This is a genomic window from Pararhodonellum marinum (genome assembly GCF_015354735.1).
Taxonomy (GTDB): domain Bacteria; phylum Bacteroidota; class Bacteroidia; order Cytophagales; family Cyclobacteriaceae; genus Pararhodonellum; species Pararhodonellum marinum.
On sequence record NZ_JACEFJ010000015.1, the window covers coordinates 1 to 57,671 of the forward strand.

The following is a 57,671-nucleotide window of genomic DNA, read 5'->3' on the forward strand; positions in this document are numbered from 1 at the left end:
CTATGTTGTCAAAATTCATGTTTACATGCCTTTTTTTTAGTAGGAAATATTTAATTGAACTATTGTCTATACTTCAAAGGCGACATTTCGGTTTTCTTTTTGAAAATTCGGTTGAAGGATTGTGATTGCTCAAAACCTAATTCATAGGCAATTTCACTTACGGATAAATTTGTCGTTTAGAGTTTTTCTTTTGCTTTTTCTATGAGCTTTTCGTGAATGTGTTGTTGGGCATTTTGCCCTGTCAGCAATCGCAACATATCACTTAGATAATTTGAAGAATAATCTAGTTTGTTGGCTAAGTATTCAACTGTTGGTAAACCGCTTTTAAGTGGCGGATTCCGAAGTGCTTCAAGTGTTGGATTCATGCTAGGTAGAATGTCCAATTGATTAGTTTACCTACTAATTGAGACAAAAGCCTTCTGCAGAAGTAATTTTTCAATTAAATGCTGCTCTGAATTGCAATGGTGTTTGTTGCGTATTCTTCTTAAACATAGTGCTGAAGGATTGTGGGTATTCAAATCCCAATTCATAGGCAATTTCCTTGATGCTTAAACTAGTTGTGGAAAGCAGTTCTTTCGCTCTTTCAACTACAGCCTCTTGAATATATGTTTGCGCATTTTGACCGGTAGCGCTCTTTAATAAATCACTCAAGTAATTAGGGGAGATATTGAGCTTTTCTGCAAAAAAGTGGACTGTAGGAACACCTAATATTGAAGCATCACTTTTTAGGTACGCATCCATTAATTCTTCCATTTTTAATACTATGTCATTATTCACAGAACTTCGCGTCAGAAATTGCCTATTGTGAAAACGCTTTGCGTAATTGAGAAGCAGGTCAATGTGCGAAACTATTAAATCCTGACTGTAGTGGTCAATGTTGTTTTTTAATTCATCCTGTATTTGATTCATCAGAGACATAATGATATAGTCCTCTTTTTCAGAAAGGTGAAGGGCTTCTGAGGTAGAATAAGAGAAGAACCCATAATTGCCAATAACCTTTCCTAATTCAGAATCCCGAATAAGTTCAGGTTTAAAAACCATCATATATCCTGACAAGGGGTCATCTGTAGGATTCGTGACAGAAAAGATTTGACCTGGTTTGGTAAAGCTCATCACTCCTTCATCAAAATCATAATGAGCTTGTCCATACCGAAACTTGCCTGAGGCACCTTTTTTTATCGCCACACAATAGAAATCATAATAAAAGCTGCTCCAAATTTCATTAGAATCAAATTTTATATGCTCAAAATCAATCATGCTTATCAAAGGATGAATTGGTTTTGGCAATTTGAATAACCTGTGAAGTTCAGATATTGACTCAATTTTATATGGAGCAGCTTTTTTCACACTATTCTTGATCAAAATCAGTAGATAAAGATAAAGTTTTCCATTTTTCGATTTCTTCCTTTTCGTTCTTACGAACTTCCAATAAGGCATGGTAACTATCGGAACCCAATGGAAGATGCAAAGGAGGATTCGGCATTTCGGCAAGTTGAAGTACTACTTCTGCCAATTTTTTAGGATCCCCTAATTGTTTTCCATCAAATCCTGTAAACTGTGCTACCTGTGTATCTAAATCATAGGCATCAATTTTATTTTGCGCAACACTGAGTGTTTCCTCATTCATAAAATTTGTGCGGAAGGTTCCCGGAGCCAAAATGGTCACTTTAATGCCAAAAGGAGCAACTTCTTGTGCCAAGGCTTCCGATAATCCTATAACTGCATATTTTGAAGCACTGTAGCTTCCATTGCCTGGATAACTCATAAAGCCCATCATAGAAGCAATGTTAATGATTTGCCCTGATTTTTGCTTGCGTAAATGTGGCAAGACATTTCTAATGATATGGGTCATTGCAAAAACATTGACATCCATAGTTTTTCTAAACTCGGTATCACTTGTTTCTTCGATATTCCCCAACAGGTTATATCCTGCATTATTGACCACAATATCTATTTTTCCAAATTTATCTATGCCTTTTGAAATAGCATTTTCAACATCTTTTTCATTGGTGATGTCCAATTTTATTGCAAGTAAATTTCTCTCGTGGTCTTCAAATTTTTCTAAAAGCATGTCCGTATTTCGAGAAGTTGCAATGACTTTATCGCCATTCTTCAAAACCGCTTTTGTGATTTCAAGCCCCATTCCTTTAGAGGCTCCTGTGATAAACCAAACTTTCTGTGTATCCATAATTTTTTTGTTTTTACAAAGCTATTGGATCCATCAATGAAGATAGTTTTCAAATCAAGGATAAAAGTATTAGAATTCAGGATTACAGTTTATTTGTCTTTATTACCGCTAACTGTCAAGTTTAAAAGTAGTAGCGGACTATAAGTCGATTACTTGTCCGCTACCACCAATGTTTATTAACTGCACGAACCCTTGATTTACCAATTCACCCACTATTGCTTTTACACAAAATTATAGGTTTGTAATTTTCTTTCTGTTAAAATTCTTCTTCTGTCATCGCGTTATTCAATACAGCACCTGCAATATTTCCTGTGGATACGGCATAGGATACCGCACGGAAAGGACTGGTATTGTCTCCACAGGCAAATATGTTTTCTACTGTTGTTTTTTGAAAATTATCTACTTTGATAAGGCCTTGTTCTGTCAATTCGCAACCCAATAATTCGGGGATTTTACAATGTTGTTCAAAAGCTGGCCGTGAATAGATTGCTTTTAACCCAAAGGTTGAATTATCCTTAAAAATTATTTCTTGAAGTACTCCGTTTATGTGTTTCAAAGAGGATATTTCCTTTTCTATTATTGGAATATTGTGTTTTTTGATTTTGTCAGTTTGCTCCTGCGTTAATTCCGATTTTCCATTGGTAAATATCGTTAAATCCTTTGTCCAATTACGAATGAGTTGGGCATAGTGAAACGCAATATTTCCGTTAGCTAAAATCCCTGTTTTTTCATTTTTCACTTCATACCCGTGGCAATAAGGACAATGAATTACAGAGATTCCCCAACACTGCGAAAATCCTTTAATGTCCGGCATTATGTCTTTTACTCCTGTTGCAAAAACCAGTTTTTTAGCTGAAAACACTTTCCCTGATTGGGTGAAAATCTCAAAGCCGGTCTCAGTTTTCTTTCCGTTGATCACCAGGTCTGTCTGAAATTTTACAGTGTCATATTTCAACACCTGTTTTTTGGCTTTTTCTGCGATTGCCATTGGTTTCTCTCCGTCTTGGGTAATGAAATTATGTGAATGTGGTGTTTGTCGGTTACATGGTAAACCACTGTCTATGATTAAGACTTTTCTTAAAGCTCGGCCCAATGCCATTGCCGAAGAAAGTCCAGCGTAACTCCCACCAATAATTATAACGTCAAAACTATTATTGTCTTTCATAAGATTGATTTTCGTAAATGCTGTTGATGGAAAAGGTAAGGCTAGGGCTGGTATAGCAAGCCCGCCAAGTTGTAAAAGCTCTCTTCTTGTCATCATTTTTTTGACAAAGGTAGGGAAGTTTTTTTTATGCAACAATGTTGCATTAAATTTACCGTGAAAACACTAACCTTACACCTTTCAGATAATACCTTCCTATTTAATTGATTCGCATTTTTCACTCTAATAAAAAAGTGAGTTATAGTACACTTAAGATGAGAATAATAGTTTTGTGGTATAATTAATATACTTTGAAAATTAAAAAAAATCTTACTTCCTGTTGTAATCGATAGCTTCGAAAGTACAGTTGAATTTTACAAAAAAATTACAGAAGGAAAAGTTGGTTTTTTTGCTGCTCACGATGGTAAATTAAGTCTTATTGATCAATTTGTTGTTTTAGCTACTCTAAATTCTCCTGATGCTCTTGAAATCCCAAGAATAGTTAATTCAATATTTTTAGTGGATGATTTGTTGTATTTTTTGAATACTTTAGAAAAACATTCAAAAAGAGTTATGATTCCAGTAAATTGAGTTTCTACAGGTATTCGATTTATTGTAGAAAAAAATGATGGGAAAAATAATCGAATATCTTCAACTTAAAGAGAACTAAAAATATGGAAATGTAACGGATGTAAGGCTGGAGCTTGGTGGTGGAATGGCAAAGAACTCTCACAGCCCATGCTTTATTCTGTAGTTGAAGGCAGTTTATTAATCTATTAAAATGTCCATTTATTATTTTCAGGATTAATGTCAACGTCGTAATCATTTCCTAACACCAACTGTTTAACTTTCATCTTTGCTTTGAATTTTAAGTTTATTGGGTTTCTACCATTTGCCCAGCAAGATATATCTTTAGTGATTGTCTCTTTAGAACCGTTTTCGTAAATAATGGTAAGATGTATAGGAACTGCTAATGTACCGGGACTTGAAATCTCAACCGTATAATTAAGTTTACGATTGTTTACATTACTTATAGCAAGGTCAGGAACATTTTTTTCAAAAAACCAATTATTCCAAAACCAATTCAAATCTTTACCACTTCCTGCATTTATACAGTTGAAAAAATCAAAAGGTGTGGGGTGCTTTCCTGCCCACCTTGTGATGTATAATTGTAAAGCTTTTAGAAATTGAGATTCTCCAAGCATTTCCTGAAGATATAGATATGCCAAAGCAGGCTTTAAGTCTTTGTTCGCAAACCTCGCCTTGCCATATAATTGAGGGGTAGGTGTCATAATAGGCATATCTTCATCTGTGCCCGCAGATAGATTTACAGGGCTGATGTCATAATTTAAATGAATAGTTGAATCGATAAGAGGATGGTACATAAATTCTATTAATGTCGCCAAGCCTTCATCCATAAAAGAATACTTTGTTTCGTTATTAGCTACATAAAAAGGGAACAATGAATGAAAAACTTCATGTGCTGTAAGCTCTATGGCATCAGCCGAATCTTTGAAAGGTAACATGTTTACCATCATAGGATATTCCATTGCATCCAACCCTTCAAATACAGTTAGGTGAGAATATGGGAATGGTATCTTAGGAAAATAATAACTGATTAGCTCCACTGTTTTTCTTGCATAAGAAATAACAGGTAAAAAAGCCTCATGATTGGGATTAAAAACAGCATCAACCCTAGTACGTCTTTTTGATGTGGAATCTACCATTACACTGGTGGATTTCCATTCATAATGATTACTTATGCAAAATGAAAAATTAATAACGTTTTTAGCATCAAAAACCCAAGTATTTACAGAATCCTTATTTTTATTTGTGACATGTCCATTTTGTAAATCTCCAGTTGTAATTATGTTTATAATACTGTCACTTTGTTGAGCAAGTTCAAGTCTATGTACTATTTCATTAGTAAAAACTTCACGCTTATTTTTGAGTTCTCCTGTAGCCCAAACCTGGTAATTATCAGGAACAGAAATCTCAACATGAAAATCCCCAAAATCATTATAAAATTCTTCTTTACCTAAATATGGATGCTCATTCCAACCATCTATATCGTCATATACCGCAACTCTTGGGAAAAAATACGCTATAAAAAACGCACCGGCATCTATTTGACCCGTTCTGATAAAAGATCCTGCGTTTAAGAAATAACTATAATCTACAGTGATATGTGCTTTTTGCTTTGGTAAAATGATTTTATTACCAACATACATATTTGTTCCAATTATTTTATACTTGGCGCTATCAAAATATTCATTATCAATTAAAAAGGACTTGATTTGAACTCCTTCTCCTAAATCTTTAAGAGCAATATGCCTATTACGAAGGGCATCCGTTTTATACAAGTTTGGATACAATTTAAACACAAGTTGAGCTAAAGTATCATTACTGTTGTTAATGTATTCAATATCTACTATGCCTTTTAACAATCGGGTGTCAGGATCAAATTTTATTTTAATATTATAATCACCGGTGTTTTGCCAGTATAATTTACCGGGAGCACCGCTTATATCTCTTGTTCCTACTCTATAGGCTTCTTTTACATTTTTAGTAATTGGCAGATGCTGCCCAAAAGAAATATTTGAGAAAACTAGAAAGAGAATGAAAATTTGTAATATTATATTTTTCAAGGTTGATTGGTTTTTAGGCATCTGCGAAGCTTCAATAGATAACTGTTGACAATTACGGACTAACCGACATATTCAACACCCCATTTATACAATTCGTTAAAAATCGGCTCTAACTTTTGCCCTTTTGTTGTTAAGGTGTATTCAACTTTTGGCGGAACGGTTGCAAAAACTTCTCTGATATCAATTGCCGTGTTTTATAAAGGCTTCTTATATCCAACCAAAAATTGGCAAGGGAGACAGTCGGTCAACTATGTTTCCGATACTTTTTGGTAGGGATAAGAACTTAGTCGGCTTATGTAAGTACAAAAGCTGATGGAAATAATTGAACATGATTACTTCCATCAACCCTTTTTTTACCAATAACATATTATTGATTCGTGCTTAGATTTAGAAGTCTTATTTTTCTATGAAATTGACCAATTCAGTATTGAATTTTTCAAGTTCTTCCAAAAATAATCCATGTCCACTATTTTCAAATCTTACGATGTAGGAGTTTTTTATTCCTTTGTGCATCTGTTCGGCTAAGGCAAACTCGCAAATTTTATCTTTTACGCCATGGAAAATGGCAGTAGCGATTTTTATTTGAGGCAATTCAGAACGTAAGTCACTTTCTCTTAAGGCTATCAAACTTTGTGTAGTGGCATAAGGCGATGCTTCTAAATTGATTCCGCCTAACCAATTACCCAAACCTATTGGTAAAGCAGTTTCTGTTGCCCCAAATATTTTCCCAAAGTTTTCCAATAATTGGGGACGATCAGTCATGCTTAATTGAATAAGGCCATTTACATCATCCTTAGAAAACCCATAAGGATAATCAGCACGTTTCGTCCAAACAGGTGCAGCAGCTCCAAACAATGCCAATTTGCTTATATGTGCAGCATCGTATTTTGCCACATAGTGTATGGCAATGGCACCACCCATTGAAAATCCACCTAGAGTTGCGTCTTCGATATGGAGTTTATCCAGTACCACTTTAATATCATCGGCATAAACATCGTAGTCGTATTTTCCATAAGGCATGTCTGATTTTCCAAAACCTCTCAAAGTAATTCCTACAACTCTAAATCCTTTTTGAACCAAATCCTGATATTGGTATTCATACATGGCATCGCTCAGCGGCCATCCGTGGATTAAAACCACTGTTTTACCTTCGCCAAGGTCTGTAATGTGGAGGTTTACATTATTTTCTACCTCCACGTACTCTTCTCTTCCAAGTGAAGCAGGTACTCTTGTTGTTTGTGCATTCATGGTATTTGATGAAATTAATATTGAGAAAATAAAAGCTATTACTGTCTTCAATCCTCTGATTGAACCAAATTTTTTGATGGGGGCATTCGTCTTTGTTATCATCTTTTTAATCGTTCAATTATTATGTTTGGAGAACTGAACTTTCGACTTGGATTATTGTACATATAGCGCACAAAACTTCGCCTTTTGACCGGATACTCCTGTTCGATGATTATTTTTTTATCATACCCTTATTTTACTACTGTCGCTTCAAGTTCAACTTTCAAAGTTTCAAAAAGACCTTTCACCTCGAGAACTGTACTTGCTTGCTTAATACCATGTTTAGCTACCCAATCCTGAAAGACATCAAAGCAAGCCAAAAGCTCTTCTGTCGACGTGGTATAGATATTCAGCTTTACAATATTTTCGGGATTGTAACCTGCTTCGTTGATTACCTTTTCCAAATTCTGAATGGCATCGGTTAATTGGGATTTCATGGCAGCGTTGCTTGACACTCCATCGGCATTTATGGCTGTCTGCCCGGAAATATAGAGTGTGCTTTCCGCATGTTTTACCTCTACAGCTTGAACATAACTGCGTTGATTCTGCCATTCCCAGGGATTAATTACTTTTTTTTCCATTTGATTTTTTTTTTTGTGCAAGACCGCATGTGATTGATAATAATACCAGACCTAAAACTGTTGTTAGTTTTTTCATTGGTTTGTTGTTTTTGATTGAACAATGCAAAGTTGAGAATCAGATTCGGGACGAACCTGTGAGGTTAATCACTATTTTGAGATCGTGACCATTCTCAATGAAAAAAGAAGAATTAGAGTATTTTATTACTGAAGTCTGCTCAATGTCTCTCTGGAAACACCCAAGTAAGCCGCAAGCTGGGTTTTAGATACTCTTTGAAATAATGAAGGACTCTGCTCAAGTAACATTTCATATCGCTCCTTGGCGATAACTGATACAAATCACTTTTCACTTACAACTTTATCCATAAAGGCTCTGATTTTTTCTATGATTTCTTCTCCATACTCTTCCAAAGCAAAATGCCCAGTATCATAAATATTATAATCAATAGTATTGAGATCTTTCTTAAAAGCCTCTGCACCGCTTTCGGGAAAATATTCATCATTTTTTCCCCATACAATTAACATGGGCGGTTGGTATTTTCTTAAATACTTTTGCCAAGCGGGGTATAACTTTAGATTATTTTGGTAATCATACCAAAGATCTATATTTACTTGATGTGCATTTGGCCTGCTCATTCTTAGGTAATCCAAATGCCAGGTATCAGGATTTATATTTTCAGGATTTCTTGTTCCATGGGTGTATTGCCATTTTAGACCCTCTAATGTAAAAGCCGGTAATAATGCTTTTTCTGTATTTTCATTTCTATTGGCCCATAAAGCCCTGATAGATTCCCATCCTTTTCCTAGCCCTTCCTCATAAGCATTTCCGTTTTGGTTGATTATTGCTATTACTCTTTCCGGATGTTTTGTTGCGATTCTGAATCCAATTGGAGCACCATAATCCTGCATCATTATAGCATACGAGGAGATTTCTTTTTTCTCTAAAAATGTATCTATAGTAGAAGCGATGTTTTCAAAAGTATATTCATAATCAGCCGGAGAAGGGAAATCACTGTTTCCATAACCGGGATAATCCGGTGCAATGAGATGGTATTCATCAGCCAACTGATTTAATACCTTTCTGTATTGATGGGAAGATGAGGGGTAGCCATGTAATAAAACAATGGTAGGCTTATTATTATTTCCCGCTTCACGATAGGCGATGTCTATGCCATTTACTTCAATCGTTTTATATTTTATCTTTTCCATTTCATTTTTATTTTGAGCATGACTATTTGTGATTGTTAAAATTAGACCTAGCACTGATATCAGTTTTTTCATTGGTTTGCTGTTTTTGATTTGACATTGCAAAGTTGAAGATCTAATTCGGGACGAACCTGTGAGGTTAATCACTATTTTGAGATTGTGACCTTTCTCGTTGAAAAAAGAAGAATCAGGCTATTTTATTTCTGAAGTCTGCTCAATGTCTCTCTGGAAACACCCAAGTAGGCAGCAAGCTGGGTTTTAGATACTCTTTGAAACAATGAAGGATACTGTCCAAGAAGCTGTTCATATCGTTCTTTTGCATTAGAGGTAAGCAAAGACAAGATGCGTTGTTGTGATCCAATAAACCCTAAATTCGATTTCTGAAGAAAAAAGCTTTCCATCTTTTGCAGACGAGCGCATAAATTTTGGTAGCCTTCAAGAGATAAGCAAAAAACAGTGGTTTTTTCAAGGCACTGTAAAGACATTGTAGCCCTAGTTTGGGTAAAGTAAGCATAAAAGTCACTTTCCCACCAATCTTCCAAAGCAAAAGATACAATATGCTGATTTGCAGCGCTATCGGTATACAGTAATTTTAAAAGCCCTGATACCACATAATATGCATAGGTTACTTTTTCACCTTTTTCAAAAATGAATTGATTCTTTTTGAATTCCGCTATAGTAAAATGAGATAACACGAATGCAAATTCCTCATCAGAGAGTTGTACTTTTTTTTCTATATGTGTTCTGAGTTTTTCTGCCATTGAGTTATGAGCTGTTTTCAGATTATATTATTAAATCCTTCATTAACGTCCTAGCCTTTTGACTGACGTTAATCAAACCACATAAATTGGCCTGAAGTCGATGCTTGTTTCTCGAATAGTCAGTCTCAATTTATCGATTTGTTTCTTTATCCTCTGTACTAATCACGGATTTCTTTCTTCATCAGAGGATGGAAGTCGTTAGGAATGAGAGAGTTTCTCGACGTAAATAAGGTGAGCGGTTCCGCCACAAGATTTTTTTTTCCGAATCTTCTGACCATTTTCCCTTTAGCTGGTGTGGAATACTCAATCATTGTTCTTGGTCGCCTTGAAATCAATAGGGATGTGTGCTTTAGTTGTCATGGTTTTGGAAACATAGATTGTTTTGAAAGAAAAAATTGATTTGTCTGGTCCATTTTTCAATATCTTGGGCACTGGCTTTATCGGCCTTGCCAAAGTAGAAATGTTGGTTGATTTTTAATCCGCAATAAGTGAAAATCCCTTTATCAGAGGTTAATGAAAGCGCCTTATCCATTCCTATACCCTCATATTCTTCCTTCGATTTGCCCTGGGTATTGACAATTGTGGTTTGCTTGCCCGTGAGCAGTCCTTGTTGCACACCTTTGTCATATCGATAGGCAAAACCGTAACTAAAAACACGGTCAATATATCCTTTCATAATGGCAGGCATCCCTGTCCACCAAATGGGGTAGATAAAAATGATATGGTCTGCCCACGAAATGTAATCTTGTTCTTGTTTTACATCGTCTGAAACTATCCCCAGTCTTTGTCCCTTTATATCTTCCAATGAAAGAACGGGGCTGAAATTGAGTTGATACAAATCTCTAATTACAATTTCTTGCGAGTTCCTTTGCAAACTTTCTACAATAGTTTGAAGTAAATGACGGTTTAAACTACCATCGTTTGGATGAGCATAAATGATTAAGTGTTTCATTGTCCTATTTTTTAAATTTCAATAGGACAAAAGTAGATTGGCACCGTCTGGTAAAATTGTAAGAAAACGAAACGAGGCTTATATACCCTTTACCATACAAATATCTTGGTGAAATTTCAGATATTTTGTTGGACTAATATTAAGGTAATACTTGAAGTCACGAATGAATTGGCTTTGGTCATAATACCCACATTCATTTATAATTTTAAACCAGTCTATCTTAATGGTTGTTCCGGCCGTATTTTGAATCAATTCTATGGCTTTCAAAAATCTTTTATAGCGGTTGATTTCCTTGGATGAGTATCCCAGATATTTCTTGTGTTGGAGTTGAATGTTCCTTTCAGTTTGTTTTTCTTGACTTGCAACAGATTTTATGAGGCTAAGGTTATCAAGGGTAAGGTTTGCAAATTTTTGTGCGATTTTATTTTTCCGCCTTAAATAAGGTTTAAAAAAATCAAGCATATAACTTATTTGATGGTTTACGTCATCTATTTTATTAAGTTCTTCCCACAGAATTGTAAAGCAAATTTCATCTGATAAATCGTCTGGATTTTTAGGTAAAGGTTCGGCAACTGCAGCAATACCGAAAAAACGATAAAATGCATCATCCTTAAAATTTGCAACTAAAACCTTTGAATTAGGCGGCAATGAATAGTCAAACGCCTGTTTTATTGGTCCGAAAACAAAACACCTGTCAATACTTACATCCGTATTATTTTTAGAACGAAGTAAAGCTTTATTGCCAAAATTCAGAGTCAAAATGGTTTGAAAAGAGGGCAACAAAGTTTTTGTTACAATATCCGCAGATCTGTTTTCGGCAAAATAGAAATGAGAAAAAACATCCTCGAAGTCTGTGGGAACACCTATTTTAAGGTTTATGTATTTGTCTTTTAATTCTGTCATTTAAAGTATCAAATTTTGTTCGGTTTTTTGATAGGGTTACTGCTATTTTGTCCCAGACTAGAAACTACAGTTTTTGGGTTTCCTGACCATGTTGCAGGTTAGTTCCAGTAGCGACCAAAATGGGGATGTCACAATTAAAATCCCCAAAACACCATCTTCAAATCGGGACGATGAAATGCAGATTTAGGTAGGGGATTAATCAACAAATTATTATTTCAAGATTTTTTCTAATTCTGCATCGAACAGTTTCGCTAATTCAAGACTGGGTAAAATATGGCCTTTTCCGTTTGGTTCTTTTGCTAACCTATACCCCCATTCGAATGCTGCAATTCGTTGGGAAGGTGTGCCGTGATGTGAATTATCTTCAAATAGGCAATCACCAAGATTAAAAAATACATTTCTATAGTGTTGCAAACTTTCTTCCCCCATAGCAGCACCCTCAGGATGAAACAAGTAATATGCTGCGTATGCATCGGCCATTAATTCGATGCGACGGGCAGTTTTTGGGATGAGCTCTTTTCCTCTTTCCATTCCTTTTACCAAAATACCCAAATCATATTGAATATGATGTCCAAACTCATGAGCCAGAATCGCATGTGGTGCAAAGTCTCCCAGTCCAAGAGATTCAAAACCTTGCAATACTCCATCACCAATGATGATTTTTGGAGGAATTGGCCCAATACCAGCGAGGATAGTATCAGGTGTGGCTAATTGATTAAATGTGAAGGCAGGATGGTTTCCATTAAGAAGTTGCGGATAAATTTGGAATAAATTGGCTACTGAATCAGCGTATTTATTTGCTTTAGCGTCTGACGCGCCATTGGTTTTGTACATTTTAAATACTTTACTCCTGTCTTGAAGCATTGACCCATGAGTAGCAACTAAAAAAATGCAGTCTGAATCAATATCCCAAAATCGCTTTAAGTCCTGAAAGCCTGCTTTTATTTGCACAGTGTATTCACCCTCTGGGCCAAAAGATTGATTTGAAGGATTGATTTCATAATAGAGTGTATACAATAGTGCTAATTGGTCCATGGTTAGCTCAGCGCTGGTTGCGATTAACGTTGCATCTTTTCCCCAACTAAAGTACTGATTTAAAACCCAGTTTCGCAAAGGTGGGTCATCGCAAGGGACAGGCACAACGTCAGCTAAACCGGGATTAGCGGGATCGTATTCCGGGCTATTCATATCATTTTTACAACTGCAAAGCAGTAATAATGAAATGAAAATGGCAAAGTGGAAATTATATTTACTTTTCATAACGGGTTTGTTAAGAGTTTTTAGGGGAGGGATACTTAAGGGGGGTTGATTGAATGGCCTAAAAAACTGCAGTATCTTCCTTAGTTGAAAATCATCTTCTAATTTTTACTTTTGAGATATAGAGTCTAGCAGATCTATTTTTATGAAGTGTGTCAAAAAGATAAACATACTTCTTACCTCCCACTGGAATTGGGCTGTTTGCCAATTCCAGTGTTTGGTAAAATTCAATCGGGGTGAATTTTTTGTTTATTTACTTATTACCCCATTACTCCTTTGCTTTACTCTTATGGGAAGATTCTGTCTTTAATCGATCTAGGATCTATATGTACTTAATTAGTTTAGCTTTAATTGTCTTTTTCTTCAAATCTACAGTCGAGCTGCTGGTAGATGCTGTCGTTTTGTTATTTTTTTTCTCATTTATAGTGGCACCTCCCGAGGTTGAGGAGCCATAAACCTCTTCTTCAAGAACAAAAATAATTCCGTCAGCTCCTTTTTTCCTGGCTAAATTGACTAATTTGTCTTGACACTTTTCCAAGGAACGGAAGCCTTGATCGAGTTCAGCTGTTCCCATGACAGTGAAATCTTTTTTCACATCTAAATCATCGAAATACTGATCAATGATTTGCGTCTGAGGATAGCTCTTACCGAAATACTTTTGTGCATGGGAAGTATTGAATAAAAGAAATCCTAGCAGTAGAGATAATACTAACTTTTTCATAATAATATATTGGTTTAGATTTATGCAAAGATAAACTGGCCGGATCCAGGAATATTTAGGAGTGTAGATGAAGTGATAAAAATAAAAGATGATATGTCAAAAAGTAGAGATCAAGTGGAGTCGAATTTTCAATAATCCAGCCATTTCTTGAAGGAAGTAGCCTTTAATCTGCTTATAATTATCCCATTTTTCAGCTGTTTTAATTCTACTTTCAATTTTGAATTAAAATGATTGTGAACTTGACTTATTGAATTAATATTGACTAAATATTGTCGATTAGCTCTAAAGAATACTTTTTGATCAAGTTGCTCTTCCAATGATTCCAAAGTATGGTCAAGAAGATTTTTTTCACCATCAAATGAAATGGCATAGGTAGTTCCGAATTCGGAAAAAAAGTAAGAGATAGAGTCAACATATATTTGTTTAAATCCATCTTTGTAGGGAACCAAGAACCTGGTTCGGAATTCTTTTTTGTCAATTATGGTCAACAATTTCTTAAGGGCTGTATTTTTTTCCCCGATTGAACTTTCTAATCCTTCAAATTTTTTAATGGCAAATTCCAACTCGTCTTTTAGAACAGGCTTCAAAAGGTAGTCTACGCTGTTAAATTTAAAAGCTTTTATGGCGAACTCATCATAAGCGGTTGTGAAAATTACAGGACATTTTAATTCAATTTGATTAAATATCTCAAAACTAAGACCGTCTGAAAGTTGAATATCCATAAAAAGTAAGTCAGGATGATCATGAGATGTAAGCCAATCTACAGATTTGTTTATACTGCTTAATATTTCTATGATTTGATAATTACTCCTAAGATTAAGAATCATTCGTTTCAAGCGATCCGAATTCGCCTCTTCATCTTCAATAATTACGATCTTTTTGACTGAGCTCATTTTAACAAAGGGATTTTTACGATAAATTTATTGTCCACTTGTTCAATTACAGGGATCCTATTTGATAATAATCTATATCTGTTAATTATATTTTCCAATCCAATCCCAGAAGATATCGGCTTCTTAAGTAAGGGCTTAATCGTATTTTCAATAGTAATTTCGTCGATTTGACTTGAATAGATTTTAATTTGGAGAGGACTATCCTTATCAATTCTATTGTGTTTTATGGCATTTTCGACAAGTAGTTGTAAGGTAATCGGTGGGAGTTGCAAATCCATTTGCACTTCAGAAATCTGAATAATAAATTCAACTCCATTACCCATTCTGTTTTTTAAAAGAAATAGATAAGCATCCAGAAATTTCATTTCAGCTCCTAATGTGATAAGCTGTCTTTTGGCATTGACTAATAAGTACCGATAAACTTTTGAGAAATTTTCACTGTATTCAAACCCCAATTGTTGATCCTTCAGAATGAGTTCAGAGAGAACACTTAAATTATTAAATACGAAATGGGAATCAAGCTGTAAGCGCAAAGCTTTTAATTCCGTCTCAGCGACCAAACGTTTAACTTCCGCAGCCTGAGTCTTGTATTCTGCAGCAGTTATGATTTGTTCCCTCCAATTTGAAGATAAAAACGAAATAGTATTTAGCATTCCTACGATGAATGATAGTAATATCATAGAAAAAACTACATTAAAAAGATCCTTTTCTTCTGAATTGTGTGCTTCAAATTGGATATTGAACATATCCATGATTGCAATGGTAAATATGGTGTAAACGAAAAGAAGGATAAGTAAAAAGACAATTTGAATTAGAGTTTGTAAAATCCATCTTCTTACTATATGGTAATTCCAGGGGATCACACTGTTCAGTTTTCTATCTATTAAAAGATGCAACTCAACAATTAGGGCTGATAAAATTAATGTACTGATTACGTCAAATACAATATAAAATGTGGAATGTTGCAGGTAATTGTTCAGACCTGAAGCTGGATGGCTGGAAAAGCTAATTAAGAAAATACCAAAAAATGTAAGCAGGATTAGCCCTATTTTTCTTGCCTTTACTTTAACGATATCTTTAGAAAAAATGCTCATTTATCAAAAGTAGATAGTTAAGAAATATGGCATCGATAACTATTTAAATTCTAGGTTTAACATTGACCTGCCTAATATATCATAAAAGCACAATTCGTTTTTAGAAGAGTAGACTCGATTTTGGGGAGTCTTTGGAGTAAAAGAGGTAGAGTTTTCACTTATTCTGTCTTGGGGATAGATTTTCCGATTGCATTTTTAGAAATTTTTACAAAGGCTTGATGCTTTTCTTTGGTTAAGGAAGGTTCTTTTTCTTATTTTAACAGAATTTTGGGGAAATGATTTCAGTAAATTCTTATATTTTAATCAACAAGAGTTCGGTGAAGAACTCTTGTTGATTAAAAATTTGAAAGGATTAAAACCTTAACCCTGCTGAAAGTTGAAATACTCTATTAGTCGCATCAGCATTTGGTTTGACATCATTCAGACCTAAATTGTACCTTCCCTGAATAAAAAGGGGTCCTAATACGCGAAGTGTTACACCTCCTGCAACTGAAAAATCATAGGAATTTGATTTTTCGACGTTAACATTTTCTTTTTCATTCAATAAAAAAGACACCTGAGGACCTAGGTCTATTGATAGTCTGTTGGGAATCAAGTAAAACTTGGCCAACACCGGTATGGATATATATCCCAATTTGTTTCTGAATTCATCTAAAGCTCCTTCAAATGATACTTTAGCTCCTATTGTGGAATATAGGACTTCAGGCTGAATTGAAACTCTTTCCGATACTCCGAGGTCTATAAATGCCCCGGCGTGGTAGCTTGTGATGCTATTTGTATTAAAATTAGCACTGCTCCCTTTAAAATTTGAGAAATTTGCACCTCCTTTTATACCAAAGTTTAGACTTTGAGCATAGATTCCTGTTAATCCGGCAATTATCAAGAACAAGGTTAGATAGATTCTTTTTTTCATTTTCATTTTTTTTTAGTGTTTGATTACTCCGCAAAATTATATCGACCTCCCCGTTGGTAAGACTAAGATGTTGGTGAAGCGATAAAAATGAGGAATGAAATGATAAGATTGAATCTTCAAATGGGCATACGACCTTAAACAAATTCTAAAGCTTGGAATATTTTCCTGGCTGCCGCAGAAAATAAGCAGGAAAATTTTTATGCAACTAAAATTCTATATTTTAAAGATTTAATTTTTTTATCCTTGGGTTTCCGGAAGTTGATTTATACCGACTTTGATCTGATCCCTTCTCAGGTTTTTAACAACGATAAAGCCAAATCCTGTAAAGCAGCTAAACAAAAAAATGTTTCTGACCTGATTCAGTCATTCTTTGCAAAATTTCTTATTGTGGATTACATCCATTTCTGCTTTATCCAACAATTCTCTAAGAACCACTTTTTTATCATTTTGTATCCTATTAGTGATTGATCCCTTTTCATCCAATCTTTTTTGAAACAGGAGAGGATAATCTACTTAAAAAAAGGTTCCAAATATTCCACAGCGGTATTGTGGGCAGATAGATTGGAGTTGGATCCGCCGTCCAGAAGTTCTCTGGCATTTTCACCAAATCCACCACAATAGCCTATATACCAGTTCCTTTACTTCCTTTTCTTTTCATCCCATAGAAGCTTTTCTGCAAGCAGTCTTTTTGCCGATTCTTGTGCTATTTCTCCCCATGCACTTTTTGTTTTGTCAGCTTTGGTAGTAACCATGTCCATCACTGCTGTAATCAAACATGCAGGTGTGGAGGTATATTCGAGGTCTACGTTGCGTTCTCCGTTTGCAAGGTGGATGGTGGGTGCAACCCACCATGACCTCCATCACCTTAGGTACCGCTGTAATTATGGCTTGTATTTTACTTTTTGGGATGCGTGGATGCGCACCGAAGATACAGGATTCGAAAAGCGGTTTATGGACCATACTTCAAAGAGATTGATTAAAATTGGGTAGGATAATCAGGATAAATCGGAATTTTCATTAACTGACCTTTATGAAGGTTAAGGCCCTAAACGGGAAGTTTATAAGGCGTGCTGCATCAGCAGAGAAGGCATGTGGTTTCACGTTTAAAGAAACAAGTAACAGGACAAGCAGACAACTAGACACCTCCCTCAATCCATAACATTTACTTCATCATTCATCTTTCCGCCAGGCTTAGACCCTGCCATGAAAAAAGCCCAATGCAGGGCATCAGGCTTTAATTTCGCAGAGAGTGGGGGATTGATTCCATCGATCCCTGAGGGGGGGGAGGCTGAAACCAAAGCCTGCTCACTCCGTTCATGTGGTCTTTTTCCCTTGCAGTCGCCCAAGCGAGCTTGGTCTCCTGCCATGAAAAAAGCCCGATGCAGGGCATCAGGCTTTGGTTTCGCAGAGAGTGGGGGATTGATTCCATCGATCCCTGAGGGGGGGAGGCTGAAACCAAAGCCTGCTCACTCCGTTCGTGTGGTCTTTTTCCCTTGCAGTCGCCCAAGCGAGCTTGGTCTCCTGCCATGAAAAAAGCCCGATGCAGGGCATCAGGCTTTGGTTTCGCAGAGAGTGGGGGATTCGAACCCCCGGTACACTATTACGCGTACGACAGTTTAGCAAACTGCTGGTTTAAGCCACTCACCCAACTCTCTAATTTTTTTGTTTATGCGTGTGACAGTTTATCCGCCTGAGGCGGATGGTTTAAGCCACTCACCCAACTCTCTAATTTTTTTTGTTTATGCGTGTGACAGTTTATCCGCCTGAGGCGGATGGTTTAAGCCACTCACCCAACTCTCTAATTTTTTTTGTTTATGCGTATGACAGTTTATCCGCCTGAGGCGGATGGTTTAAGCCATGGTTAAGGCGTTGCAAATATAATTGAATATTCTGGACTTTAGCAAGCTTCAAATGCGATAATGATAGGCAAATTATTTCTTGACCTGCCTTTCAAGGTTAAAGGGCTGAACTTCAATAGAAAAGTCTGCAAGGAGAAAGCCAAAGACAAGGGAGGGGAGAAAATTTTTTATATGGGTAGGCAAAAAATAAAGATTATCCTATATTTGCAAGCACAATTGGGATCGGAATCACGGTCCTTGCTTGTTTCGGGGTGTAGCGCAGCCTGGTAGCGTACTTGCATGGGGTGCAAGGGGTCGCTGGTTCGAATCCAGTCACTCCGACTTGGAATAGTACAAATCAATACAAAAAACCCTCAGATATTGCTTATCTGAGGGTTTTTCATTTTTTGGTGAACCAAGTTATATAATTAAATACGAATAAATCCAAGCTGCACGGTGACACTTAGGGTGACACCTTTTGGTTCTAAGTTTGAAGTTTATTAAGTAATTCAAAAAAATGTTAGATTATTAAGTATAGCAAGTAAATGTCTAGGTACATTTTAAATTCCTTTATCTTCATTCCTGGTCCCCAAGAAGGAATTTTCGTTTCCCGTACCGCCTCCGCCCTCAAAGATTTCCAATCTGAATAACCATTTACTCTTTCCACTGGTACCTTGGACTCCGACACCAGAAAGTTTCTCATTAAGCTTTCCGGCACTCCCTAACATGGAGCGAAAACTATAAATACAACCGTCACCCTGCCAATCTACTACAAAGTAGAAGCCTCCCGAATCAAGTCTACCTTTAGATAGAGGGGCTTCGTGATTTCGGAGGGCGAAACCAAACAATTGATACCCTTCAGCCAGATCCGATAAAGGCATTTTAGCTTTTTAATTTTGAATTGAGTTATAGAAAATAGCAAATTCCATTTTGATTGGTTCAGTTTTCCAAAGTCGAACGCTCATTTTTTCAATAAATCATAGGTTTGAACATGAAAAAAGTAGGGATATGATCCTTTTTTGAAAACTTAAACCAAAGAAAGATGAAGAAATTAATTTCAATTGTGAGCGCAATGATTTTGGCCATGCCTATTATGGCCCAACAAATCCAAAAACTCGAGAGTAAAATTGATTCCCTGGCTTCAAGCCATACGGGGAAAGACCAACCCGGTTTTGTGATCGGTGTGGCCAAAGGAAAAGAAGTGATTTTCCAAAAGGCTTACGGTCAGATGAACCTCGATTACCAAATGCCAATTACGGATCAGACTACCTTTAACCTGGCATCAGTTTCCAAACACATCACTGCTTTTGCTATACTTAAATTAGAAGAAGAAGGGAAAATAAATCTTGATGCCCATGTACATCAATATATTCCAGACCTTCCGGATTATGGAAAAAAGATAACAGTAAAACAATTGATTTTTCATACCAGTGGATTGGGTTCAACAGATAATATCCGCCTTTTCTCAGGGATATCCCTGGAACAGCCTTGGACTGCTGAGGATGAATTCGAGCTGATCAAGAATTATAAAATTCTCAACTTCAATCCCGGTGATGAGTATTTGTATTCCAATGCAGGTTATGGCTTATTGGCCAAAATCATAGAAAATGTAAGTGGCCAAGCCTATGATGACTATATTGAAAATGAACTTTTTACTCCTTTGGGAATGAGCAACTCTTATGCATATACCACACCTGGTAAGACCATTCCCAATAGGGCGGTAGGCTACAAGAAAACAGCTAATAGTTTGGAAAGAACAATTACCGAGTCTGAGTCTGTCGCCGGTGGCACCAATATCTATATGAGCTTGGAGGATATGTTGATTTGGGGCAGGCATTATTTTCAACCGACTTTGTTCGACCCCAAAGTCATAAATAGGTTAGAAACTTCTCCTTCAAAATTGGCTGATGGCTCAGATTTGAATTATACCTATGGCCTTAGCTTGGTGGATTATAAAGGTATTCGCCTTGTAAGTCATTCCGGAGGAACCATGGGATTCTCGGCTTATTTCACATGGTATCCAGAACACGACATGTTTGTAGCTGTTGCTGCCAATAATCAAAATATCAGTACTGCCACTATATCCAGATTGGTGACAGAAACTTTACTGTCTGAGTATTTTGTTGAAGCGTCTTTGGCAGAAAATGAAGATATAGAACTCCCTGTAGATCAATTGAGAAAGTTTGAAGGGGAGTTTAAAATGGAAGATGGAATGGTGCTGACTTTTAAGGAAAAAGAAGGTAAACTATTTCTTTTAATTCCTGATACTCCTGAATTTGAACTGTTTGCGTCCTCTCCATCCAAGTTTTACTTGAAAGCTTTTGAAGCACAAACAGAATTTTTGATTGGTAGCAATGGGGAAGTAAATGAATTGGTCTGGTTTCAAAGTGGTAAAAGTTTCCCCGGAAAAAAAGATGATGGTTCCATACCTTCTCCCGCTCCTGACAAAGATGAAATACTTGGGAATTATTATAGCCCCGATCTGGATGTCAATTATCAAGTCAACCTGAAAAACGATGCCCCCATCTTGGTAATGCCCAGTACTTTGAAATACTATTTGGGATTGGAAAACCTTCCAATGGAACATTTTGATGGAGATAGGTTCAAAGTTGAAAAGTTAGGGGAGATCTACTTCACTAGAGATATCAGGAAGAACATCAATGGTTTTGTAATCAAAGATGTGGGGAGATTGAGAAATATTTCTTTTGAAAAAACCAACTAACATTTATCTATTCCATAAGACCTTCCTTTCAGACCCCTTGTAAATATTGTGGATTTGAGTAGGAAGGTTTTACTCATTTTAAAAGTTGAACATGCGCAATAAAAACAACCTTAAAATCAAAAAGAAAAATCCGTTTTCAGATCTCACCTGTGTATTGGATGAATCGGGAATTATAGGAACATTGAAATTACCTTTCCTCAACAATTCCGCTTTCTTCTCAGGGCAAGAGCTATATACTTTTCGCCCCATTGATTTTATCGGAAATTCCTTTAGGATCTATAGGAAGGGCAAGTCCATAGGCTATATCCATTTTCATGCATTTCGGAATATGGCTCAAATCAACCTGGTGGAGGAAGGGCCTTTTCAGTTTTCCCTACGGGGATTTATCAATGGTAATTGGGTGTTGAGACACGGGAAAATATCCATAGAAAGAATGGAGGATGATCTGCAGTTCCATCATTTGGAATTACAAGAGAAGGAACTTTTGATGGCCTGTGGACTATTCACAGCTGCAAAAATCAATAAAGACTTGATTGTTTTGGGTCCCTTCATCATTCTGATATGGATCCTTTTAATTTTGATTTAAAGTGTAACCAATAAAATACTTGTTCCTATTCAATGCTTACAAATTCCAAATTGAAGGTCTTTCTAATTCCAAAAAATAGGTATTGGGTATTAAATATTCATAGTTTCAATTCATTCTGGATTCAAGATTTATTTCTAGAATTACGACAATAAATAGGATAGCAATCAAAAATAAGGATTTAAAAATCTTTGAAATGCAGAAACCTCATATTTCGAAATTTACCAAGTTGAGGTTTTTGTCCTTTTTGATTTGTCTGTAGAAATGATTTTGAATCCTTTGGGTAATTTCCATTTTTTTAATGTTTATAGTGCTTATTATGTTGTAGATTTTCATGAAACCTTCAAAACTAGAACTTAATGAAGGTAATGGATGAATTTTATTGGGAGGTACTGTTTTCCAAAGCTGTACCCATTTTAGATTATTTATTGTTTACCTTGTCTTTGATTACAAAGTTTGGACAGCAGCCTAAGCTGAAAAATATCTGTGTTGCAAGATTTCACCTTTGCTTATTTGTGTAATCGAATCCTAAATAGAAGCAAACGTTTTACTTTTGGCTGATGGCAATGAAAAATCAAGCCATAATCTCTTCTAACTATTCATGAACTCCGAAAAAATCCAGCTATTCTTAGAAAACAATATTACTGAGTATTTTAGTTATTTAGGAGCTATTCAGGGTCTTGTCCTGGCAGTTGTAGTATTATTCTATCCGGAAAGGCATAAAGTTTCCAATTGGCTATTGAGTATTTTTCTTTTATTTTTTGCTCATTTACTGGTGGCAACTCGGATTACAGAGGCTGTCAGTTCGGATTTGGTTTTTATGATTTATGGAATAAGGTTCTTGGCGAATATTGCCTTGCTCTTTTTTATCAAAAGTCTTTATCAAAATATTGTATGGAAAAAGCAAGGATGGCATTTGGTAGTGATACTTCTGGATAATGTGGTCATATATAACAGGGTATCTGGTTCTCCACTGTTTTTGGAAGGGATTCAATTGGAGATTTTCACAGTTGGTTGGTATTTTCTGGTCTCCTTTTTCTATCTGTTTTTAGTATTCAGGGCTTATCAGGAATACCGGGAAAAAGTATTGAGGAATTTTTCGTCCCTGAACAACATCGGATTGAAATTTGTCCATCAGATCATCATTTTCATGTCTTTGCTGATCTTGATTGACTTGGTATATGCCATTGTATATTTTGGGTTCGACGGTCGCACGGGTACTTATCACCGTTTAATGAAAACCTTGATCTCTACGGTTTTCATGTACTTTATTGCGATAAAAGGAAAATTGACCCCTCAAATCTATCAGTTACAAAAAATTGTTGAAGCTCCTGAACATACTGTGAAGGAATTGGGAAAAATTGATTCAAAAGAAGAAATCAGCGCCGAAATACAATTGGTAGGCGATAGCGTAATAGCGCTGATGGAAAATGAAAAGTTCTATAAAGAGGAGAATATCAGTATTAAAGACGTTGCTGAAAAAATAGAAGAAAGACCTTATATAGTTTCCCAGGCCATCAATACCTGTCTGGGAAAGAATTTTTTTGATCTTATTAACAGTTATCGGGTAGAGGAAGCCAAAATTTTGATGCTGGATGAAAAGTTAGCCCATCTTTCCATGATAGGAATTGCATTTGAAGCAGGTTTCAGTTCGAAGACGGCTTTTAATACCGCCTTCAAAAAACATACAGGGATGACACCAAGCCAATTTAAAAAAGAGTCAAGTTATTCAGATTAGAATTGGTTTCGGATTTTAACCATGATATTTTAATTGAATAAGTCCGAGTTTCCAAAACTGAACATTCCACAGAATTTGGTAATTAAATTTGAGGCATGTTAAAGCACAGATCTAATAGGCCAAATAAAGACAGTGAATTTAAATATGGTTTTCACTTTCTGATCTGCATCGGACTGATGAAAATTTTATTTTTAGGCCATTTTCAAAGTCAAATTAATGATTTGGCTTTCTTTTGGGAAGGCGAAATCCAGATTCCCGAATTAAACTTGATCGAATACTTTTTTCGACTTTACGGTCTGGATTTTAAGTTCGCGATGTACTGTCATGGCATTACTCCTTAGAAAATAATAAAATCTAAAAAATTAGAAAACCTTGATATCTATGAAAAGTTTATCGATGATTGTCATTCTTTCTGCTTTTTGTTTAAATCTAAGCATTGCAGGACCCAAGGATTCGCTTTCAGTACAGTTCGAAAGTGATAATGTAATTCTAAAAGGAAAATTGATACTTCCAAAAGGGGAGGATAATAAGGTGCCCGCTGTAATTTTCCTAATAGGCTCAGGAGGGTACGGTTCTTACTCAAAAGACTATAAAGGATTTTTAGAATTCTTTTTGGAAAGGCCATTTAGAAATGACGATGTAGCATTTATGTTTTTCGATAAGCGCGGGGTAGGGGAATCCGAAGGCATTTGGTACAAAGCTGACTTTGAACAGCGGGCAAGGGATGCGATGCATGCCGCTGAATTTTTAAAAACTGTTCCCCAAATAGACCAAGAAAAGATTTATGTAGTGGGACATAGTCAGGGAGGCTGGATTGTTCAGATATGCCTGTCCGAATATTCTCATCTTTTTGCTGGGGGTATCAGTATGGCCGGGCCCACTTTCAATGTCAAAAAACAACTGATCAATGACTATCAGAGCGCTTTTATTTGCAACAAAGACCTGGATCCCGCAGGTGCCCTGAAAAAGGCCAAGCGAAGAGTTAATCGAGACCTTACCATTGTTTCGATTTTACCTTTACAGAAAGACTGGAAACAGTTGAAGGTCATCAGGAAATTTGACCCAAATGAATACTTACTGAATATAAAAAAACCGCTCTTGTTTCTTTTTGCTGAAAACGATAGGTTGGTCAACCCGGAATGGAGTTTGGAACACCTGAATGAGCTTTACCCAAACGGACTTCCTGATAATTTTACCTATCACATTGCAGCAGGAGAAAATCATAGTTTTAAGACATCGCCATTTTGTTACAAAGGTGCTTGGAGTGACTTGAAATTTTCAGAGAAGACCAAGAACGTGATGGTGGATTGGATTAAAAATGAGATAGGAAATGTTTTAGAAGTTCAAAATTGATCGAAAACTGCAAATAAAAGCCAAAAAAGTCTCCAAGTTGATTTTAATTGACCTAATCAGAAATTCTATAATTCACACAGAAATTGGTATTCATCCTTTTTGGAATTTCTGAGGACTTATTGAGTACTTTTTATTGAATTAGCATTTACTATCCTTGACCTATTACCAAATTTATATGAATGATTTGAAATTATATATGATTCTCTTAGGTGCTAAACCTTTGGGTAGAAATACTGAGCAACATGATGTTTTCTTTGGAATAGCAAGGGAATTAAAAGATCTGGCATCAGATATCCGGAATTTTTGGCCCGATGCCGGTAAAAGCATACACATTGATGCTTGGAGAGAAGTAAATTATGTAAATGGACACCAAATAAAAATAATTCCCAAAACAACCAAAGATTATATTCAAAGTGATGAAAAAAAGCCCCAACTTTTTTTTATTAATCTTGGAGGTTATAAAAAAGGGGAGTTTGAAGAGTTTCATTACAAAATGTTAATAGTCGACGTAAGTAGAGCGAAAGCCATAAACAAGTCCAAACAAACAGCATTTTATAAGCATGTCGGATTCAAAGGAGCTCCTTCCCATATAGATGATAAATATGGAATAGATGTGGATGATATTTGTGAGGTACAGGAAGTTTTAAATGAAAAATATAAAGCCAATTACAGTATTTCAATTTCTCAAACTGTAGGCCTTGAGGAAGATGAGCTTCAACTTGGCTTTTTACTTTTAAATAAACTCTAATTTAATATTCATACAATTCCACAATTATAAAACCAAAGTGCTTCAAAACTTTTCCAGCACGCATCAAGTAGGGTTAAAATGGGTTAGTCAATTATTTTTCGGGTTCCTGTTTATTGTAAGTTTTGATTTTTTGCTGAGCGTGATTGCTTCCAGATTTGCTAGCCTTGATTCAAAGACTGCATTCAATACTGCTTTTAAGAAACAAACAGGAATGACCCCAAGTCAATTTAAAAAAGAAGCTGTTTTTGGCTAAGGAGAATCCAATAATTAGCCCATGCTTATTTTTTATATTTTTAACTACCTCTCCAAATTTAAGCAAAAATCAGGATTGTTTTGATAAGCAGATTTTAGGTACTTCTTCGACTGAGACTGCGGTTAACTTATTTTGCTTTAAGCCAAATAGAGGCCTGATAAACTTCCATCTACGGATACCATATTCATATAGTAGAAGCGATATTCCAAAGGTTCCAAAAACCATCAGGGTAAATTTAGAAAGTAATCCCCAATCTAGATTCATTAAATAGTACCCTAAAGTTATTGTTACTGTTTGATGTAAAATATAAAATGGGTACACTGCCTCATTGGCATAAGACAGGAATGTATTTCTGCCGTTCAAATATGAAGCAGCAAATCCAAATATGGTCATTATCCAAGACCAGGTATTGAATGCTCTTACCAAAGACTCCAAATAATAAATTAATGGAGATCGTTCAAAAACAAGCCAAATTAAAAGCAAAAAACTAAATCCCAAAATACCACATAGCAGGTAAATTTTGCGGTGGTGCATTACTGTTTTCCAAAAGGTCTCCTTTATTGAAATAAAAATAAAGCCGAGGAAAAATAGAGTAATATAGTTTATTAAGTTAAACCAATCTCCCACTAAAGCATGAGTGGAAGGATAATTTGGGGCTAAAATAGAGTTATAAATAAATAAAGGAAAGATTAAGCAAAACAATCCAAAGGGAGAGGAGGCAAGCCTTTCAGTTAGTTTAAGTAATAGGTTTTCTTTATGGTTCCTTAAGTATAGAAAAATTGGAACCAAAATCAAAGAGAAGATTAACAGATATGGTAAGAACCAAAGGTGGTGCCAAGATAAATTCCCTTCCGGATAACTTCCAAGGAATGTTTTTGAAGGCCAAAATTCGAAGTAATTTCCCGTGAATTCCAACGTGCTAAGGCGTTCAAAATATACCTGTGGAGGGACAATAAACAACATCCCAACCAAAAGAGGAAGAAAGAGCCTCCATATCCGTTCTTTAATAAATGAGAAACCGCTTTTTTTTGATAAGGCATAGTAGGTTCCCATTCCTGAAATAACAAAAAGTATAGGTAATCTCCACTGGTTTACAAATAGCATAGGCCATTTTAAATTAGGATATAAAATATTGTTTTTGAGGTGGTAATCCCATGGAACGAAGAACATACCAACATGATAAAATATAAGAATACTGAAAACAATAACCCTAAGCCAATCCAAGTCGTTTCTGCGCATCTTCTTTTAGTTTTTTTGAATGTATAAAACTACATTCTGAGAGAGTATTGAATGTTCAGCTTTTCAAACCAGAACGTTTTCATTTTGGCATTGAATGCCATTATATCATGGTCTGCATGAGGTTCTCCACAACTCATTCTTTTCATTTTTCTTTTGATTCTCAACAATCAAAAACACCTCTACTGTACTGGTTTCCCTCATTTTACATAACTACTTGAAAATTAATGGGGTGTTAATTCTTTTCACTTTTTAAAAAATTGGGTTCCACTTTTCTAAATCGGACATTTTAAATGGCCCAGTACCCCAATTTTGAAGGGAATTCGAATCGGGAATCAAAGAAATTTCAAGTACGATCAAACTAAAATATTTATCATTTAAAAAAAAACCACGATGAGAAAAACCACATTAATTATCCTTTTACTTTTTCTGAGTTTTGGCCTTTTGGAGGCTCAACAGGAAAAAATGACCCTAAGCGGTTATGTCCGGGATGCATCCACTGGCGAAGAACTAATCGGAGCAACAGTCCTGATTAAAGGCTCCTCGGAAGGGGCCATCACTAATTTGTATGGATTTTATTCCATATCTCTGAATCCTGGCCACCAAACTGTTTCAGTAAGCTACCTGGGATTTGAATCCGGGTCATTTGACATTGATTTGCAAGCTGATCTCAATTTTTCCATAGAATTGATGCCAGCCAATCTTTCACTGGAATTGGTTGAAGTTTCGGCTATTGCAAATGACGAAAAAATACTGGAAATCGGAAGCGGTATAGAAAGAGTCTCCATGGATCAGATGAGAAAAATGCCAAAGTTGTTGGGTGAAGTTGATCTGATCAGAAACATCCAACTTCTCCCTGGCATTTCCACCGTAGGAGAGGGGACTTCAGGTTTTAATGTAAGAGGAGGTGGAGCCGACGAAAACCTGATTTTGCTTGATGAAGCTACGGTCTTCAATGCCGCGCACGTGATGGGATTTTTTTCAGTATTCAATTCAGATGCGATCAAAGATGTCATAATCTATAAAGGTGGATTACCGGCACAGTATGGTGGAAGGTTATCTTCCGTACTTGATGTAAGGCAATTGGAAGGCAATTCGAAAAAGATACAAATCAAAGGTGGCATAGGGCTATTGAGCAGTAGGTTGACGGTGGAAGGTCCCATCCAAAAAGATAAAACATCATTTTTGCTAGCAGGCAGACGCTCTTATATGGATGTATTTACTAGACTATCGGGGGATGAAGAACTGAAAAACAACAGCCTCTATTTCTATGATTTCAATGCTAAGGTGAACCATAAGTTTTCAGACAAAGACAGGGTTTTCCTTTCCTATTATTCCGGCAATGATGTAATGAAGTTGGGTGATCTGTTCAGCAGCAGTTGGGGAAACAACACCATGACCTTTAGATGGAACCATGTGTTTAACCCAAGGTTGTTTACCAATATCACCGTGACCAATAGCAATTATTTTTACCATATCATAGGCAGTCATGGTCCTGATGCTTGGGATTGGAAATCGAGCATCCTAAACCAGACTTTTAAGGCTGATGCTGCCTATTTTGTAAACCCCACCAGGACGATAGATTTTGGCCTGCAATCAAATATGCAGGATTATGTTCCTGGAACTATCCTGCCAACCAGTGAAGAATCTGCGGTGAATTCGATAGAAATGGCCAAAGAACATGCCATCGAATCAGGAGCTTATGTTTCCTGGAATGAAAGAATCAATGAACAATGGAAATTTGAATTGGGGCTCAGGTACGCGGACTTCAGAAGACTTGGCGGAACTCAATATATTTATCAGGATGGTGTGATGGATAGAGATGCGATTATTGACTCAGTCAGTTTTGCAAGACATCAGACCATGGCCAGCTACAATGGTTTGGAACCAAGGTTTAACCTGAGCTTCACCCCAAACAAATCCACAGCAATTAAGGCAAGCTTTCACAGGGCAAACCAGTTTGTACACCTGATTTCGAATACCAATTCCCCTTCTCCAATAGATGTCTGGAAGCCATCCAATGCTTATCTAAAACCAGCACAGGTAGACCAAGTATCCTTGGGACTGGTGCGAGGTATTAAGAACAATAATTTTGAACTGGTTGTGGAGGGATATTACAAAGATTACAGAAGGGTGTTGGACTTTAAAGATGGTGCTCGGTTAACTTTCAATGAAACCTTGGAGACAGAAGTGTTGGAAGGAATAGGAAGGGCTTATGGGTTAGAGGCCTCTGTAGAAAAAAAGGAAGGGAGATTAACAGGACGTATCAGCTATACCCTCTCCAGGTCAGAAAGAAAGGTGGCTGGAATCAATCAGGGCGAGTGGTATAGGGCCAATTTTGACAAACCTCATGACCTAAGTATTTACGGTTTGTACCAGCTCAATAAAAAGTGGGACTTCTCTGCCAATTTTGTTATGGCATCAGGAAGGCCATTTACCCAACCGATCGGAAAGTACGAATGGGATGGAATGGTCTTGCCTGTGATGGGAGAAAGGAATGCACATAGGATTCCTACCTATCATAGGCTGGATGTTTCGGCCAATTTAAATCCGGAGGGGAAAAGGGGGTCATGGAGCTTTGGATTATATAATGTCTATGCCAGGAGAAATGCCTACTCGATCTTTTTCAGACAACAAGAAGCTTCACCCCAGACTGAAGCCGTGAGACTCTCAATTTTAGGATCAGTGATCCCAAGTGTTACCTATAACTTTAAATTTTAACGATAATGAAAACTATAAAGAATGTATTGATCAGTTTTTCCATGGTATTCATGTTATCCTGTATGGATACAATAGAATTGGATGTGAAATCTTATGAACCCATGGTGGTGGTAGATGGAGAAATAAATAATATGGATGATATGCAGTCACTTAGATTGTCCATTACCCAGCCGTATTTTCAAAGTGGCCAAAAGGAAATCATTGAAGAAGCTGTGGTCAACCTGTATGAAAATGATCATCTTATTGGCACCTATGCTTACAACAAGGAAGGGGAATATTCATTGGAATACAGAGGGAAAATCGGAAATGAATATAACGTAGAGATCACTTTACCACATTTAGCAGAACATACGCACCTGAGTGGAAAAGTGATCAAAAGTAAAGCAGAGAAGTTGGAATCTGTTTCAGAAATTACTGCTTTGAGGTACGAATTCAAAGAGGAAAGTCTGGTTTTTGAAGAAGGGTATTATCTTTTGATAGATACTTATGATCCAAAAGGAAAAGGGAACAACTACCGATGGAAAGTGGCCGTGAACGGTGTTGTTTCGAATGATCCACGCCATATCCTGGTAATGGAAGATGATAGGGTGGATGGCAATTTGATAACCGGACTTGATCTGACCTATGACCCATTTCAGGAAGGTGATGAAATTGTGGTTTACCAACAATCCATCAGCAATAAATTTTACCAGTATTTATTCGACATCTACATGCAGGCACTGACCCAGGAGAGTTTCTTCGATTCGCCTGCCTATAATCCCAAGTCGAATTTGATTTCCGATATTCCGGTTGTAGGGTATTTTAACGCCAGTGCCTATCATTCTGCAAGTATCATCATGGGAGAATAGAAAGGGTTGTTTTGGAAAAATGATCCTTGGATTTCTTAACAAACCATTTCCCCTTGGTGTGTAATTCATGGCACACCAAGGGGAAATTTACTTTTAAAATAAAAACCTCCAAGTCAGATTGATAGGTCTGATTTTTTCAACATTTCCGGCTGTCAAAGGCGAGTTGAATTGGTAGGTGAAACCGAAAGTAGAGGCATTGAGGATTTCCAGTTTTTTGAAGTAATTGCCCTTAAAGCCCAGCATCAGTTCAACCTGAAGGTTAAATGGACTGGCCAAATCTGACAAATTGATGGTTTGGTTCTCATTATTCTCTCGGTAAGCAAATGTGGTGCTGAGGTTGAAGCCACCCCTTAATCCTGTTTGAAGGAAGATATTAGACGTTTGTTTGCTGCTGTTTTCCCTAAAATAAAATCTGGCTTGTGTGGATAGGTTAAGACTGTTTTGAAAGATCCTCGTATATTTTACACCTTCTTGGGCCTGGATAAAAATATTGGTGTTTTCCTCCATTACTGGATAAAAATCCAAATTGTAAGTCAATCTCTCCAGTTCTAAGCCCGTAATGAATGACAGCCTTTTGTTGAATGGCAATTCCTTCATCAGGCCTATTTGAACATTACCATGTCCATCCTGGTAGAAGTTATCAGGTACTCCTTGTAAAAAGCTGACGCCGGCACCAAAGCTGAAGTAGGTTTGGGATTTATAGGGTTTTTTGGAATATGTGACTTCATCCTGTGCCATTAGATGTTGGCTTAAGACAAATAAAAGAAAGAAAATGGGAGCTTTGGTAAATCTGATTGTTTTCATTTTTGTAGCTGTTTGTTTTACAGGTACAAAGGTGGGGTCAAGAGACGCATTAAAAATTGACCTATGTTAAGAAGATGCTAGCGCTCATCCAAAATCTTTTTTCTTATCCGGCTGAGTGATTCAGGTTTGACATTAAGATAAGATGCCAGAAACTTAAGGGGTACTTGTTCTAAATATATAGGATATTTCTCCATCAACTTGATATATCTTTCTTGGGCAGAATCTGTCATTAAAGAGATTTCCCTTTGCTCTCTCCATATGTAATACTGTTCCACCGCAGTTCTACCAAACTTGTTGCTTTCCGGATAATACAAGTAAAGTTGCTGCAAAAAATCATAATGTATGGAGGCCAATACACAATCTTCCAAAGCTTGTATAAAAAACATGGAAGGCTCTTGTTGGATAAAGCTGGAGTACGAACAGTTAAATTCGTGCTGGAAGGAGAAATCAAATGATTTTTCCTCTCCTTTGACCATTACATAATGTCTGGTGCATCCTGAAATAACAATGGAAAGAAAACGCTCCGTTTCTCCCTCATTTAAAATAAAGTCTCCTTTAAGATAATTCCTGATTTTGAAACCCTGTTTGAATACTTCCCATTGTTCATCAGTCAAAGGGAGGTAATCATACAAAAGCTCTCTTGCTGCATGTAGATGTTGTTCATATTCTACTTCCGAAAGTCTTCTATCCATGTAGGGATTAAGGTTCAGTTTGATTTCCAAGTTAAGGATTAACTTAACATAGGTCAATTTTTGGCGGTTTTGGGTCGCATACCTTTGTAAAACAAACCAAACATAATGAAAATGAAAATTCAATTTACATTCGGAAGCCTAAAAGGGCTATATGTGATTGCTTACCTGTTGCTCTTTGGTGGATTATTGAGGCTGTTTTCCGGCCTGTATGATTTTTTCAAAGTTCAGTCAAAATTGGACCTTCTTGAAAAATTTGACTTTCTGGTAGAAAATGCCCTTTTATTTGGCCTTAACGGCCTGATTTTGTTTTTAATCTTAAAATGGATGGCAGCAAATCTCAGAGGAAAAGATTTTGAAATGAGTCTGAAATAATTATCAAAAAAAAATAAAGTTGAAATGAACAGATCAAAATACAATTCAGCATATCCATTTATCAACATCCTTTCCAATATATTTCTGGTGTGTGGGATAGTCCTTATTTCTTTGGAAATAGTGGTGTTCTTTAGATCAAAAGACTATTCCATGGTGGATTCAAGTGATAAATTTTTTATGATAATCTTGATGTTTTTATGGTATGTGGGATTACGGTATTTTAATAAAAGATATATCAATAAGCATGAAAGTTAAAACAATGACTGACCTAAATGATGGCTGGTTTCAATAGAGTTTGAGTATTTAAATGATTTGTTTGTGCCTATTTAAACTAACTAGGTTTAATGTTTTCGGGACAATTAAAAAAAAGCCGGCATGGTCTGTCCATGTCGGCTATTAACTTTATTAGTTAACTATTTAGATAGGCGAACTCAGGTTTTGTCCTAAAACCTCACATAACTCCTGCAGTTCATGCTCATCGAATTCTTTTTCCATTACAGCCCAATGGCTTGCCTGAATTCCCAAAGGGTCAAGGATAAACAGGGCAACAAAGGCACCTGCTATGCTGGCTTTTCTAGAATCAGTATTCAGCCTTTCAGGTTTGCTTTCCATTGGACTTGCCAATAATTCATTGGGGTGGTGCAAGGCTTTATCTATTGCCTGGAGAACTTCTATTTTTAGATAGCTTTTCAAATTTGTCAAGGTTGAATTTTTAATATTTTTCATGGTTTTATGAATTTATGGTTGATTGGTCATCGACCTGGATTTTCATTATCCACAATTGGTCTCTGACCGGAAATTTTTCTATGTTTGTTGGTTAATCTAAACGGCTTCTTTCTTCAACACTTCCGCTTCGTTGGTTTACCGAAAAGGATTGACCTTTAGAGAATCTATACCTGAAGGTCAGGTTTACGCCTTGCTGTCCAAAGTATTGACTAAACCTGGTATCAACATTGGCAAACTGCATATCACCCCTCATCCGCTGGGATCTAAAAAGGTCTCTTCCTGTGATGGAAAGGCTGTACTTTTCATTTTTCCAGGATTTGGTCACTCCTGCGTCCATATAGAAAAAGCCTGAAAAGCGGAACGCTCCCTGTGCCTGTGGCCCTACATACATGCCCATCATTTCCAATTTGAAGTTGCCTGGGAGGGTAATGTTGTGCTGGGTTCTCGCCAACACAGAGAAGGCTGAGTTGTTCAGAATGTCATCGCCTATTTGGGAATTGAATGAATTGTAATAAGCCTGAAACATATTATTGGTCGTCCACCAAGGGGTGATATCTACAGGGACCATCAGCCTGGCAGAGAAATTATGCATGTTGTCCAGATTTTTCAACTGTAAAGTAGTCACCCTGGTGGCATCGTCCTGAAGGGCAATTACCTGAATGATATCCGTAGTATAAGTATAGCCCAAGGTAAACTGGTAGGCATTTTTCCATACTTGGGTTACTTCAGCAGTATGGGCATACATAGGAGTCAATTCCGGGTTTCCCTGTTCCTGGGTCAGGTCATCGAGATAAAATACTGCGGGGTTTAGGAATCTGTAGTTGGGCCTTGTCAATCTTCTGTTGATATTGTAGTTGATTTGATAGTTATCATTGACCTTTTGCCCAATAAAAACGGAAGGAAACCAATCCACGTATTTGGAGGAATTCACCTCGCCTGTTACCGTTTGATTTCCGGTTAGTGAGGTGTGTTCAGCCCTAAGACCAGCTTGAAGATTGACTTTGTTACTGAGACTTCCACCATAATTGATATAACCTGCCCAGACATTTTCATCATACCTGAAATTATTGAGGTAAGTGATAGGGGCTACATTTTCATCCCCGAATGTTCTGTCTATGTTCAGGTCATTTTGTGATTTGACCCAACTCCCTTTGACTCCAAATTCCATTCTTGACCCATTTTTAAGAGGAAGAAACAGGTCTGCTTTCGTTGTCAAGATAGCGTAATACATATCATTGTTCATGTCCAATACGTTGGAGCTAGGGTTGCCGGAAAGCCCACTTTTGTAAGTGTTTTGTAACTGGTTTTGATTGTTCACCCCCATGATGGCATAATCTAGATCAGCAGACAATTTGGTACCCAAAGTATCCAAAATTCCTATGTAGTGAAGGTTGGCGTAAACCCTGTCCGTAATTTGTTCCCCTTTATTGGAAGTTTTCAGGAAATCATTTTCCTCCTGACCGCTGATGGTGATATCTGCAAAAGCATTTACATCATCATTTTGATTCTGGTAGTTTAACTGGAGGCTTCCTCCCACACTGTGGTTGTCATTGATGTCATAGTCCAATGAAGCGGTGGCAAACATATTCTCCTGCGTTCTTTTTGTGTCAGCCTCTTGGTCAAGGGAAGAATTGCCCTCAGGGTTTTGAAAATTGCGCTGGGTTTGAAGATTGATCAAATTCCCTTGGTTATTGTAATTGAGATTCAACCCACTTCTCCATTTTCCGCTTTTATGGTTGATGGATGCATTGGCGAGGCTATTGTGCAGACCATTGTAGCCACCTCCGATCTGTAGGCTTCCATGGGTGCCATTCAGGTTGTTTTTCTTTAAAAGAATATTGATGACACCTCCGGCACCTTCCGCATCGAATTTGGCAGAAGGGTTGGCTATCACTTCAATACTTTTGATATTGTCAGCAGGCATACCGCTCAGGTATGCAGCCAAATCTTCAGGACTCATGTAGGTTTGCTTGTCGTCAATCATGACCAGTACCCCACTTTTTCCATTGAGCTGTATGCGGTTATCATTGTCTATAAAAACTCCGGGAGATCTGCCAATTACCTGTAATGCATTGCTGCCTTCCGCCATAGTTGAACCTTCAACATTTACTACGGTTTTATCCTCGAAAATGCTGATCTCCGGCCTTGCCGCTTTTACTGTTACCTCAGCAAGAGCCGAAATTTCCTCTTCAACCGTAATTGTTCCCAACTCTTTTTGAGAAGAAGAAATTGTTCTTTCATAAGTTTCAAAACCAATGGCGAATACTTTGAAGATTGCTTCTTTGAAATCCACTGCTGTCAACAATTCAAAATTTCCTTCAAAATCTGTTACAGCACCTACAATGATTTCCCTGCTTTCGGAATGAAGCAAGACCACATTGGCAAAAGGAAGGGATTCGCCTTTCGTATCAATTACCCTTCCCCAATACTTTTCATTATCATATGAAAAGTTTCCTTCTAGGCCTTTACCTCCAGCTATAGCCTGCGCTATGCCCATCACAGAAATAAAAAGCCAAATGATTGTTTTCGTTTTCATGGTGTTTTTCATTTTGGGCAAAGCTAGGCTAGGGGAGTGGCCTGTCTGTTCGGATTAGTGAGTTCGAACAAGTTTGAAAATCAAAACATGTTCGTATTTACAAATCCGTACTTTCCCTTAATCCTTGGGGTCTTTCTTAACACCATGCTTAATTGGGATGAAAAAAAAGTCCTTCGGGAATGATAGCTATCAGAACCCTAAGGTCAGTACTGAAATCCCTAGAGGTCGGAAAGACCTCTAGGGATTTAATTGACAGAAAAGTAAGTAGGAAGGATTACAATATAGGGTGAATTTTATCCCAGAAAGGTTTTAAGAAACCTATATCCTTGTACCCCGCACTATGTGCTCTATGATTCTATGTGGTAATTTTCATAGTGAAGAAGAACATTGGGGTTTTGATTACGAGTAATATCGGAGCCCCAAGGTCAAAACGGCTATTTGATACCCCCCAAATCAACTGCGTAAACTTTCCCGTCCAAACTTCCGAAATACAATGTTTCATTATTTAAAACAGGTGTGTTGATAATAGGCCCAAGGCTGTCTATCAGTGTTTCCGCTTCCTCTGCCGAATTAATTTGAAGGTCAGTCCTGAATTTCCCTGCTTCATTGTAGAGCTTAGGATAATTCTCAATACTCGTCAGGGTCTGGTATTCCCATTCCAATGTTCCACTTTCAGGGCTGACTGCCCTGATCTTTCCATCAAAGCCCGGGAATATGATCCAATCTTTAAATGCGATCGGGGATCCATAAGACCGGGTAAAAGTCCTGATACTCCACTTTTCCTTTCCTGTTTTGTCATCGAGCGCATAAAACCTGTAAGTATCTGAACTTCCGAAATAAACTGCGCCATCATGAATCAGTGGCGAGGCAATGATCCAACTGCCGCCTTGTTCTGTAAAGTGCCATATGCCTCTACCTGTTTCCAGGTCAAGCACATACAAATTCAAGTCCCTGGAGCCGATATATACTTTTCCATCCTTTACCCATGGTGATTTTTGGAATTCGGCATCCGGGAAATAGCGTGAACCAATGGCCTGAAATTTCCAGATAAGATCTCCTGTTTCAGGTTCCAAGGCATACACCTGACCTTTGAAATTGCCCACCAACAATTTTCCATCTTCCAATACAGGAGTCATGTGGATAGCAGCACCTGAATCAAATTTCCAGATGACTTCCCCTGTTTTGGGATGTAGGGCATAGACATGTCCATCTCCCGAGGCCCAAAATATTTTGTCATTACCAGGCAAAGGGCCTGAGCGAAAATAATCCCATAAGTCAAGTGAATGTTCTTCCCCTGCCTGAAAGATCCACTCCAGTTTGCCGTTGTCTTTTTTCAATGCCGTCAATTGACCGTTCTCATTGCCAAAAAGCACCAGGTCGTTCCAGATGGCAGCTTTAGCAAGAATAGGGGACTTGGATTGGAATTGCCAATTGGCTTTTCCGGAATTGGTATTCAAGGAGTAAAATGTTCCGGCTTTGTTTCCGATAAATAGGTATTCTCTTTCCAAAGTAGGACTTGCATGGATGGGGGCATGGGTGTCAAATTCCCAAAGGTTTTCCTGAGCAAAAAGACAAGGGGCAACAAAGAACCCAACAAAAAGGGTCCAAACTGATTTTTTCATAATAGTTGGTTTAGTTTATTTTATGATTGTGAAATTCTCTTTTGCCTGAGCCATAGGCCTATAAGCAGATAAAGCAAATTGGGAATGATTCCGCAAATAGGGGAGATCCAAATCTGTGCGCCTGCTGAAATCTGCACATAGCCATCAATGACCAAATGGTTGATCAGGGCATCTTCCATGGCATGCATCAAAATCACTGGCCAGATGGAAAGGGTAAGCCGGTATAATTCCGTAAACATCACAGTCCAAATGACCATATTGATTACGGCCAATATCATAAAAGATACCCTGTCAACCGGTAAAACCGCCATCATGCTTTCTTCCGGCAGAAATACCAGATAATAGGGAGCATGCCAAAGACCCCAAACCAATCCAATAATCAGATATAGCTGTAGATCGCTCAGTTTGAATTGCAGGAGTTTGACTGTGAGATAGCCTCGCCAAACGGATTCCTCAAAAATGTTTTTGACGATATTCACCAGAAGGAGACTCAGAAAAATATTGAAATAGGGTTTGATTTCGAATGAACTGATGTCCATCCACCCTAATCCATATCCCAACAGTAAGGATACTCCTGTTACAAGTGGATAAGTCAATAAGGCAACGGCATACCAAAAACCGTTTGATTTGAATTTTGGAAGCAGTCCGGCATCCTTCCAGCCATCTCCCATAAAGCTGCGGAGGATGATGACCGTAATCAATGGAAAAATCAACCAAATGGCCATCCCCAAGCTTTCCTCACCTTCCTGTTCAGGAAGGGCATGGTCAACAAGGACTCCAATCCAACCTATCAACAAGGCAACAGTGCAAAAGATAATCAGGTTGCGGATTTTGGGTTTTTGGCTTTTTGCGTTCATAGTTTGTGCGGGGATATATTTCAATCACCAAAATACTAAAGAAATCAATTTACGCATGTTCCGCTTTTAAAAGGCGTACAAAATTCCATGTTGAAAAACAGAAAATGGCCTGTTCAGATGATGAAACAGGCCATTCTATGGAGGTTTGATTGATGCTTACAGCTTCCAAACTGCAGATAGTGCATACGTATTCCTTTGGATGATGGGGGTAAAGCTAAGATTTCTGTCTTTGGTTTTGTGGAGTTTTGGGATTCCATAGCCGATTGCTGAACCGACCAAAGCACCAACTAAAATGTCGGAACTGTAGTGAATGCCCGTTTCATACCTGATCACACTGATGGCTGTTGCAGCAGCCAAAGAACCTGCCCAAACCCATGGCTTATATTTCGAATCAGGGTGGTAGTCTCCAAAAACCGTCGCCACAAACACCGCAGTGGAAAATACTGAGGTGGTTTGCTGGGCAAAGAAGGACTGACCTGGATCTTTGGCAATTTTGTCCTCATAGCTCACATTGGGATTGTAAATGTAAGGACGGTAGCGGGTGATGCTCCTTTTGCTGATGGTCGCTGTAGCTGATGCAAATAGTCTTGTTTGGACAAACATGGTTCCTACGGTGACGAAATCCCTTCTAACCCCTTTGTCAGCTAGCAAAGCAAGGGGTGCCACTAAGGCAAAAGCACCTAACTGATCCGATACATCCCTTAGTTGAGGGTTGTATTTGTAAGTGGCACTTCGGTCAAACCAATTGACATCCTTATGGATAAATGCATTGGCCTGTTCTGCCGTTAACGGAGTTCTGCTGTCGTCAAGGGAATTGGCAAACAGATAGGCCCCGGCACCCAATCCTGTAATCACAAGGTCAGTTTTCCAACTGAGCTGATAAGGTTTGTAAGCCGTCGGTCTAAGAACTTCTTGTTCTTTTGATTTGAAACTGTGACCGGGTAAATCCCTTTCCTGATTTTTATCCGGTATTTCATTTTCCTTGGCAAAAGGGACAACTATGATGGCCATTGCCAATACTGTAGTCAACATTGATTTTTTCATGGTTTTGTGTTTTCGTTTGTGCAAAATTGCCGCACAAAACCAGCTTGAATGTTCAAACTTGGAAGTTCGAACGCATTCATGGAACCTTTACGAAAAAAATTACAGGAAAATTAGGGTTTGGATTACATTGTCAATTACACCAGCTGCTTGCTTTTCTTATATTCACTCGGCGTCATGCCTGTATGTTTTTTAAAAGTTGTGTTGAAAGTGGTTTTTGAATTGAACCCTGATTCAAACCCGATACCGACAAGGGATAGGTGGTCGTATTTTTCATCTGTCAAAAGCCTTTTTGCCACATTGACCCTTTCTTCGTTGATCAATTCAAAAAAAGTCTTGCCCATCACTGAATTGATAGCCTGTGACACAAGGTAGGATTGAAAGCCTATGGTTTCAGACAGTTCTTTAATGGATACATTTTCATTTCGGAAGAACTCTTCATCCTTCATGGTTTCTTTTACTTTTTCTGCAATGGACATCAATTGAGGATTGATGCTTTTTTGTTCCCCGTTTGGATCATTTTTGCTTGCCTCTTTCAGGGTTTGGGCATCTGCTTCTGATGTCTCAGTTACAATTTTCCTGAGCTTATAAATCTCAGGTGAGATTTTGCCTTTGATGGTGACAAAATAGAGAAAAATGGTAAGGGCAACCATATTCAGCAGGCAGCCTTTGGTAGAAAAATCAGGATAGGCCAATACATAAGCCAATAAGGTATAAGAAATAATTACCGTTCCCAAAAAACCAAAAATCAACTGCTTAATCCAATTTATCCCTAGTTTTTGCTCGGATGAAAAATTCTGTTGGACTCTTGCCTTATGTTGCCTGTAGGCCTTAAAATAAAGAAAAACATAGAATACTATGTATATGAGATTGGTAAAAGAAAGCACTTGATCATAAGTGTCCTGACCTCCTGCGTATTCATAGGTTACCTGATACTTATCTTGAATGTATTTTACATAATGCAAGGCTATGGGAATATAGGCAAAAGCAAATGAAAAGTGCTTGAGTGTTCTTTTTAGACTGACTTCCTCCGATAAACTTCTGATGTAAAGATAAAGTGAAGATATCGTGATAAACTTGGTACAATGAAAAATCCAGACATATTTCCAACCTAACTGGATCTGAAGAATAGGAGCAAGAAGTAAGATTACAGCGGTAAAAATAAAAATAGCCAGTAAATTATTGGAGGCTTTATCTCTATCTGGATAGAATAAAACTACAGTGGATAAGATAAGTCCTTGTAATCCACCGAATAATATCAATATGTTCAGAATATTGTTCTGTAAATCTAAGTTTGACATTTTTATGAAAAATATCCCTAAAAATAGTAGATTCATTTTTTAATAGGTAGAATTATGGACTAAAATTGAAGCAAACACTATTGATTCACTTTCAAAGAAATCATTTTTGCTGTTTCGTCTATGTTTATCTGTTTGTAAGAATTGTGGCTCTTCAATTGGAAAAATTATAGGGATACCTAATTTTGAATATTCAACCCTTTGCAAATGAGCTTAACTGAGCCTTCGGATTGGATTTTACAGAACTTTAAAGTCTTGTTTAGTTTTCTTGGAGCTATTCAGGCCTTTATCCTTGCAGCGGTAATTCTTTTTTATCCAAGGGAAAACAGAGTTCCAAATATTCTTTTGAGCATTTTTGTATTCTCAATTGGTCATCTTCTAATTATCAATAGAGTTGCAGAATGGCTAAATCATCATTACGACTGGTTGTTATTTAGCTTTCAACTTCTGGGTTTGATTTCCCTATATCTCTATATCCAGAGTCTTTACAAAGACATCAATTGGAAGAAACAATGGTGGCATATTGTAGTAATTGCCTTTGATTCTTATAGAATATATATCGGGAGTCAAATCCGCTTGTTAAACCTTGGAGAGGATGAGTACTACTACCAGTTTTTAGGTACTAATTTTGAGTATTTCAGCTTGACCGCCATTGTCTTTATCTACATCATTTATTTGGCACTTTCCCTTAAAGAGTATCAAAAGTATCGTACCATTGCCAAGAAAAATTTCTCAGATGAAATGAGGCTGGGAACTTCTTGGGTAAAACAGATGATTTATGGTCGTTATTTCCTTATTGTTATTGATTTTATTTTGCTCCTAATTAATTATTCTTTTAAAGAATCCTATTCCCCGTACCATGGCATAGCAAATACTCTTGCCTATACCGTTTTTGCATATTTTATCACAATAAAAGGAAAACTCAATCCTGCAGTTTATCAGTTGAGGCAGATTGAAAATCCAAAAGTTGAGGGAGTTTCAATTAAAAAAAATGATCCTGCAGAGACAAATGAAATATTGGAGGAAATTTCAAAGCTATTTTTAAAATCTATGGATCATGAAAAACTATATATCCAGGAGGGACTCTCAGTCAAAGAGGTGGCGGAACATATTGGTTATCCCCCATACTTAGTTTCCCAAGCCATAAATACTTGTTTGGAAAAAAGTTTTTTTGAATTGATTAACGGCTATAGAGTAGAGGAGGCAAAAAAATTAATTCTTGATGAAAACCTGAATCATTTATCCATGGTTGGAATCGGGTTTGAGGCTGGGTTTAGTTCTAAGACAGCATTTAACACGGCATTTAAAAAACATACTGGACTGACACCGAGCGAATTTAAACGAAATGAATTGGAAAGATTCGAACAATAGGATTTCTTTTCAAATCATAAAATTGATCACATGCATGTATTTTGGATGTAAAAAGACTTTGTCAGTCATGTAGTTTAATTGGGAATAACGATCAAAAATTTTATTCTTGTATTGAGGTGCGATCCCTTGGTCTGTGTCCTTCACAGATATTTTTATTTTGTTCGTATCATCTTGAATAATCAAATAAATTGTTGAATTGTCATAAGAATAGCGGTTAGCATTTGAGATCAAATGGGTAAGTACCCAAGCGGTTTTTTCATTGTCTGCATGAACTCTAGGTACTTTATCCGGGCAAATTAAATCAATTGTTATTTGTCTTTTATCCACCTGTGTCTTTGTGGCATTAATTGCATATGGGAGTATTTGTTTTGGATCTGATTGAGGATTACTTTAATCCTATACTCTCACTTTTTAAGTAGAAGTTTGCACATTATTTCAATGGCAGATGAAAGGTGTACCTACAAGAATCATAACATACCCGTACAGATTTCCGCTTTTACCGAAAGTTTTTGGATAAGTGCCTACCTTGTTATTACAAGCAAAGGTTACCTTTTTCAGCTGAAGACGTTGGGTTAACTTTCGGCAGGCTTTAAAAATATCCCTGGACTACTGGCTCTTATGGAGTGACATCAGTTGTATAAATATGCCTTTCAGATATCCAATTACAAAGTTCAAGTGTTAATTCAGTTAAGATATTTGATATTTTCCTTCCTTTTTTTTTGAAAAACGGATAATGAATAGAAGAAAGTTTTACCAAAAATAACTTTGTAAAAAGTTTCGTTGTAATAATTTAAAATTTCAAGATGAAGGCTTAACCCTAGCTGACTTGAAATCAAATTTGGTGAACCATCTCCATCTGAGCATCTGTTAGAAAAGTCGGTTGCTCAACATTCTATGGTATTGGTCTTTTTTGAGCATTGAAGAAAAATGAAAAAACCTCCGATTTTCGGAGGTTTTTTCAAAAGAGATTTGAACTCACTCAAACAAGTCAAATTTGACTCCAAAATTGATGCGGGCACTGTAAAATTCTTCCTGGGCTGTTCTTTGCCTGATGCCTTGGTAATATCTTAACGGCTGGTTGGTCAGGTTGTTGGCTTCGGCAAAAATCCTCCAATTTTTGGTAATTGCATAAGATGCATTGACATCCAAAAATGTCTGCCGGTCGTAGTAAAAATCTTCAAAATTTGATCCACCCACTTCATCCAGATATCCACTGGCATGGTTGACTGAAGCCCTTAGGACCAGTTTTTCAGATTCAAAAGACAGAGATGCGTTAAACATATTTCTTGCCGTTCCCGGCAATTTGATGTCATCTTCCTCTCTTCCTTCTATTCCAGAAGTCCTTGAATCAGTGAAAGTGTAGTTGGCAAAAAGCCCAAGGCCTTTCCAAATACCAGGGAGAAAGTCAAATTGCCTTTGAATGCTTGTTTCAAATCCGTACACATTGGCCGTACCTCCGTTTTCTGGCTGGGTGAGTTCGATCAATGGTCCAAACTGAGGATCCACAACATTCAACTGGGTCCGTTGGTAGATGAAATTATTAACATCTTTGTAAAACCCTCCAGCAGTAAATACCCCAACTGACTTGTAATAATTTTCAAACATGAGGTCAAAATTCATTGAAGTCGTAGGGACGAGGTTAGGGTTTCCTCTCTCAAGCGATTGGTTGTCAGGGCTGAAAATTGCATATGGAACCAAATCAAAATAATTTGGTCTTGCAATGGTGTTGGCCCAAGCCAATCTCACAATTTGGTTTTCGCTGACGTCATATTTGAAATGCACACCAGGCATGAAGTTGGAATAGTTGTCTGATACTGTAGCAGACTGGTTGAAGGTTTCTTCGTCCTCATCAAACTCATAACCACGGTATTCCAAATTGGTATTTTCTAGCCTTAAACCAAAAATCCCTGAGAGTCTGGAGTTAATCTGGTAATCTGTCATTACATATCCAGCTGAAATGGTCTCAGAAGCCTGGTAATTGCCAGTGATATATTCACCCACAGCATCTTCAAATTCAAACAAAGATTCGTTTTTCAGATCTAATCCGCCTAGAAACTCTTTGGTGACGAATCTTCCAGGAACATATTGGGGTCCATTGAGAAAAATCCTTTCATCTTGAAAGGAAAATGGAAGCGAACCCAAATTGTTTCCTCCCATTCCCATATCTACAATAGGATCATAGACATCATAAGAATCAGTTCTAACTTTGTATTTTGATCTTATTCTTCCACCAAATTTAATAATGCCTTTATTGGCAGCATATGGTAAGGTAAAATCTACCCGTCCATTTAGGTCTTCTTCAAAAGTGAAGTTGTTAGACTCATAGAGTTCGTTTAGGCCTAAACCCAATTCACTCTCTTGATTGACCAATGTGGTCAAGACCTTGAACGGATCCCTGATGTCTACAATTACGTCCGCGTTGCCCCTATGGGTGATGTAGCGCTCATTTGGCCTGTTTTCAGAAGCTTTGGCATAAGTTCCATTCCAAGTCATTTTCAGTCTGTTGAAAATATGGCTACCGGATAGCGTGGTGTTGATGACTCTTTGGTCTTCAAGCCGTGTATTCCTAACCCTGCTGTTATCGATTCCACCTTTGGTTTGGATTGCTGTCCTTCCCCTCATCTGAAATAGATTGGGGGCTAATTCAGTGAACTCACCTGATTCAAAAGGCTCGTCTGTTCTATCAACCCTAAATCTGTATCTGTTCTCCCAGTCGTCTCTCCAGTTATACATGGTATTTAAAACAAGAGAGTGATTGTTGTTGATATCATAGTCCAAAGCCAGAGACGCAGACCTCCTTACCCGTTGTACATCATATTTTCTAAGATCAAAATTGTTGATGACCACAGGATTGTTAGGATCATCTGTTTCTGCCCATTGAGCTTCCACATTGTCTGATCCGAAATTGTGGTTGTTGTATGATCCCGAAAAAATCACTCCTAATTTATCATTTGCTATCCTGTCACCTATAATCAGGCCTCCTGTCCAAATCGGCTTATCTGTCAAGAGGTTAACACCTGATGCAGCGGTCCCGGAAACCCTAAGTCCATTGGGAGCTTTTCTGGTGACGAGGTTTACTGCACCACCAATCGCATCAGCATCCATATCAGGAAGTACGCTTTTATTGACCTCAATGGTTTGGATCATATCAGAAGGTATAAGGTCCATTTGAACTCTTCTGTTGTCACCTTCTGCAGAAGGAACTCTTTCCCCATTGATCATCACAGAGTTCAGTTCCGGTGCCATCCCTCGGATGATGATGTTTCTTGCCTCCCCTTGGTCATTCTGCATGGTGATACCGGGAATCCTTTTGATCGCATCTCCTATATTGGCATCCGGAAATCGACCAATCTGATCAGCAGCTACAATATTGGTGATATTGGAATTGGTCCTTTGTTGGTTCAATGCCCTTGCCTGACCTTTAAGTCTATCTCCGAAAACGATAAATTCGCCACCCTCTAACGTGCCGGGCATCATCTGAAATCTCATGTCAAGGGTCTGCCCGTCTTGAAGAGAAATGTCTTTTGTAACAGAATTATAACCCAAATAAGAGACGGTTACCTTGTAATTTCCTGCTGGTATACCCTGTATGACAAAGTCTCCAAGCTGATTGGTCACAGTACCTTTATTGGTTCCTTCAAGGATGACATTTGCACCGGGCAGCGAGAGGTTTTGGTCATCTATAACTTTACCCCCGAATACTGCTTGAGCCAGCATTTCACCTGAGTACAAGAGAAAGCTTAGCATAAATAAGAATTGTAAACCCTTTTTCATATATGATATTGTTTGATTTTTTATTTTTTTGTTTTAAGGACATCGCCCGCAAGGTCTTCCCATCTGTATAGCTGAAATGTTTTGTCATCTGACATGGCCACGAACAAACCCTTGGTAAAAGTGCTGTTCAAAGGGACGCTTGTTACTTCAGAACCGTCACTGGATTCAGTTGAGGTTTTGATGATGGTAATCAGGTCATGCTGATGGGGATTGGAGGGAGCGCCTTCTCTTGGAAACACGTGGAATTGGTTGACCTCTTGATCTGATACCAAGATATAGCCGGTAGTTTCGTCAAGTTTGTAAATAGATATTCCTTCGTGATCTTTGTCAAATCCTTCTGTCGCAAAAACTGCCAATTCTTCATTGCCTTTTCCAGGGTCTGCATAATATTTCCTGACGCCGACCCCTTCATCAGAATAATAAATGAAGCCCAGTTCGTTGTCGATTGCGATGGCTTCGATTTCTTTTTGTCCACTATATTTCCCGAACTTCCTCACCAGTTCTAGGGCTATACCCGACGCACTTCCTATGATTTCATATTGCCAAAGGTAAGTGCCGTCAGTAGGACCGGACTTCCTTCCTGCGACCACATAGTGCTTTCCATTGGCTAGATCATGATACACTGCTACACCCATAAGGTCACGGTACATTTCACCAGTCTCACCTTTATAGACTTCTATTCCTCCTGCCTGAATTTCTTTCATTTCAGGAAGGGAGTAAAACCTTAACTTGGAAGTCATCCGCTCCCCGGTCACTGCGAAATCCACAGATTTATCCCCTATTTTCAAACCGTAACCAACATCTACATTGTTGGGTCTCTTAAGTCCGCGTACAATTAGGGAGTCTATTTTTTTTCCTTTAAGATCGAATACATACAATGCACCATCGGCGTCTTTGTCGGTTCCTATAATCAGGCTTTTGGCTGGATCAGACGGATGAATCCAAATGGCAGGATCATCCGTATCATGCTTTACACTATCGGTGACATAGACGGGTTTGACTATAGTTTGATCAGGTGAATTTTCCGCCAGCATTGTTTCTTTTGCTTTTTGGCAGGAAGAAAATTCAAGGATCAGCAATAGGTAAATAAGAGAAGTTTTTCTTATCATAAAATGGCTTTTTTTACCACAAAATTAGATGGGGGAAACGATACTTTTTTAAAATCTGTGTTAACAAATAAGTACTTTTCGAAGAAGAAATTATGAACAAAAATCAAAGGGTGAACTGTAATTTTAGAAATGAAAATTGTCAAAAAAACAGAAACGAATAGTAGTAAAAATTCTTTAAAAGAGTAACCCTATTGGGTTGTCCTTAAAATAAAAATCTTATTTTACAGTTGGGTGACATTCCGTTAATATTGGTTAAAACAATTGTCATTTTAAAACAGAATTTGACCGTAGTAAAGTCCTTCTAATTTTGGCGTGCTATTATCAGTTTACAGAAGCTAAATTATTTTTCAAAAAAGCATTAAATCAGAAAAAATGCCTTGATTTCTTTTCAGTCTGACACGAAAAGCTCCAATCAATAACCTTTTGGCAAATCAATTTCAAATAAACCCATCTGAGTGCCAAGCAAAAGTTTGCTCTCATATACGTTCAAGGTCATAATCCTTGATTTCAAATGGCTTACATCTACTGAAAACCACTCAGAATTATTATAGTATGAAAGGTTTGGTCCTGAAAATGCGAAGTTTTCCCAGACAAAGCTTGTGTACCAAATCCTTCCATTCACATCCTTTATAAGATGGCCATAAGAACTGGCATTGGGGGGGGCGTGGTAAATCCATTTATCATTTTCGAATGTAAGTATATTTGGATTTATTGAGCCGGGAGCGAAGACCTGAAACCATAGATGGTTGTTGTCCTGGATAGCGACTGAACTAAGGTAGGAGCTGGGTTGAAACCCGGGAATAGAGCTATTAGGGATATGCTGCCAGTTACCTGACTCAATTCTTAGCAAGCCTTCAAAATCAAGCAGAACCCAAACCACACCTTCAGGATCAATGGCTAGTCCGTGTGTAATGTTGGACGGTAAATCGGATGTTAACTCATTGTAGACGGTTAATTGTGAACCATCCCAAAATGCAATGCCCAAGTAACCACTCAACCATATGTTTTTGTTACGGTCAAAAGTGTACCGATGGAATCCAAAATTTGGGAAAGTTTCGTAAAGAGTAAATTCATTCAGTCCCATAACTTGATAGATGGCTTTTACATTGCCATAATCAAGTGCATACAGATTTCCTTCCCAATCCAATTCCAATGAAGTGTAGGTAAAATCAGGATTATAATCAAAGTTATTACCGTTTACCTTAGTCAATTGCCTTGAAGGTTGGCTAAAATACGGGTGTTGATGACAACTATCGCATATCGAGGAGGATTCTATCCAAACTTCGCCGTTCAACGGTACAATGTTTCTGATGGACTTATCTGAGAGATAATCCAGATAGGATAAATTTTCTTCTGGCGTTGTATTTTTTTCTTTGATGCAGGAAGCGAAAATCGCCATACATAGAAATGATAAAATAGTGACTTTTTTCATAGAACCTTTACTAACTTGGAATTAAGGTGTTCTTTCCGTTGGCTTTTATTAATTGTCTGATTGAGGTGAAGTGGCCGAACAGAACTAGGGGAACAATAAATGTAGGCAACCAACTGAAAGGGAAATTCAAAATTGTAATGTTCGGTTGTTCAAAAGCAAATTGTTGGATTGGGGATGGGGCTGATAAAAAAGCATTGACTACAATGTTTATTACAAGTCCGAGACAAATGAAGTTCCAAACCAAAATTCCCAAACCACTTATTCTTCCTTTTGTCCAACCGAAGTAGGCAACAAATGGTGCAGTTATTCCTGCAAGAATATCATAATTCCGTCCCTCAAAAGTCATCAGTTCGGGTATGGCTTTTTGGAGAAAAAGCCAATACAAGACCATTTCAACAGGTATTCTTACAATGTTCAAATAGGTCAAATTTTTTGGAGGCAAACTGTCAACAAATTCTTTTCCTTTTGCGGTCAAAAACAACAAGATGATAGACAAAATCGAAGGCAATATGCCAAAAAGCAATATTTTTGGTGGCCATGCATTTGGGTCTTGGTTATACACGTTTTTTAAGGTCAAAACTGCTTGAATTGTCAACCAAATCGTCAGGCCGATAAAGATTAGCGTTGATTTTTCCCGGATCTTTTCTGAGGGGGAATTTTTAACGGTCCAGATGAATAGCAATAAGGTTACGACAGTGGTTAGACCGAATGTTAAGCCTATGTAACCTGGTAAACTTCCTATCATTCGATTGCCTGTTCTATGCCGATGGTGCTGCTTGAAAATGATATTTCTGTCCTTAAATCATATTGAATATCGATCAAATATTTGGTCGTTCCAAGAAGTTAAGGGTGAACTATTGGTTTTTAAGAGGTTTTTCCGAATTTGTTTTCGGCTTGAATATCCAATATTTTTTTAGTAAACCATCATTTTGTTAATTAATAAATTTTTAAATTTTATTGGCTGCTTTTTTTAATTTCCACACGAAGTATTTACTGATAACCAGACGACTTGACAACAGTGAATCACTCCCATTTTTTTCTTTTTCAAGAATTCAACACGGAGAGTCCCAGCCCCTAGGGGCAAAATATGGGTAGACCCGAGGCTCAGCATGACGCAAAGGTAAGATGCGTGGATGGTCCAAGTCTCAAGACTTGAACCAGGAAGATCGTTGTTTCGGTCCGAAAGGTGTGTATGGAATGGAGACGATTAATTTGAACAAAATCACCTTAACCAACGATAAGTGGAAAAATCGTCTGTTTTGATGATATATCTAAATATCGTTTATTTTGATGATATTTTGTATTATCGTTTTATTTAACGATATTAGTCAGATGATCGCGGTAATAAAGGGAGATATCATTCAGTCAAGAAAAGTAAAGGATCCGGAAAGATGGCTGATTCCACTCAAAGACCTGCTCGCAACCTGGGGAAACTATCCCAAAGACTGGGAAGTGGTTTGGGGGGATTTTTTTCAGTTGGAGCTCCTAAACCCCTCGAAGGCATTGGATGCGGCTTTCCAGATCAAGGCACTCATCAAAAGCATCGTTCCTGAAGATACCAAAAAGCAGATCAGCCCCATTGATGTACGCATGGCCATAGGCATAGGTGATAAATCTTATGCCGGTAGTCACATATCGGAAAGCAACGGTCAGGCCTATGTCTTTTCCGGAGAGAAATTTGAGAAACTCAAAAAAGAGAAGAGCACACTTGCCTTAAAAAGTCCATGGGTGGATTTCGACGCAGAAATGAATCTATATTTGCGCCTGATGGCCACTTTTATGGATAAATGGTCGGTTTCTTCCGGAGAAATGGTCCTCACCATGCTTCAAAAACCACAGGCCACTCAGGCTGAAATAGGGGAGTTATTGGGTATCAAGCAAAACTCGGTCAGCGGCAGGTGGAATCGAGCCCATGTGGAGGAAATGATGGAAGTGAATCAAATTTTTAAAGAAAAAATTAATCTAAAAATGCCATGATCCACTTGATTAAATTATTGTTGGCCCACCTGATCGGTGATTTTTTACTACAGCCCAAACCATGGTTGATAGATAAAGAAAAGAATAAGCTTGTATCACCCATTTTGTATGTACACCTCTTGCTGCATGGTGGACTGGTCCTTCTGCTTTTTTGGGACCTCAAACTGTGGCCACTGGCATTGGCCCTCACGGTGGCTCATGGACTGATAGATGTGGCCAAACTGTATTTTCAACGGCCTTCCAACAGATCCAAATGGTTTTTGGCAGATCAAGCCCTTCATATCCTGACCATCTTGCTGGCTTGGTACTTTTGGTTTAAGCCGACGGTCAATTTCCAAGCCTTCTTGTCACAACCCACGGTATGGATTTACCTGACAGCCTTGGTGTTTTTGACCTTTTCTGCGGGAATTATCATTCAGGTACTGCTAGCCAACTGGTCAGCCAAACTAGCCGACGGGCACGATGAGTCACTGGCCAACGCAGGCAAATACATCGGCATGCTGGAACGCCTTTTTGTTTTTCTGTTTATTGTTTCCGGACATTGGGAGGCGGTTGGATTTTTGTTGGCCGCCAAATCGGTTTTCCGGTTTGGAGACCTAAAGGAATCCAAGGACCGCAAACTCACCGAATACATCCTAATCGGGACCTTGTTGAGCTTTGGCATGGCGATTCTCACCGGTATGACGGTACAATATCTCACCAATTGGATATAATTGTCGGTAGGTATTCCAGGCAGATGGGTAATTAAAAAATTTATTCTCGCAGTTGGTTTGGAATGTTTCAATTTTATTAGCTTTGCATTTGCCTTTTAAAGGCAGGGGAGAAGGTATAAAACCTGGTTCCTTAACAGAGAATAAAGCTGCGCACGTGGCGAAATTGGTAGACGCACTGTCTTCAGGTGGCAGCGCCCTTGGGTGTGAAGGTTCGAGTCCTTTCGTGCGCACAGTAACCCGGTCTTTGGCCGGGTTTTTTTTTAATATCCACATTCGCACTTTCTTCCATTTGCTCAATTTGTTTAGGTACTTTACCCATAAATTGAATCTCATTCAAAAACCAGCCTAAAGTTTTTTGTTTGGATATATTACAAAGGCCTTATTACAAAAGTAGACCCCTGAAGCTAAGTTTACATTGAACATACTTTAAAAAATAAAACCTAATAATAAGCGATCGCAACTTAAACAAAATCATTTTCACATATTGTTTTCTGGATTTTAATATATATTTTTAGCTTTTCATAAAAATTAAAATTCAATAAATACCGTCAATTCAACTAATAAAACTTTATTCAATAAAATTTAGTCCTGATTTTTGGCATTTATTGGTATATAATTTCAAATAATTACCGTTTAGGAATAAAATGCAATGAGGAAGGTCGGCAATCGCTCATTTTTTTTGTTATGGAAGTGCGGAATAGGGATCATCATTGCATTGACCCTTGTTCAAGCGATCGCAAGGGATTTTTCTTTGGAACCGGTTCGGTTGATGGCAAAACTGGTTTCATTGAGCGAAAATCCTTCTAAGATCAATATACCATTCAATGATTTGGATTTTGATTTTAGTTTTCCAAGCCAAGACAATTGTGCCGGTGAACCTATCAATTTTGTTTCCAATGTGACAGGCGGAAGAGGTCCCTATCAATATGCCTGGGAATTTGGAAATGGGGGAACGGCCACCAATGCCAATCCCAGGTACACGTATAACTTGTTGGGCTGTGGAGAACAGACCTTTCAGGTTAAACTGACCGTAAGGGATGCTGATGGAAATAGCCTGAGTAAGACCAAACCTATCCTAATCAAAGAAATTCCCAACATTGGTTTGGAGGACGCAAAACCTTTTCAGGATTTCAGAAACTGTGAAAACAACCCTTCGGCGGCCAATCCTGACTTTACAGTTACGGTCAACAATACTTCTGTAAGCAACTGTGTCACAGATTTTACTTTGGACTGGGGAGATGGAACGGTTCTAACCAACCTCACTAAGGATGATTTTCCGCTTACCCATACCTACAAACGATTGGGCGCTTTTAATTTAAAACTGACCGGAAAAGGTGAAAACGGATGTTCGGCTACCAAGACTTATGTGGTGGCCAATCAAAGTAATCCAGCAGGAGGACTTGCCACACAGGGGTCTACCACCGGCTTGTGTGCACCAACCTTGGCAGTTCCTTTTATCATCAACAACTGGAAGGATAATCCTCCGGGTACACTGTATTTGCTTGAATTTGGGGATGGGAATCAGCAAGAGTTTGAACACCCATTGAATGATGATTTCTCGGATTTTATTGTAGAGCACATTTACACCACCTCTTCCTGCCCCGACAGATCCTTTACAGCCATTCTAAATGTGATCAACGCCTGTGACAACACACCTTTTACAGCCGGAAACATTCAAGTCAGGATTCCACCTAAAGCGGAGTTTTTTGTGGAAGATGCCTGCGAGGGAAAGCCGGTCCGGTTTAGAAATGCCACAGAGGTAGGCTTCTATGGACCGGATTGTCTTACGGAGACGGTTTGGGCTTGGGATTTTGGTGACCCCGAAAGTGGGGCAGCCAATTTTTCATCCCTTGAAACTCCTTCTCACATTTTCAGCAAGCCTGGAAACTATACGGTAATTCTGGAAGCAAGCAATCCATGTGGCACCACGAGGGCTGAAATTGAAGTTTGTGTCAGTGAGGATTTGGAACCCGAATTTGATTTGAATTTTTCCGAGGGCTGTGGTCCATTGGAGGTGCAGGTGGATAATTTGACCCAGAAAGAAGGCAACTGCGGGCCAACTGAAATGCTTTGGACAGTTGGGTTTTCGCCATCGGATTGCAATGATTCAGGCGAGTGGAGTTTTACAGGGGGCACCAATGACAAGGTCTTTGAGCCTGCATTTAATTTCGTGGCACCTGGAACCTATACCATCACCTTACAGGCTTCCAATTCATGTGATACGTATTCAAAATCCAAAACTGTTACTGTAACAGCTCCGCCATTGGTCCGTTTAACACCCATAGCTGATTCATGCGGACCCATTTCCATCAACCCTCAAGCTGAGGTGACAAGTTGTGGTCCCGGCGAATCGGTTTACAAGTGGACTTTTGAAGGGGGTACCCCCGAAAGTTCAGATCAACTTATTCCCGGTACAGTGACTTTTGAAACCGTTGGCCTGCATACCGTGACTCTTGAGGTCAGCAATGCCTGTGGAACTACCTTGGAAAGTGTCAGCTTTAATGTAGGGGAGGAACCTGAGATTTCAGCAGGGGAAGATCTCAGCATATGTTTTGGGGAAAGTGTGACGCTTAGTCCCACGGTCAACAGAGACTTTTCTGAGGTAAGTTTTGAGTGGATCGGCGAACCTGGGAATTTTTCTTCTTCGGATCCCAATCCCTCCGTAAATCCTGAGACTACGACTACCTACTTTCTAACGGTTACTGATGCTGCCGGATGCTTTGAGACCGATGAGGTGACAGTATTGGTTGAACCTGCACCGCTGATTTCTGCTTCCAGAATGGATCAAGTCATTTGCTCGGGGGAATCAAACCAGCCTATTGAATTTTCCACGGATACGGGTGAGTTGGTGTCTTGGACGGCTGAGGCCAATGGGGTAGAAGGGGTGGTTTTGAGTGGTTCGGGTTCTATACCTGTCCAAATCTTATTGAATAATGGGGACACGCCAACCACGGTGGTTTATACCGCGGTATTGTCTGAAGAGGAGGAAAGGAAATGCCAATCCACACCTTTGGTTTACACTATAGAAGTCAATCCGGTACCGCAGGTTGATGATCAAAGCTTGGCTATCTGCAGCGGGGAATCACGTTCTTTTAGGCCAAGTGGAATTCCTGTGGGCACTGCTTTTACTTGGTCAGCACCAGTGGGTAGCGGGTTTTCAGGAGGATCTGGTCAGGACGAACCTCAAGAAACCATTGATCTGAGCTTGACCAATGACGGGGATGAGCCAGTCAAAGTAAGCATTCAGGTTACTCCTTTATTGGGCAACTGTCCCGGTAATGTCTTTGATTTGGATATTACTTTAAATCCGGCACCTAAAATTGATTTCTCACTTTCTGATCAGGTAATTTGCTCAGGCGATGAGATGGAGCTTGTTCAGCTGTCAAGCCCGGTTGACGGGGCTGTTTTCTCTTGGACTGCACAGGCCAATGGCGTGGAAGGTGTTGTGCTTCAAGGCCAAGGTGATACTTTGGGAGGCCAACCATTTATCAATAACACGGGCGAACCTAGGACCGTGGTGTTTGAAGTCTTTGCTACCACAGATGGTGCTTCAGCTTGTTCTGGCGTTCCTGTTCAGTATGAGGTAACGGTCAATCCTATTTTGACACTGAATGCTGAGACCAGTAATTTTAATGGGTTTGAAGTCAGTTGTTTTGGGGGAAGTGATGGATCTATCCGACTCGATCCTTCTGGTGGAAGTGGAAGTTACCGTTATGCATGGACAGGACCTGATGGGTTCAGTTCTGATGAAAAAGACCTGGACAACTTGGGTCCGGGGACTTATACTTTGGAACTAAGAGATGCATTCGGTTGCGAGTTGAGCCGTTCTTTCGAGCTAAGGGCACCTGTTCCTTTTGAAGTAAGTCTTGAGGATAAAGTAGACATTCTTTGTGCAGGTAGCAGCACTGGTGTGATCAATCTTCAAATCTCCGGCGGGGTGGAAGGTGAAAATGGATATGATATCCAATGGATCAAGGACGGTACCATAATGGATGAATCGCTGGCCAGCCTTTCTGAGCTATCGGCCGGAACTTATGAAGTCATTGCTACAGACGCGAATGGATGCACCATCAGCCTTCCGCCCATCGAATTGACAGAACCAGATGAAATCCTGCTCATAGGGGTAGAAAAAGGAGATATTTCTTGCTATAATGCCAACGATGGCTTCATCAACCTACAAATCCAAGGTGGGGTGGGCCCCTATAAGATTAATTGGGATTTTGGTTCTGCAGCCCAATCCTTTGACAATTTAGGTCCAGGTACTTACCGCGTCTCGGTCACTGATGCCATTGGTTGTGTAAAGCAGGAAGAAATCACAGTTCAAGATGCGCCAAGATTTGCTGTGGATCCCATCGCCAAGGACATTTCCTGTCATGGAGCCGGCGATGGAAGTATCGTATTGAATCTGGAATTTGAAGGTCCCATCACCATAAGATGGGATCATGGGGCAGAATTGGAGAATCTGTTTAATCTTCAAGCAGGATCATATGGTGTCACGCTTCGGAACCAAGACGGTTGCGAGATCAGAAGAACTTTTTTCATCAATGAACCCGATCCTTTACAGCTTTCTGCTCAGGTGGATGATGCTTTGGATTGTGGCAATCCCCAAAGTGGTGCCATTGACCTGTTGATTTCAGGCGGGGTACCTCCTTATGAAATAACATGGAACAACGGGTCCAACCTTCAGAATTTGGCCAACTTGACTTCTGGTCAATATACAGTTTCCATCACAGACCAATCTGGCTGTCAGGTCAGTCAGCAATATGTGGTCAAAAGACCTGATCCCATCCAAGCCAGGGTATTTCGGTCTTTGGACATCACCTGTGAACCGAGGAACATATTTGACGAATTCGAACTGAATATAGAAGGGGGATTGCCTCCTTTTAACATCAACTGGAGTGGGGGACAAGTCAGAAACAATGGCTACGGTCTTACGGTCAGGGAACCCGGTTTGTACCAGCTCAATATCACCGATGCCATGGGGTGCGAGTACAATGAATCCTTTGAAGTGGACAACCATTTTGTGGCACTGGACATGGACATACAGTCCACCTCCCTAGAACGGTATCAAGCCTTCTTTGCCAATTTCCCGGTGGTATTTACTAACAACAGCTTTGGAAATATCCTTTCTTACTATTGGGATTTTGGTGATGGAAATTCCAGTACGCAAGAGAGCCCTACGCATATTTATCAGGAAGAAGGGGAATTTGAAGTAAAACTACAGGTAGTTGACCTCTATGGATGCGAATTGGAGATCAGTCGCATGCTGGAGATCAGAGATTATTTCATCAAAGTCCCTAATGCCTTTACACCCAATGAGGACGGGATCAATGATTTCTTCTTTCCCAAATTCCTGAGTATAGAAAGTTTGGAATTCTATGTCATGAACAAATGGGGTGAAGTCATCTTTTTCACAGATGACCTTAATTCCCCGGGCTGGGATGGAAAAATTAATGGAGAACCTGCCTTGCCTGGCAATTACGTCTACAAGATGTCCTACAGGACCTTGGATGGCGGAAAATTCAATGAAAGTGAAGTCTTTATCTTAATCAAATGATGGGAAAGCTGATTCGGATTGCTTTGTTTCTTTGCTTGCTTTCTTCGAGCATACTGGGGCAGGACATGCATTACAGTCAGTTCTATGCAGCGCCCTTGTACCTGAACCCTGCCTTTGCGGGATCCACAGAACTGAGTAGGGTAGGGTTAAATTATAGAAAACAATGGCCCGGCCTGGCTCATGATTTCAACATGTTTTCTGCCTATTTTGATCATTATAGTTATGACATGAAGAGTGGGTTTGGGGTAGCCTTTAATAGTTTCCATGAAACAAACATGGACTTGAAAATGAATGAGGTGTCTTTTTTTTACTCCTATAAACTGACCTTATCAGAAGGTTGGGACATGCGCTTTGGCGGACAGGGGGCTTTGGTCATGAGAAATGCAGCCTTGGACAATCTGCTTTTTGGAGATCAGATCAACCTCTTTACCCAAACCATCAATCCAAACACCATGGACAATGTTCCGGAGTTTGATCCTTACAGTTATTTTGATGTATCCTTTGGCACCCTACTTCAGGGGCAGAATGTCTGGATGGGAACCAGCATGCACCACATGAATACCCCAAGCTTAAGTTTTTTTCCAGACAACGACCAAAATCTGTTGCCTATGAAGTGGAGCATTCATGGAGGAGCCAATTTCGGGCTGGGTTCAAACAATTATTTTGGATCCAATGGGGAAAATATGGCTTCCCTTGCCTTTAATTACAAAAGGCAGGGCCCCTTCCAACAGTTGGATGTGGCAGGTCAGCTGCTGTATGGTAGTTTTATAGGAGGCCTGAGTTTCAGAGGCATCCCCGGATTACGTGGTAATGCCAACCAGGATTCATTGATCCTGTTGTTGGGACTGAAATTTGAAAATGGATTGGTGGTAGGATACAGCTACGACTTCATGATTTCCAATGTAGGGGTGCAAACCCGTGGGGCCCATGAGATTTCCCTCCGCTACCAGTTTTTACTGGGCGATCCCAGATCCCGGGATAGAAGAAGCCGTGTGTTGCGCTGTTTTGATTATTTGTTATGATCGTTTTACTAAATTCACTGCTCCATTAACTTTTGACCATGCATCCATTTAAGCCATTTTGGGGAAAGATTTTGGGTTGGAATTGGAAGTTTGGTTGCTTTATGGTCTTCCTATTGGGAATTCCCAGGTTTTGGTGGGTCCTCGAAGCCAACTCCGGAGGCACTTATCAAAAAGTCTCTTTGATAT

At 38.4% G+C, this 57,671-nt stretch carries 47 protein-coding genes, 3 tRNA genes and 1 pseudogene (1 of these 51 running past the window's edge); 18 read left to right on the forward strand and 33 right to left on the reverse strand.

The window, feature by feature from the left end:
* Positions 1-59 precede the first annotated feature (59 nt).
* From H1A14_RS19970 to H1A14_RS20055, 17 genes and pseudogenes are all read right to left on the reverse strand, one after another.
* Positions 60-329, reverse strand: a pseudogene (locus H1A14_RS19970) (helix-turn-helix domain-containing protein); the annotation flags it as partial.
* 106 nt (positions 330-435) lie between these two features.
* Complete coding sequence (locus H1A14_RS19975; protein WP_194778076.1) at positions 436-1,347, reverse strand: helix-turn-helix domain-containing protein; 912 nt, start codon at positions 1,345-1,347, stop codon at positions 436-438.
* Between the two features lies 1 nt (position 1,348).
* Positions 1,349-2,188 carry an oxidoreductase gene (locus tag H1A14_RS19980; RefSeq protein WP_194778077.1) on the reverse strand — a complete coding sequence of 280 codons (840 nt, stop codon included), beginning with the start codon at positions 2,186-2,188 and terminating at the stop codon, positions 1,349-1,351.
* Between the two features lie 256 nt (positions 2,189-2,444).
* Positions 2,445-3,353, reverse strand: coding sequence for an NAD(P)/FAD-dependent oxidoreductase (locus tag H1A14_RS19985; RefSeq protein WP_228527900.1), 909 nt, complete (start codon positions 3,351-3,353; stop codon positions 2,445-2,447).
* Positions 3,354-4,105: 752 nt separating this feature from the next.
* A complete protein-coding gene (locus H1A14_RS19990; RefSeq protein ID WP_194778078.1) occupies positions 4,106-5,977 on the reverse strand; it encodes a M1 family metallopeptidase in 1,872 nt (623 codons plus the stop codon).
* 59 nt (positions 5,978-6,036) lie between these two features.
* Complete coding sequence (locus H1A14_RS19995; RefSeq protein WP_317174914.1) at positions 6,037-6,162, reverse strand: winged helix-turn-helix transcriptional regulator; 126 nt, start codon at positions 6,160-6,162, stop codon at positions 6,037-6,039.
* A 211-nt stretch (positions 6,163-6,373) separates the two neighbouring features.
* Positions 6,374-7,276: an alpha/beta fold hydrolase gene (locus H1A14_RS20000; RefSeq protein WP_228527894.1), complete on the reverse strand. Its 903-nt coding sequence runs from the start codon at positions 7,274-7,276 to the stop codon at positions 6,374-6,376.
* A 179-nt stretch (positions 7,277-7,455) separates the two neighbouring features.
* Complete coding sequence (locus H1A14_RS20005) at positions 7,456-7,845, reverse strand: RidA family protein (protein WP_194778080.1); 390 nt, start codon at positions 7,843-7,845, stop codon at positions 7,456-7,458.
* A 336-nt stretch (positions 7,846-8,181) separates the two neighbouring features.
* On the reverse strand, positions 8,182-9,123 hold the full coding sequence (locus tag H1A14_RS20015; RefSeq protein ID WP_228527895.1) for an alpha/beta fold hydrolase: 942 nt from the start codon (positions 9,121-9,123) through the stop codon (positions 8,182-8,184).
* Positions 9,124-9,245: 122 nt separating this feature from the next.
* Positions 9,246-9,809 (reverse strand): Crp/Fnr family transcriptional regulator, encoded by a 564-nt coding sequence (locus H1A14_RS20020; protein WP_194778081.1) that lies wholly within the window; start codon positions 9,807-9,809, stop codon positions 9,246-9,248.
* Between the two features lie 349 nt (positions 9,810-10,158).
* Complete coding sequence (locus H1A14_RS20025) at positions 10,159-10,761, reverse strand: NAD(P)H-dependent oxidoreductase (RefSeq protein WP_194778082.1); 603 nt, start codon at positions 10,759-10,761, stop codon at positions 10,159-10,161.
* Between the two features lie 78 nt (positions 10,762-10,839).
* Positions 10,840-11,664, reverse strand: a complete 825-nt coding sequence (locus H1A14_RS20030; RefSeq protein ID WP_194778083.1) for a helix-turn-helix domain-containing protein — start codon at positions 11,662-11,664, stop codon at positions 10,840-10,842.
* 210 nt (positions 11,665-11,874) lie between these two features.
* Positions 11,875-12,924 (reverse strand): neutral zinc metallopeptidase, encoded by a 1,050-nt coding sequence (locus H1A14_RS20035; RefSeq protein WP_194778084.1) that lies wholly within the window; start codon positions 12,922-12,924, stop codon positions 11,875-11,877.
* Positions 12,925-13,243: 319 nt separating this feature from the next.
* A complete protein-coding gene (locus tag H1A14_RS20040) occupies positions 13,244-13,642 on the reverse strand; it encodes a hypothetical protein (RefSeq protein ID WP_194778085.1) in 399 nt (132 codons plus the stop codon).
* Positions 13,643-13,770: 128 nt separating this feature from the next.
* A complete protein-coding gene (locus tag H1A14_RS20045; RefSeq protein WP_194778086.1) occupies positions 13,771-14,535 on the reverse strand; it encodes a LytR/AlgR family response regulator transcription factor in 765 nt (254 codons plus the stop codon).
* The gene (locus H1A14_RS20050; RefSeq protein WP_194778087.1) at positions 14,532-15,629 is read right to left on the reverse strand and encodes a sensor histidine kinase; all 1,098 of its coding nucleotides are present in this window, start codon (positions 15,627-15,629) and stop codon (positions 14,532-14,534) included. Before H1A14_RS20050 ends, H1A14_RS20045 begins: the two co-directional genes overlap by 4 nt.
* A gap of 352 nt (positions 15,630-15,981) precedes the next feature.
* Positions 15,982-16,548, reverse strand: coding sequence for a porin family protein (locus tag H1A14_RS20055; RefSeq protein WP_228527896.1), 567 nt, complete (start codon positions 16,546-16,548; stop codon positions 15,982-15,984).
* 618 nt (positions 16,549-17,166) lie between these two features.
* On the opposite strand from H1A14_RS20055, the gene H1A14_RS20060 reads away from it, so the two are divergent.
* Positions 17,167-17,532: a sterol desaturase family protein gene (locus tag H1A14_RS20060; protein ID WP_394355339.1), complete on the forward strand. Its 366-nt coding sequence runs from the start codon at positions 17,167-17,169 to the stop codon at positions 17,530-17,532.
* Between the two features lie 213 nt (positions 17,533-17,745).
* On the forward strand, positions 17,746-18,072 hold the full coding sequence (locus H1A14_RS20065; RefSeq protein ID WP_194778089.1) for a hypothetical protein: 327 nt from the start codon (positions 17,746-17,748) through the stop codon (positions 18,070-18,072).
* A 36-nt stretch (positions 18,073-18,108) separates the two neighbouring features.
* On the opposite strand, the gene H1A14_RS20070 is transcribed toward H1A14_RS20065, so the two are convergent.
* Positions 18,109-18,197: transfer RNA gene (locus tag H1A14_RS20070), tRNA-Ser, on the reverse strand.
* A gap of 451 nt (positions 18,198-18,648) precedes the next feature.
* On the opposite strand from H1A14_RS20070, the gene H1A14_RS20075 reads away from it, so the two are divergent.
* A tRNA-Pro gene (locus tag H1A14_RS20075) sits at positions 18,649-18,722 on the forward strand.
* A 218-nt stretch (positions 18,723-18,940) separates the two neighbouring features.
* On the opposite strand, the gene H1A14_RS20080 is transcribed toward H1A14_RS20075, so the two are convergent.
* Positions 18,941-19,261: a hypothetical protein gene (locus H1A14_RS20080; RefSeq protein WP_194778090.1), complete on the reverse strand. Its 321-nt coding sequence runs from the start codon at positions 19,259-19,261 to the stop codon at positions 18,941-18,943.
* 161 nt (positions 19,262-19,422) lie between these two features.
* On the opposite strand from H1A14_RS20080, the gene H1A14_RS20085 reads away from it, so the two are divergent.
* The 5 genes from H1A14_RS20085 (at position 19,423) to H1A14_RS20105 (ending at position 25,524) form a co-directional block, all read left to right on the forward strand.
* On the forward strand, positions 19,423-21,102 hold the full coding sequence (locus H1A14_RS20085; protein WP_194778091.1) for a serine hydrolase: 1,680 nt from the start codon (positions 19,423-19,425) through the stop codon (positions 21,100-21,102).
* A gap of 91 nt (positions 21,103-21,193) precedes the next feature.
* Positions 21,194-21,688 carry a hypothetical protein gene (locus H1A14_RS20090; protein WP_194778092.1) on the forward strand — a complete coding sequence of 165 codons (495 nt, stop codon included), beginning with the start codon at positions 21,194-21,196 and terminating at the stop codon, positions 21,686-21,688.
* A gap of 598 nt (positions 21,689-22,286) precedes the next feature.
* A complete protein-coding gene (locus H1A14_RS20095; protein WP_194778093.1) occupies positions 22,287-23,423 on the forward strand; it encodes a helix-turn-helix domain-containing protein in 1,137 nt (378 codons plus the stop codon).
* Positions 23,424-23,804: 381 nt separating this feature from the next.
* Positions 23,805-24,776 carry an alpha/beta hydrolase family protein gene (locus H1A14_RS20100; RefSeq protein WP_194778094.1) on the forward strand — a complete coding sequence of 324 codons (972 nt, stop codon included), beginning with the start codon at positions 23,805-23,807 and terminating at the stop codon, positions 24,774-24,776.
* Between the two features lie 175 nt (positions 24,777-24,951).
* Positions 24,952-25,524, forward strand: a complete 573-nt coding sequence (locus tag H1A14_RS20105) for a DUF1543 domain-containing protein (RefSeq protein WP_194778095.1) — start codon at positions 24,952-24,954, stop codon at positions 25,522-25,524.
* Positions 25,525-25,846: 322 nt separating this feature from the next.
* On the opposite strand, the gene H1A14_RS20110 is transcribed toward H1A14_RS20105, so the two are convergent.
* The gene (locus H1A14_RS20110; protein WP_194778096.1) at positions 25,847-27,016 is read right to left on the reverse strand and encodes an acyltransferase family protein; all 1,170 of its coding nucleotides are present in this window, start codon (positions 27,014-27,016) and stop codon (positions 25,847-25,849) included.
* A 390-nt stretch (positions 27,017-27,406) separates the two neighbouring features.
* Here H1A14_RS20110 and H1A14_RS20115 point away from each other — a divergent pair, with 390 nt between their 5' ends.
* The gene (locus H1A14_RS20115) at positions 27,407-29,734 is read left to right on the forward strand and encodes a TonB-dependent receptor (RefSeq protein WP_194778097.1); all 2,328 of its coding nucleotides are present in this window, start codon (positions 27,407-27,409) and stop codon (positions 29,732-29,734) included.
* A 5-nt stretch (positions 29,735-29,739) separates the two neighbouring features.
* Positions 29,740-30,582, forward strand: a complete 843-nt coding sequence (locus H1A14_RS20120) for a DUF4249 domain-containing protein (protein ID WP_194778098.1) — start codon at positions 29,740-29,742, stop codon at positions 30,580-30,582.
* Between the two features lie 93 nt (positions 30,583-30,675).
* Here the strand turns inward: H1A14_RS20120 and H1A14_RS20125 are convergent, their stop codons facing one another.
* Both H1A14_RS20125 and H1A14_RS20130 read right to left on the reverse strand, forming a co-directional pair.
* Positions 30,676-31,386, reverse strand: coding sequence for an outer membrane beta-barrel protein (locus tag H1A14_RS20125; protein ID WP_194778099.1), 711 nt, complete (start codon positions 31,384-31,386; stop codon positions 30,676-30,678).
* 77 nt (positions 31,387-31,463) lie between these two features.
* On the reverse strand, positions 31,464-32,078 hold the full coding sequence (locus H1A14_RS20130) for a Crp/Fnr family transcriptional regulator (RefSeq protein WP_194778100.1): 615 nt from the start codon (positions 32,076-32,078) through the stop codon (positions 31,464-31,466).
* A gap of 105 nt (positions 32,079-32,183) precedes the next feature.
* Between H1A14_RS20130 and H1A14_RS20135 the strand changes: the two genes are divergently transcribed.
* Positions 32,184-32,450, forward strand: coding sequence for a hypothetical protein (locus tag H1A14_RS20135; protein ID WP_194778101.1), 267 nt, complete (start codon positions 32,184-32,186; stop codon positions 32,448-32,450).
* Between the two features lie 417 nt (positions 32,451-32,867).
* On the opposite strand, the gene H1A14_RS20140 is transcribed toward H1A14_RS20135, so the two are convergent.
* The 6 genes from H1A14_RS20140 to H1A14_RS20165 form a co-directional block, all read right to left on the reverse strand.
* Entirely contained in the window at positions 32,868-33,176 is a 309-nt protein-coding gene (locus tag H1A14_RS20140; protein WP_194778102.1) for a hypothetical protein, read from the reverse strand.
* A gap of 91 nt (positions 33,177-33,267) precedes the next feature.
* Positions 33,268-35,712 (reverse strand): outer membrane beta-barrel protein, encoded by a 2,445-nt coding sequence (locus H1A14_RS20145; RefSeq protein WP_194778103.1) that lies wholly within the window; start codon positions 35,710-35,712, stop codon positions 33,268-33,270.
* A gap of 434 nt (positions 35,713-36,146) precedes the next feature.
* Positions 36,147-37,334, reverse strand: a complete 1,188-nt coding sequence (locus H1A14_RS20150; RefSeq protein WP_194778104.1) for an outer membrane protein assembly factor BamB family protein — start codon at positions 37,332-37,334, stop codon at positions 36,147-36,149.
* A 20-nt stretch (positions 37,335-37,354) separates the two neighbouring features.
* The gene (locus tag H1A14_RS20155) at positions 37,355-38,191 is read right to left on the reverse strand and encodes a CPBP family intramembrane glutamic endopeptidase (protein WP_194778105.1); all 837 of its coding nucleotides are present in this window, start codon (positions 38,189-38,191) and stop codon (positions 37,355-37,357) included.
* A 156-nt stretch (positions 38,192-38,347) separates the two neighbouring features.
* Complete coding sequence (locus tag H1A14_RS20160; protein ID WP_194778106.1) at positions 38,348-39,235, reverse strand: phosphatase PAP2 family protein; 888 nt, start codon at positions 39,233-39,235, stop codon at positions 38,348-38,350.
* Positions 39,236-39,369: 134 nt separating this feature from the next.
* Positions 39,370-40,533, reverse strand: a complete 1,164-nt coding sequence (locus tag H1A14_RS20165; RefSeq protein WP_194778107.1) for a helix-turn-helix domain-containing protein — start codon at positions 40,531-40,533, stop codon at positions 39,370-39,372.
* A gap of 204 nt (positions 40,534-40,737) precedes the next feature.
* On the opposite strand from H1A14_RS20165, the gene H1A14_RS20170 reads away from it, so the two are divergent.
* Complete coding sequence (locus H1A14_RS20170; protein WP_194778108.1) at positions 40,738-41,901, forward strand: helix-turn-helix domain-containing protein; 1,164 nt, start codon at positions 40,738-40,740, stop codon at positions 41,899-41,901.
* A 9-nt stretch (positions 41,902-41,910) separates the two neighbouring features.
* Here the strand turns inward: H1A14_RS20170 and H1A14_RS23240 are convergent, their stop codons facing one another.
* The 5 genes from H1A14_RS23240 to H1A14_RS20195 form a co-directional block, all read right to left on the reverse strand.
* Complete coding sequence (locus H1A14_RS23240) at positions 41,911-42,228, reverse strand: ATP-binding protein (protein WP_317174913.1); 318 nt, start codon at positions 42,226-42,228, stop codon at positions 41,911-41,913.
* Between the two features lie 648 nt (positions 42,229-42,876).
* Positions 42,877-45,675, reverse strand: coding sequence for a TonB-dependent receptor (locus tag H1A14_RS20180; RefSeq protein WP_194778109.1), 2,799 nt, complete (start codon positions 45,673-45,675; stop codon positions 42,877-42,879).
* Positions 45,676-45,695: 20 nt separating this feature from the next.
* Positions 45,696-46,784 carry a phytase gene (locus H1A14_RS20185; RefSeq protein ID WP_194778110.1) on the reverse strand — a complete coding sequence of 363 codons (1,089 nt, stop codon included), beginning with the start codon at positions 46,782-46,784 and terminating at the stop codon, positions 45,696-45,698.
* Between the two features lie 412 nt (positions 46,785-47,196).
* Positions 47,197-48,216: a ligand-binding sensor domain-containing protein gene (locus H1A14_RS20190; RefSeq protein WP_194778111.1), complete on the reverse strand. Its 1,020-nt coding sequence runs from the start codon at positions 48,214-48,216 to the stop codon at positions 47,197-47,199.
* A gap of 10 nt (positions 48,217-48,226) precedes the next feature.
* Entirely contained in the window at positions 48,227-48,778 is a 552-nt protein-coding gene (locus H1A14_RS20195) for a hypothetical protein (RefSeq protein ID WP_228527897.1), read from the reverse strand.
* Between the two features lie 770 nt (positions 48,779-49,548).
* On the opposite strand from H1A14_RS20195, the gene H1A14_RS20200 reads away from it, so the two are divergent.
* The 6 genes from H1A14_RS20200 to H1A14_RS20225 form a co-directional block, all read left to right on the forward strand.
* On the forward strand, positions 49,549-50,193 hold the full coding sequence (locus tag H1A14_RS20200; protein ID WP_194778113.1) for a hypothetical protein: 645 nt from the start codon (positions 49,549-49,551) through the stop codon (positions 50,191-50,193).
* Entirely contained in the window at positions 50,190-50,906 is a 717-nt protein-coding gene (locus H1A14_RS20205) for a DUF3307 domain-containing protein (protein ID WP_194778114.1), read from the forward strand. The genes H1A14_RS20200 and H1A14_RS20205 overlap by 4 nt, the downstream gene beginning before the upstream one ends.
* Before the next feature lie 148 nt (positions 50,907-51,054).
* Positions 51,055-51,136, forward strand: a tRNA-Leu gene (locus H1A14_RS20210).
* Positions 51,137-51,585: 449 nt separating this feature from the next.
* Positions 51,586-56,463 (forward strand): PKD domain-containing protein, encoded by a 4,878-nt coding sequence (locus H1A14_RS20215; protein ID WP_194778115.1) that lies wholly within the window; start codon positions 51,586-51,588, stop codon positions 56,461-56,463.
* The gene (locus H1A14_RS20220) at positions 56,460-57,485 is read left to right on the forward strand and encodes a PorP/SprF family type IX secretion system membrane protein (RefSeq protein ID WP_194778116.1); all 1,026 of its coding nucleotides are present in this window, start codon (positions 56,460-56,462) and stop codon (positions 57,483-57,485) included. Before H1A14_RS20215 ends, H1A14_RS20220 begins: the two co-directional genes overlap by 4 nt.
* A gap of 38 nt (positions 57,486-57,523) precedes the next feature.
* On the forward strand, positions 57,524-57,671 hold the 5' portion of the coding sequence (locus H1A14_RS20225; protein ID WP_194778117.1) for a CPBP family intramembrane glutamic endopeptidase. The gene runs 596 nt beyond the window's last position; only the first 148 of its 744 coding nucleotides appear in the window; its start codon is at positions 57,524-57,526; the stop codon falls past the right edge of the window.

Coding starts and splice junctions, on each gene's coding strand:
- H1A14_RS20205 (WP_194778114.1), top strand. CDS start 50,190: ATGATCCACTTGATTAAATTATTGTTGGCCCACCTGATCGGTGATTTT.
- H1A14_RS20120 (WP_194778098.1), top strand. CDS start 29,740: ATGAAAACTATAAAGAATGTATTGATCAGTTTTTCCATGGTATTCATG.
- H1A14_RS20140 (WP_194778102.1), bottom strand. CDS start 33,176: ATGAAAAATATTAAAAATTCAACCTTGACAAATTTGAAAAGCTATCTA.
- H1A14_RS20050 (WP_194778087.1), bottom strand. CDS start 15,629: ATGAGCATTTTTTCTAAAGATATCGTTAAAGTAAAGGCAAGAAAAATA.
- H1A14_RS20115 (WP_194778097.1), top strand. CDS start 27,407: ATGAGAAAAACCACATTAATTATCCTTTTACTTTTTCTGAGTTTTGGC.
- H1A14_RS20105 (WP_194778095.1), top strand. CDS start 24,952: ATGAATGATTTGAAATTATATATGATTCTCTTAGGTGCTAAACCTTTG.
- H1A14_RS20155 (WP_194778105.1), bottom strand. CDS start 38,191: ATGAACGCAAAAAGCCAAAAACCCAAAATCCGCAACCTGATTATCTTT.
- H1A14_RS20160 (WP_194778106.1), bottom strand. CDS start 39,235: ATGAAAAAATCAATGTTGACTACAGTATTGGCAATGGCCATCATAGTT.
- H1A14_RS20150 (WP_194778104.1), bottom strand. CDS start 37,334: ATGAAAAAATCAGTTTGGACCCTTTTTGTTGGGTTCTTTGTTGCCCCT.
- H1A14_RS20200 (WP_194778113.1), top strand. CDS start 49,549: ATGATCGCGGTAATAAAGGGAGATATCATTCAGTCAAGAAAAGTAAAG.
- H1A14_RS20125 (WP_194778099.1), bottom strand. CDS start 31,386: ATGAAAACAATCAGATTTACCAAAGCTCCCATTTTCTTTCTTTTATTT.
- H1A14_RS20145 (WP_194778103.1), bottom strand. CDS start 35,712: ATGAAAACGAAAACAATCATTTGGCTTTTTATTTCTGTGATGGGCATA.
- H1A14_RS20165 (WP_194778107.1), bottom strand. CDS start 40,533: ATGTCAAACTTAGATTTACAGAACAATATTCTGAACATATTGATATTA.
- H1A14_RS20170 (WP_194778108.1), top strand. CDS start 40,738: ATGAGCTTAACTGAGCCTTCGGATTGGATTTTACAGAACTTTAAAGTC.
- H1A14_RS20100 (WP_194778094.1), top strand. CDS start 23,805: ATGAAAAGTTTATCGATGATTGTCATTCTTTCTGCTTTTTGTTTAAAT.
- H1A14_RS20015 (WP_228527895.1), bottom strand. CDS start 9,123: ATGAAAAAACTGATATCAGTGCTAGGTCTAATTTTAACAATCACAAAT.
- H1A14_RS20030 (WP_194778083.1), bottom strand. CDS start 11,664: ATGACAGAATTAAAAGACAAATACATAAACCTTAAAATAGGTGTTCCC.
- H1A14_RS20095 (WP_194778093.1), top strand. CDS start 22,287: ATGAACTCCGAAAAAATCCAGCTATTCTTAGAAAACAATATTACTGAG.
- H1A14_RS20135 (WP_194778101.1), top strand. CDS start 32,184: ATGAAAATGAAAATTCAATTTACATTCGGAAGCCTAAAAGGGCTATAT.
- H1A14_RS20065 (WP_194778089.1), top strand. CDS start 17,746: ATGAAAAAAGCCCAATGCAGGGCATCAGGCTTTAATTTCGCAGAGAGT.
- H1A14_RS19980 (WP_194778077.1), bottom strand. CDS start 2,188: ATGGATACACAGAAAGTTTGGTTTATCACAGGAGCCTCTAAAGGAATG.
- H1A14_RS20055 (WP_228527896.1), bottom strand. CDS start 16,548: ATGAAAATGAAAAAAAGAATCTATCTAACCTTGTTCTTGATAATTGCC.
- H1A14_RS20080 (WP_194778090.1), bottom strand. CDS start 19,261: ATGCCTTTATCGGATCTGGCTGAAGGGTATCAATTGTTTGGTTTCGCC.
- H1A14_RS20025 (WP_194778082.1), bottom strand. CDS start 10,761: ATGAAACACTTAATCATTTATGCTCATCCAAACGATGGTAGTTTAAAC.
- H1A14_RS20090 (WP_194778092.1), top strand. CDS start 21,194: ATGCGCAATAAAAACAACCTTAAAATCAAAAAGAAAAATCCGTTTTCA.
- H1A14_RS20110 (WP_194778096.1), bottom strand. CDS start 27,016: ATGCGCAGAAACGACTTGGATTGGCTTAGGGTTATTGTTTTCAGTATT.
- H1A14_RS20220 (WP_194778116.1), top strand. CDS start 56,460: ATGATGGGAAAGCTGATTCGGATTGCTTTGTTTCTTTGCTTGCTTTCT.
- H1A14_RS20040 (WP_194778085.1), bottom strand. CDS start 13,642: ATGAAAAAGTTAGTATTATCTCTACTGCTAGGATTTCTTTTATTCAAT.
- H1A14_RS20185 (WP_194778110.1), bottom strand. CDS start 46,784: ATGATAAGAAAAACTTCTCTTATTTACCTATTGCTGATCCTTGAATTT.
- H1A14_RS20130 (WP_194778100.1), bottom strand. CDS start 32,078: ATGGATAGAAGACTTTCGGAAGTAGAATATGAACAACATCTACATGCA.
- H1A14_RS20085 (WP_194778091.1), top strand. CDS start 19,423: ATGAAGAAATTAATTTCAATTGTGAGCGCAATGATTTTGGCCATGCCT.
- H1A14_RS19985 (WP_228527900.1), bottom strand. CDS start 3,353: ATGAAAGACAATAATAGTTTTGACGTTATAATTATTGGTGGGAGTTAC.
- H1A14_RS20020 (WP_194778081.1), bottom strand. CDS start 9,809: ATGGCAGAAAAACTCAGAACACATATAGAAAAAAAAGTACAACTCTCT.
- H1A14_RS20180 (WP_194778109.1), bottom strand. CDS start 45,675: ATGAAAAAGGGTTTACAATTCTTATTTATGCTAAGCTTTCTCTTGTAC.
- H1A14_RS20045 (WP_194778086.1), bottom strand. CDS start 14,535: ATGAGCTCAGTCAAAAAGATCGTAATTATTGAAGATGAAGAGGCGAAT.
- H1A14_RS20190 (WP_194778111.1), bottom strand. CDS start 48,216: ATGAAAAAAGTCACTATTTTATCATTTCTATGTATGGCGATTTTCGCT.
- H1A14_RS20035 (WP_194778084.1), bottom strand. CDS start 12,924: ATGAAAAGTAAATATAATTTCCACTTTGCCATTTTCATTTCATTATTA.
- H1A14_RS20005 (WP_194778080.1), bottom strand. CDS start 7,845: ATGGAAAAAAAAGTAATTAATCCCTGGGAATGGCAGAATCAACGCAGT.